At 53.4% G+C, this 57,671-nt stretch carries 53 protein-coding genes, 3 tRNA genes and 1 pseudogene (2 of these 57 running past the window's edge); 31 read left to right on the forward strand and 26 right to left on the reverse strand.

Features of this window, described 5'->3' with window-relative positions; all coding sequences use genetic code 11:
• Positions 1 to 17 carry the final stretch of an MDR efflux pump AcrAB transcriptional activator RobA gene (robA, locus tag FDW98_RS06675; protein ID WP_096758389.1) on the forward strand. Its footprint begins 853 nt before the window's first position, so 17 of the gene's 870 nt are visible here — the last part of the coding sequence; its start codon lies off the left edge, out of view; the stop codon is at positions 15 to 17.
• On the opposite strand, the gene gpmB is transcribed toward robA, so the two are convergent.
• On the reverse strand, positions 14 to 661 hold the full coding sequence (gene gpmB, locus FDW98_RS06680) for a 2,3-diphosphoglycerate-dependent phosphoglycerate mutase GpmB (protein ID WP_096758390.1): 648 nt from the start codon (positions 659 to 661) through the stop codon (positions 14 to 16). The genes robA and gpmB overlap by 4 nt on opposite strands.
• A gap of 52 nt (positions 662 to 713) precedes the next feature.
• Between gpmB and yjjX the strand changes: the two genes are divergently transcribed.
• The gene (yjjX, locus tag FDW98_RS06685; protein WP_096758391.1) at positions 714 to 1,229 is read left to right on the forward strand and encodes an inosine/xanthosine triphosphatase; all 516 of its coding nucleotides are present in this window, start codon (positions 714 to 716) and stop codon (positions 1,227 to 1,229) included.
• A gap of 49 nt (positions 1,230 to 1,278) precedes the next feature.
• Here yjjX and trpR read toward each other — a convergent pair whose 3' ends face one another.
• The gene (gene trpR, locus FDW98_RS06690; RefSeq protein ID WP_096758392.1) at positions 1,279 to 1,605 is read right to left on the reverse strand and encodes a trp operon repressor; all 327 of its coding nucleotides are present in this window, start codon (positions 1,603 to 1,605) and stop codon (positions 1,279 to 1,281) included.
• Positions 1,606 to 1,693: 88 nt separating this feature from the next.
• Positions 1,694 to 3,631 carry a murein transglycosylase gene (gene sltY, locus FDW98_RS06695; protein ID WP_096758393.1) on the reverse strand — a complete coding sequence of 646 codons (1,938 nt, stop codon included), beginning with the start codon at positions 3,629 to 3,631 and terminating at the stop codon, positions 1,694 to 1,696.
• Positions 3,632 to 3,843: 212 nt separating this feature from the next.
• On the opposite strand from sltY, the gene ettA reads away from it, so the two are divergent.
• The gene (ettA, locus tag FDW98_RS06700) at positions 3,844 to 5,511 is read left to right on the forward strand and encodes an energy-dependent translational throttle protein EttA (protein WP_096758394.1); all 1,668 of its coding nucleotides are present in this window, start codon (positions 3,844 to 3,846) and stop codon (positions 5,509 to 5,511) included.
• 101 nt (positions 5,512 to 5,612) lie between these two features.
• Here the strand turns inward: ettA and nadR are convergent, their stop codons facing one another.
• The 3 genes from nadR to serB all read right to left on the reverse strand — a co-directional run bounded on the left by nadR (position 5,613) and on the right by serB (position 9,350).
• Positions 5,613 to 6,845, reverse strand: coding sequence for a multifunctional transcriptional regulator/nicotinamide-nucleotide adenylyltransferase/ribosylnicotinamide kinase NadR (gene nadR / locus FDW98_RS06705; RefSeq protein ID WP_096758395.1), 1,233 nt, complete (start codon positions 6,843 to 6,845; stop codon positions 5,613 to 5,615).
• Between the two features lie 142 nt (positions 6,846 to 6,987).
• Positions 6,988 to 8,370, reverse strand: a complete 1,383-nt coding sequence (radA, locus tag FDW98_RS06710; protein WP_096758396.1) for a DNA repair protein RadA — start codon at positions 8,368 to 8,370, stop codon at positions 6,988 to 6,990.
• A gap of 11 nt (positions 8,371 to 8,381) precedes the next feature.
• Positions 8,382 to 9,350 carry a phosphoserine phosphatase gene (gene serB, locus FDW98_RS06715; RefSeq protein ID WP_096758397.1) on the reverse strand — a complete coding sequence of 323 codons (969 nt, stop codon included), beginning with the start codon at positions 9,348 to 9,350 and terminating at the stop codon, positions 8,382 to 8,384.
• Between the two features lie 115 nt (positions 9,351 to 9,465).
• Here serB and FDW98_RS06720 point away from each other — a divergent pair, with 115 nt between their 5' ends.
• Together FDW98_RS06720 and lplA are read left to right on the forward strand one after the other, a co-directional pair.
• Positions 9,466 to 10,107, forward strand: coding sequence for a YtjB family periplasmic protein (locus FDW98_RS06720; protein ID WP_096758398.1), 642 nt, complete (start codon positions 9,466 to 9,468; stop codon positions 10,105 to 10,107).
• 22 nt (positions 10,108 to 10,129) lie between these two features.
• On the forward strand, positions 10,130 to 11,146 hold the full coding sequence (gene lplA / locus FDW98_RS06725) for a lipoate--protein ligase LplA (protein WP_096758399.1): 1,017 nt from the start codon (positions 10,130 to 10,132) through the stop codon (positions 11,144 to 11,146).
• A gap of 6 nt (positions 11,147 to 11,152) precedes the next feature.
• On the opposite strand, the gene yjjJ is transcribed toward lplA, so the two are convergent.
• From yjjJ to deoC, 5 genes are all read right to left on the reverse strand, one after another.
• Entirely contained in the window at positions 11,153 to 12,481 is a 1,329-nt protein-coding gene (gene yjjJ, locus FDW98_RS06730) for a type II toxin-antitoxin system HipA family toxin YjjJ (RefSeq protein WP_096758400.1), read from the reverse strand.
• Positions 12,482 to 12,623: 142 nt separating this feature from the next.
• Positions 12,624 to 13,343: a purine-nucleoside phosphorylase gene (gene deoD / locus FDW98_RS06735; RefSeq protein ID WP_000224864.1), complete on the reverse strand. Its 720-nt coding sequence runs from the start codon at positions 13,341 to 13,343 to the stop codon at positions 12,624 to 12,626.
• A gap of 99 nt (positions 13,344 to 13,442) precedes the next feature.
• Positions 13,443 to 14,666: a phosphopentomutase gene (deoB, locus tag FDW98_RS06740; protein ID WP_096758401.1), complete on the reverse strand. Its 1,224-nt coding sequence runs from the start codon at positions 14,664 to 14,666 to the stop codon at positions 13,443 to 13,445.
• A gap of 52 nt (positions 14,667 to 14,718) precedes the next feature.
• Complete coding sequence (gene deoA, locus FDW98_RS06745) at positions 14,719 to 16,041, reverse strand: thymidine phosphorylase (protein ID WP_096758402.1); 1,323 nt, start codon at positions 16,039 to 16,041, stop codon at positions 14,719 to 14,721.
• A 107-nt stretch (positions 16,042 to 16,148) separates the two neighbouring features.
• Positions 16,149 to 16,928: a deoxyribose-phosphate aldolase gene (deoC, locus tag FDW98_RS06750; RefSeq protein WP_197737706.1), complete on the reverse strand. Its 780-nt coding sequence runs from the start codon at positions 16,926 to 16,928 to the stop codon at positions 16,149 to 16,151.
• Between the two features lie 261 nt (positions 16,929 to 17,189).
• On the opposite strand from deoC, the gene FDW98_RS06755 reads away from it, so the two are divergent.
• Together FDW98_RS06755 and FDW98_RS06760 are read left to right on the forward strand one after the other, a co-directional pair.
• Positions 17,190 to 18,740 carry a YjjI family glycine radical enzyme gene (locus FDW98_RS06755; RefSeq protein WP_096758404.1) on the forward strand — a complete coding sequence of 517 codons (1,551 nt, stop codon included), beginning with the start codon at positions 17,190 to 17,192 and terminating at the stop codon, positions 18,738 to 18,740.
• The gene (locus tag FDW98_RS06760) at positions 18,712 to 19,575 is read left to right on the forward strand and encodes a YjjW family glycine radical enzyme activase (RefSeq protein WP_096758405.1); all 864 of its coding nucleotides are present in this window, start codon (positions 18,712 to 18,714) and stop codon (positions 19,573 to 19,575) included. Before FDW98_RS06755 ends, FDW98_RS06760 begins: the two co-directional genes overlap by 29 nt.
• 95 nt (positions 19,576 to 19,670) lie before the next feature.
• Here FDW98_RS06760 and FDW98_RS06765 read toward each other — a convergent pair whose 3' ends face one another.
• The 8 genes from FDW98_RS06765 to FDW98_RS06800 all read right to left on the reverse strand — a co-directional run bounded on the left by FDW98_RS06765 (position 19,671) and on the right by FDW98_RS06800 (position 26,055).
• Positions 19,671 to 20,447 carry a metal-dependent hydrolase gene (locus FDW98_RS06765; RefSeq protein ID WP_096758406.1) on the reverse strand — a complete coding sequence of 259 codons (777 nt, stop codon included), beginning with the start codon at positions 20,445 to 20,447 and terminating at the stop codon, positions 19,671 to 19,673.
• Positions 20,444 to 21,517, reverse strand: a complete 1,074-nt coding sequence (locus FDW98_RS06770) for a patatin family protein (protein WP_096758407.1) — start codon at positions 21,515 to 21,517, stop codon at positions 20,444 to 20,446. The genes FDW98_RS06765 and FDW98_RS06770 overlap by 4 nt, the downstream gene beginning before the upstream one ends.
• 121 nt (positions 21,518 to 21,638) lie before the next feature.
• Complete coding sequence (locus tag FDW98_RS06775; RefSeq protein ID WP_003019081.1) at positions 21,639 to 21,800, reverse strand: DUF1328 domain-containing protein; 162 nt, start codon at positions 21,798 to 21,800, stop codon at positions 21,639 to 21,641.
• Positions 21,801 to 21,926: 126 nt separating this feature from the next.
• Positions 21,927 to 22,544 (reverse strand): molecular chaperone OsmY, encoded by a 618-nt coding sequence (gene osmY / locus FDW98_RS06780; protein ID WP_096758408.1) that lies wholly within the window; start codon positions 22,542 to 22,544, stop codon positions 21,927 to 21,929.
• A 305-nt stretch (positions 22,545 to 22,849) separates the two neighbouring features.
• Entirely contained in the window at positions 22,850 to 24,439 is a 1,590-nt protein-coding gene (gene prfC / locus FDW98_RS06785) for a peptide chain release factor 3 (RefSeq protein WP_096758409.1), read from the reverse strand.
• 92 nt (positions 24,440 to 24,531) lie between these two features.
• Entirely contained in the window at positions 24,532 to 25,212 is a 681-nt protein-coding gene (gene yjjG / locus FDW98_RS06790; RefSeq protein WP_096758410.1) for a pyrimidine 5'-nucleotidase, read from the reverse strand.
• 14 nt (positions 25,213 to 25,226) lie between these two features.
• Positions 25,227 to 25,673, reverse strand: a complete 447-nt coding sequence (gene rimI / locus FDW98_RS06795; protein WP_096758411.1) for a ribosomal protein S18-alanine N-acetyltransferase — start codon at positions 25,671 to 25,673, stop codon at positions 25,227 to 25,229.
• Complete coding sequence (locus tag FDW98_RS06800; RefSeq protein WP_096758412.1) at positions 25,642 to 26,055, reverse strand: DNA polymerase III subunit psi; 414 nt, start codon at positions 26,053 to 26,055, stop codon at positions 25,642 to 25,644. The genes rimI and FDW98_RS06800 overlap by 32 nt, the downstream gene beginning before the upstream one ends.
• A 155-nt stretch (positions 26,056 to 26,210) precedes the next feature.
• Here FDW98_RS06800 and rsmC point away from each other — a divergent pair, with 155 nt between their 5' ends.
• From rsmC to FDW98_RS06820, 4 genes are all read left to right on the forward strand, one after another.
• Positions 26,211 to 27,242: a 16S rRNA (guanine(1207)-N(2))-methyltransferase RsmC gene (gene rsmC / locus FDW98_RS06805; RefSeq protein WP_096758413.1), complete on the forward strand. Its 1,032-nt coding sequence runs from the start codon at positions 26,211 to 26,213 to the stop codon at positions 27,240 to 27,242.
• A gap of 137 nt (positions 27,243 to 27,379) precedes the next feature.
• Positions 27,380 to 27,466 (forward strand) — tRNA-Leu (locus FDW98_RS06810).
• 29 nt (positions 27,467 to 27,495) lie between these two features.
• Positions 27,496 to 27,581: transfer RNA gene (locus tag FDW98_RS06815), tRNA-Leu, on the forward strand.
• 33 nt (positions 27,582 to 27,614) lie between these two features.
• A tRNA-Leu gene (locus tag FDW98_RS06820) sits at positions 27,615 to 27,700 on the forward strand.
• 39 nt (positions 27,701 to 27,739) lie between these two features.
• Here the strand turns inward: FDW98_RS06820 and FDW98_RS06825 are convergent.
• A complete protein-coding gene (locus tag FDW98_RS06825) occupies positions 27,740 to 28,015 on the reverse strand; it encodes a DUF1435 domain-containing protein (protein ID WP_096758414.1) in 276 nt (91 codons plus the stop codon).
• A 215-nt stretch (positions 28,016 to 28,230) separates the two neighbouring features.
• Between FDW98_RS06825 and FDW98_RS06830 the strand changes: the two genes are divergently transcribed.
• The 3 genes from FDW98_RS06830 (at position 28,231) to FDW98_RS06840 (ending at position 30,827) form a co-directional block, all read left to right on the forward strand.
• Entirely contained in the window at positions 28,231 to 29,295 is a 1,065-nt protein-coding gene (locus FDW98_RS06830; RefSeq protein WP_096758415.1) for a diguanylate cyclase, read from the forward strand.
• A gap of 119 nt (positions 29,296 to 29,414) precedes the next feature.
• Positions 29,415 to 30,212 carry a siderophore-iron reductase FhuF gene (gene fhuF / locus FDW98_RS06835; protein ID WP_096758416.1) on the forward strand — a complete coding sequence of 266 codons (798 nt, stop codon included), beginning with the start codon at positions 29,415 to 29,417 and terminating at the stop codon, positions 30,210 to 30,212.
• 156 nt (positions 30,213 to 30,368) lie between these two features.
• Complete coding sequence (locus tag FDW98_RS06840) at positions 30,369 to 30,827, forward strand: YbaK/EbsC family protein (protein WP_096758417.1); 459 nt, start codon at positions 30,369 to 30,371, stop codon at positions 30,825 to 30,827.
• Positions 30,828 to 30,881: 54 nt separating this feature from the next.
• Here FDW98_RS06840 and bglJ read toward each other — a convergent pair whose 3' ends face one another.
• Complete coding sequence (bglJ, locus tag FDW98_RS06845; RefSeq protein ID WP_096758418.1) at positions 30,882 to 31,559, reverse strand: DNA-binding transcriptional activator BglJ; 678 nt, start codon at positions 31,557 to 31,559, stop codon at positions 30,882 to 30,884.
• Complete coding sequence (locus FDW98_RS06850) at positions 31,520 to 32,245, reverse strand: LuxR C-terminal-related transcriptional regulator (protein WP_096758419.1); 726 nt, start codon at positions 32,243 to 32,245, stop codon at positions 31,520 to 31,522. Before FDW98_RS06850 ends, bglJ begins: the two co-directional genes overlap by 40 nt.
• 449 nt (positions 32,246 to 32,694) lie before the next feature.
• On the opposite strand from FDW98_RS06850, the gene FDW98_RS06855 reads away from it, so the two are divergent.
• The 6 genes from FDW98_RS06855 to opgB all read left to right on the forward strand — a co-directional run bounded on the left by FDW98_RS06855 (position 32,695) and on the right by opgB (position 38,422).
• Entirely contained in the window at positions 32,695 to 33,471 is a 777-nt protein-coding gene (locus FDW98_RS06855) for a threonine/serine exporter ThrE family protein (RefSeq protein ID WP_138140550.1), read from the forward strand.
• Positions 33,462 to 33,935 carry a threonine/serine exporter gene (locus tag FDW98_RS06860; protein WP_096758421.1) on the forward strand — a complete coding sequence of 158 codons (474 nt, stop codon included), beginning with the start codon at positions 33,462 to 33,464 and terminating at the stop codon, positions 33,933 to 33,935. Before FDW98_RS06855 ends, FDW98_RS06860 begins: the two co-directional genes overlap by 10 nt.
• Positions 33,936 to 34,058: 123 nt before the next feature.
• On the forward strand, positions 34,059 to 34,598 hold the full coding sequence (dnaT, locus tag FDW98_RS06865; protein ID WP_096758422.1) for a primosomal protein DnaT: 540 nt from the start codon (positions 34,059 to 34,061) through the stop codon (positions 34,596 to 34,598).
• Between the two features lie 2 nt (positions 34,599 to 34,600).
• Positions 34,601 to 35,338, forward strand: a complete 738-nt coding sequence (gene dnaC / locus FDW98_RS06870) for a DNA replication protein DnaC (protein WP_096758423.1) — start codon at positions 34,601 to 34,603, stop codon at positions 35,336 to 35,338.
• A 68-nt stretch (positions 35,339 to 35,406) separates the two neighbouring features.
• On the forward strand, positions 35,407 to 35,895 hold the full coding sequence (locus FDW98_RS06875; protein ID WP_096758424.1) for a DUF2501 domain-containing protein: 489 nt from the start codon (positions 35,407 to 35,409) through the stop codon (positions 35,893 to 35,895).
• 235 nt (positions 35,896 to 36,130) lie between these two features.
• A complete protein-coding gene (opgB, locus tag FDW98_RS06880; protein WP_096758425.1) occupies positions 36,131 to 38,422 on the forward strand; it encodes a phosphatidylglycerol--membrane-oligosaccharide glycerophosphotransferase in 2,292 nt (763 codons plus the stop codon).
• 46 nt (positions 38,423 to 38,468) lie between these two features.
• On the opposite strand, the gene FDW98_RS06885 is transcribed toward opgB, so the two are convergent.
• Positions 38,469 to 39,491, reverse strand: coding sequence for a zinc-binding alcohol dehydrogenase family protein (locus FDW98_RS06885; RefSeq protein WP_096758426.1), 1,023 nt, complete (start codon positions 39,489 to 39,491; stop codon positions 38,469 to 38,471).
• A gap of 137 nt (positions 39,492 to 39,628) precedes the next feature.
• Here FDW98_RS06885 and FDW98_RS06890 point away from each other — a divergent pair, with 137 nt between their 5' ends.
• Together FDW98_RS06890 and FDW98_RS06895 are read left to right on the forward strand one after the other, a co-directional pair.
• Positions 39,629 to 40,543: a GntR family transcriptional regulator gene (locus FDW98_RS06890; RefSeq protein WP_096758427.1), complete on the forward strand. Its 915-nt coding sequence runs from the start codon at positions 39,629 to 39,631 to the stop codon at positions 40,541 to 40,543.
• Between the two features lie 213 nt (positions 40,544 to 40,756).
• The gene (locus tag FDW98_RS06895; RefSeq protein ID WP_096758428.1) at positions 40,757 to 42,118 is read left to right on the forward strand and encodes an MFS transporter; all 1,362 of its coding nucleotides are present in this window, start codon (positions 40,757 to 40,759) and stop codon (positions 42,116 to 42,118) included.
• An 82-nt stretch (positions 42,119 to 42,200) separates the two neighbouring features.
• Here the strand turns inward: FDW98_RS06895 and tsr are convergent, their stop codons facing one another.
• Complete coding sequence (tsr, locus tag FDW98_RS06900; RefSeq protein ID WP_096758429.1) at positions 42,201 to 43,865, reverse strand: methyl-accepting chemotaxis protein; 1,665 nt, start codon at positions 43,863 to 43,865, stop codon at positions 42,201 to 42,203.
• A 364-nt stretch (positions 43,866 to 44,229) separates the two neighbouring features.
• Between tsr and btsT the strand changes: the two genes are divergently transcribed.
• The 8 genes from btsT to symE all read left to right on the forward strand — a co-directional run bounded on the left by btsT (position 44,230) and on the right by symE (position 55,344).
• Positions 44,230 to 46,380, forward strand: a complete 2,151-nt coding sequence (gene btsT, locus FDW98_RS06905; RefSeq protein WP_096758430.1) for a pyruvate/proton symporter BtsT — start codon at positions 44,230 to 44,232, stop codon at positions 46,378 to 46,380.
• Between the two features lie 107 nt (positions 46,381 to 46,487).
• Positions 46,488 to 46,682 (forward strand): YbdD/YjiX family protein, encoded by a 195-nt coding sequence (locus FDW98_RS06910; protein ID WP_003830038.1) that lies wholly within the window; start codon positions 46,488 to 46,490, stop codon positions 46,680 to 46,682.
• A 12-nt stretch (positions 46,683 to 46,694) separates the two neighbouring features.
• Positions 46,695 to 47,651: a GTPase gene (yjiA, locus tag FDW98_RS06915; RefSeq protein WP_096758431.1), complete on the forward strand. Its 957-nt coding sequence runs from the start codon at positions 46,695 to 46,697 to the stop codon at positions 47,649 to 47,651.
• 182 nt (positions 47,652 to 47,833) lie between these two features.
• The gene (locus FDW98_RS06925) at positions 47,834 to 49,000 is read left to right on the forward strand and encodes a restriction endonuclease (RefSeq protein WP_096758432.1); all 1,167 of its coding nucleotides are present in this window, start codon (positions 47,834 to 47,836) and stop codon (positions 48,998 to 49,000) included.
• Between the two features lie 95 nt (positions 49,001 to 49,095).
• Positions 49,096 to 51,519: an EcoAI/FtnUII family type I restriction enzme subunit R gene (gene hsdR, locus FDW98_RS06930; protein ID WP_096758433.1), complete on the forward strand. Its 2,424-nt coding sequence runs from the start codon at positions 49,096 to 49,098 to the stop codon at positions 51,517 to 51,519.
• A gap of 74 nt (positions 51,520 to 51,593) precedes the next feature.
• Positions 51,594 to 53,063: a type I restriction-modification system subunit M gene (locus tag FDW98_RS06935; RefSeq protein WP_096758434.1), complete on the forward strand. Its 1,470-nt coding sequence runs from the start codon at positions 51,594 to 51,596 to the stop codon at positions 53,061 to 53,063.
• Positions 53,063 to 54,784: a restriction endonuclease subunit S gene (locus FDW98_RS06940; RefSeq protein WP_096758435.1), complete on the forward strand. Its 1,722-nt coding sequence runs from the start codon at positions 53,063 to 53,065 to the stop codon at positions 54,782 to 54,784. The genes FDW98_RS06935 and FDW98_RS06940 overlap by 1 nt, the downstream gene beginning before the upstream one ends.
• 215 nt (positions 54,785 to 54,999) lie before the next feature.
• Complete coding sequence (symE, locus tag FDW98_RS06945; RefSeq protein ID WP_096758436.1) at positions 55,000 to 55,344, forward strand: endoribonuclease SymE; 345 nt, start codon at positions 55,000 to 55,002, stop codon at positions 55,342 to 55,344.
• Positions 55,345 to 55,461: 117 nt separating this feature from the next.
• Here symE and FDW98_RS06950 read toward each other — a convergent pair whose 3' ends face one another.
• The gene (locus tag FDW98_RS06950) at positions 55,462 to 55,626 is read right to left on the reverse strand and encodes a DUF1127 domain-containing protein (RefSeq protein WP_096758437.1); all 165 of its coding nucleotides are present in this window, start codon (positions 55,624 to 55,626) and stop codon (positions 55,462 to 55,464) included.
• A gap of 176 nt (positions 55,627 to 55,802) precedes the next feature.
• Here FDW98_RS06950 and FDW98_RS06955 point away from each other — a divergent pair, with 176 nt between their 5' ends.
• Positions 55,803 to 57,215: a PLP-dependent aminotransferase family protein gene (locus FDW98_RS06955; protein ID WP_096758438.1), complete on the forward strand. Its 1,413-nt coding sequence runs from the start codon at positions 55,803 to 55,805 to the stop codon at positions 57,213 to 57,215.
• Between the two features lie 26 nt (positions 57,216 to 57,241).
• Here FDW98_RS06955 and FDW98_RS06960 read toward each other — a convergent pair.
• A pseudogene (locus FDW98_RS06960) lies at positions 57,242 to 57,671 on the reverse strand (Rpn family recombination-promoting nuclease/putative transposase); it runs 533 nt beyond the window's last position.

The following is a 57,671-nucleotide window of genomic DNA, read 5'->3' on the forward strand; positions in this document are numbered from 1 at the left end:
TTCCTATTCGCCGTTAACGCTGTAGCTCATCCAACGCAGGGGCGTCCAGATGCGAGATGTCCCCTGCCGTTTCGACCACCCAACCCGGCGCAAGCCATAAACTTTCCTGATAATCGACGCGGGAAATCGAGCAGTTGCGCAGACGCAGCCGACGCTCAGCCCAGGCGGGCAGTCCCAGAATCGTACTCACCAGGCAGCCCAGCGCAATACCGTGGCTTACCAGCAATGGGCGGCTCCCTTGCGGCAGTTCCAGACAAGATGCCAGCGCGGCGTTTACACGATCGGCCAGTTCCTGCATGGATTCCCCATCCGGAATACGACCATCAACCGTGCCGTTGACTAACTGGCGACGCCAGCCCTCTTCCTCTGGCGTCAGAGAGTCGATGTGGCGCTTTTCCAGCACCCCCATATTCAGCTCGCGCAGGCGGGCGTCGAAGGTGATATCACAGCCACACGCCTGGGCGATGATTTCTGCGGTGCGTCGTGTACGACCTAAATCGCTACTGATGACGTGAGTAATGCCAAGCGAGCGGGCGCGTTCGCCAACCTGCATAGCTTGCTGTTCACCTTTAGCGGTCAGCGGGCTGTCTGACTGGCCTTGAATACGTCGCTCGGCGTTCCACTGCGTTTCACCGTGGCGAACAAGGTATACCTGTAACATGCGTTTTTTCCGTTATACTGCGATGCGATGAATTTTCAAACTGAGCTTAATTATGCACAAGGTTATCTCTGCGACCACCAATCCTGCCAAAATTCAGGCAATTCTTCGGGCATTTGAAGAGATTTTCGGTGAAGGATCCTGCCATATTGAACCCGTCGCCGTCGAGAGCGGTGTGCCGGAACAACCTTTTGGAAGTCAGGAAACGCGCACTGGCGCACGAAATCGCATAGATAACGCACGCCGCCTGCATCCGCAGGCCGATTTCTGGGTGGCCATTGAAGCCGGCATTGACGATGACGCGACCTTCAGCTGGGTGGTGATTGATAATGGCGTTCAGCGCGGTGAAGCGCGTTCCGCTACGCTACCGCTGCCGGCGGTGATTCTCGACAGAGTCCGTCAGGGAGAAGCGCTCGGTCCGGTGATGTCACAGTACACAGGCATTGACGAGATAGGCCGTAAAGAAGGGGCGATTGGCGTGTTTACCGCCGGGAAGTTAACCCGTGCCAGCGTCTATCACCAGGCGGTGATCCTGGCGCTCAGCCCGTTCCATAACGCGGTGTATCGGTAATTATTTGCGCTACGTTGTAGGCCTGATAAGCACAGCGCCATCAGGCAATTCAATCTTTTCCGAGCAGCACCTGTTCCAGCCACTGACGCAGCTCGACCGGCGCAGTTTTGAGGCTATTGGACCCACGCGTTATGGTCGCAATACCGGCCCCAAGCTCGTTTTTCAACTCGCGTTGGCTCATCTCGCCGCGCAGCAGTTCTTCAATAATGCGCACGCGAGTCCCCAGCGCTTCGCGCTCATCAGGCGTTAACATCAAATTGAGCAATGGCTGGTGTAAATCTTGCTCATAAGCGTGTTTAAGCAGGTCGACAAAACGTAACCACTCCTGGTGACGCTGTTCTGCCATCTCTGCTGAATAGGGTGATTGCTGAGTCATAAGATATCGCCATCGTTGCGGGGGAGGCGCGATTGCCTCCCTCTTTGTACTCTTTAACGAGTACGATAGCATAACACACTCACCACGATCAGTAACGGCGTTGCCATTCTGCGTCGTTCATCAATTCCGGCTTATCACCGAGGAAGTAACGATAGTAGGCATCGTAAGCCAGCACGTTTTTCACGTACCCACGGGTCTCGGAGAACGGGATGCTTTCTACAAAGGCCACCGCGTCAATGCGCCCTGCACTGTTGCCAAGCCAGGTACGAACGCGACCCGGTCCGGCGTTATAGGCTGCTGAAGCAAAGATGCGGTTATTGCCAAACTGTTGATACACATACTGTAAATAGCTGGTGCCGATGTTGATATTGGTCTCAGGATCCAACAGCTGATTAGGACTGCTGTAACCCGGAATCGAGAACATCTTCACTGTATGCGTCGCCGTACCCGGCATAATTTGCATCAACCCGCTGGCACCCACTGGCGATTTTACCTTCGGGTTCCAGGCACTTTCCTGACGGGCAATGGCCATCGCGTAGCTTGGCTGAATGTCTTTCCCGCTGGTGTAACGGGTAAACAGATCTTTGTAGGCCAGCGGGAAACGCTCTTCCAGATGATCCCAGAGTTTGCCAGCGATCGTGGCCTGCACGCTCAGATCCCACCAGTGGTTGTTAAACGCATAACGCGCCAGCTGCGCCTGCTCAAACTTGGTGCGGCTGGTGACCAGATTCGCCCACTCGCTGCGCGCGGTGTTGTCCATGTTCCAGTACATCAACTCACGTACGCGCGCCATCTCCGGTCCCTGCGTCAGGGCAGCGTCAACATCCGCAGGCGCTTTGTCGATTTTCAGCGTGTACTCTTCACCAAGGCGCTGTGCTGCCACCATCGGATAGAAGCCACGCTGCTGCATCAGCGCATGCAGGATCTCTTTCGCTTCGGCGTCACGTCCACGCTCCAGCAGCAGATCCGCCTGCCAGTAACGCCATTCATCTTTTTCCTTCGCGTCCATCGGCAGACGCGCCAGCCAGGTATTCAGCCCTCGACGATCGCCAGTTCCCAGCGCCATCCGCACGCGGCGCTCCACAAGCGTGGTGGATTGTGAGCGCATAATCGCGTCATCGCGCCATTTGGTCTGCTCGTCAGTAACGTCGTTGCCCATCAGACGCCAGGCGACAATATCGCGCAGCTCCTGAGTTTGATCGTCATTAAGCTGCTGCGCCTGCGCCAATGATGGGATCATCAAACGTGCATTTTCCGCGTCCTGACGCGCTACGCTGGCAAACGCCACCGCCGCCATCTGACGGGTAAAATCCGTAGCGCCGGTAGTACGCGCAAACGTCATCACCGAGTTAGGGTTATTTGCCAGTGCAATAATCGCTGAAGCAATGGTCTGATAATCCGCTGGCATTTGTCCGGCCAGCGCGGTAACCAGTCCGGTATTACCCGCCTTCATCGCCAGGCGAATACGTTCAAGATACGCTAACGGATCCTGAGTCCCCGATGCCCGCCATACGCCGAATAATTTGTCACAGGCGTTGGGCTGACTCTTCCCGGTCAGCCAAAGATCTTTTGCACCTTGCCAGGCTTCTTCGGCCTGCCCGGTACTCCATTTCGCATAGTAGTAATTACATTGCGCTTCGGTGGTGCCGGGCTTATCCGGGCTGAATGCTAACAACCCTCGCCAGTCTTCCCGACGTGCCAGTTCGTTCACGAAGCGCGATTGCAACGTGCGAGCTGGCGGCAGCGTTGGATTAGCGCGCACAAAATTGGTGACGGTAACGGTGGGCTGATTCATCAGATCGTCAGTAATCTGGCGATATTCAAGGTAGGGATACAGAGGATAGCTTTTCAGGCCCGGCATCATCTGCTCGACGATGTCCATCTGCCGGTTATCCCAGGCCTGCTTAATTTGTGCATAGCGATTGCGCTGTTCATCCAGAGAATCCGCTCGCGCCACTTGACTGATCGTCAGCAGACATACGCTGGCTGCCAGCAGGCGCCAGGCTACGTGTTTGGCTTTGTCCACAAGCTCTTCCTCTTATCGTGTTACGACTGTGCAGCATCATGCCGCTTAATAGATTCATGCTAATCAGACATTGCAGAAAGTGCCACGTTCCGGACACTTTTTTACTTTTGTTGCGAGTGAGATCTGCTGCAGCTGGCTGGGATTGAGTAATGAAAAAGGCTACACTTCGCCTTTGATAACTATTCATCACTATAAAAGAGGCGAAGTCCAACGTGGCTCAATTCGTTTATACCATGCATCGTGTCGGCAAAGTCGTTCCGCCGAAACGTCATATTCTTAAAAACATCTCTCTGAGCTTCTTCCCGGGTGCCAAAATCGGTGTACTCGGTCTGAACGGCGCGGGTAAATCCACCCTGCTGCGCATCATGGCCGGTATTGATACCGACATCGAGGGCGAAGCTCGTCCACAGCCGGGCCTCAAGATCGGTTACCTGCCTCAGGAGCCGAAGCTGAATCCGGAACATACCGTGCGTGAGTCCGTTGAAGAAGCGGTCGCCGACGTGGTTAACGCCCTGAAAGGCCTGGATGAAGTGTACGCGAAGTACGCCGAGCCGGATGCCGACTTCGATAAGCTTGCCGCACAGCAGGGTAAATTCGAAGAAATCATTCAGGCACACGACGGCCACAACCTGAACGTACAACTGGAGCGCGCCGCTGACGCACTCCGTCTGCCGGACTGGGATGCCAAAATTGAGAAGCTGTCCGGGGGTGAACGCCGCCGCGTCGCGCTGTGCCGCTTGCTGCTGGAAAAACCAGACATGCTGCTGCTCGACGAACCGACCAACCACCTGGATGCAGAATCCGTGGCATGGCTGGAACGCTTCCTGCACGACTTCGAAGGGACCGTGGTGGCAATTACCCACGACCGTTACTTCCTCGATAACGTGGCTGGCTGGATCCTGGAGCTTGACCGCGGCGAAGGTATTCCGTGGGAAGGTAACTACTCTTCCTGGCTGGAGCAGAAAGATCAGCGTCTGGCGCAGGAAGCCTCTCAGGAAGCGGCTCGCCGTAAATCCATTGAGAAAGAGCTGGAGTGGGTACGCCAGGGTGCGAAAGGCCGTCAGTCGAAGGGTAAAGCCCGTCTGGCACGCTTTGAAGAGCTCAATAATACCGAATACCAGAAGCGTAACGAAACCAACGAACTGTTTATCCCACCAGGACCTCGTCTGGGCGATAAAGTCGTTGAGGTTACCAACCTGCGTAAATCCTACGGCGACCGCGTCCTGATCGACGACCTGAGCTTCTCGGTACCGAAAGGCGCTATCGTCGGGATCATCGGTCCGAACGGCGCGGGTAAATCCACCCTGTTCCGCATGCTCTCCGGTGAAGAACAGCCAGATAGCGGCACCATTGAACTGGGTGAAACCGTGAAACTGGCCTCCGTTGACCAGTTCCGTGACGCAATGGATAACAGCAAAACCGTGTGGGAAGAAGTGTCTGGCGGGCTGGATATCATGAAGATCGGCAACACCGAAATGCCAAGCCGCGCTTACGTAGGCCGCTTCAACTTCAAAGGTGTTGATCAGGGTAAACGCGTCGGCGAACTGTCCGGTGGTGAGCGTGGTCGTCTGCACCTGGCGAAGCTGCTGCAGGTTGGCGGCAACATGCTGCTGCTCGATGAACCGACCAACGACCTGGATATCGAAACCCTGCGCGCACTGGAAAACGCCCTGCTGGAGTTCCCGGGCTGCGCAATGGTTATCTCGCACGACCGTTGGTTCCTCGACCGTATCGCCACCCACATTCTGGATTACCAGGATGAAGGCAAAGTCGAGTTCTTCGAAGGTAACTTTACCGAATACGAAGAGTACAAGAAACGCACGCTGGGCGCAGATGCGCTGGAACCGAAGCGTATCAAGTACAAGCGTATTTCTAAGTAATTGCCGTTAAGTGCCGGATGGCGTTGTGCGTGTCCGGCCTACGAGGTGAGTGCAACTTGTAGGCCGGACAAAGCGTTTACGCCGCCATCCGGCATTAAAATCTACCCCTGCTCACCCATCAATTCTTTCACCAGCTCCACACAGCGCAGGAAGCGGCCGTCATAGTCAGGCTCCTCGACGTGGACAAAATCGATGTTATTTTCCTGCAGCATTTCCACCAGCAGCGACTGAAACGCCTTACGGTCAACCGAACTGCCCAGACTGCGTAGTCCATCTGCCACCCACGGCGTGTTATTTTCCAGCAGAATCACCAGGTCAAAGCGGTACTCGTCGATCAGCGCCTGCACAAACGGGTGCTCACGCCCTTCGTACTTTTTACAGAACGCCTGCGTCGTGACAAAGTCGGTGTCGATAAATGCGACTTTATTGGCATATTTAACTGCAAAATCAATGTATTGCGCTTGTCCAAGCGCAATTTTATCGTAATCGGAATACTGTAGCGCCATCTCATCGCCGCCCAAATGGGAGAAGACGTAATCACGGCCATATTCCCACGCACTGGTGGTGTTGAAGATATTGGCGAGTTTGTTCACCAGCGTCGATTTTCCGCTCGACTCACCGCCGAGGATCGCCACGGTGCGCACGAAAAACGGCTTCACCTCGGTGGGGATATACTCCCAGTAGCGAAACGGGTTCTCACGGATTTGCCCGCCGCTGATGCTCATGAATGTGCGCCTGGGATCGACCAGCACCGTTTCGATTCCCAGATGTTCCAGATACTGCGGCGCATCGGCTTCTTCAGAGGTGTAGATCCAGTTTGGCTGGATCCCTTTCTCCTGCATAAACGTTTTTATGCCGTTACTCCAGACATCCCAGCCGTGCGGATAGGGCTCCATGCCTTCTTCATTAAAGGCATGAATACGGATATTTTTCTGATATTTGAAGGTTTGCAGCAGCCAGCGAAGACGGTCAGAAACCGTGGGCTGCTGTGACATGGCGCTGTCTTCAAACAGGCTACGGTCGCGCGTATCGTCATAGCCCATGATGATATGCAGCTCGTCAACCTGGCTACAGGCGCGCTGGATCAGATAGATATGCCCGGTATGCAGCGGATAAAACTTACCGAATACCACACCGATATTTTTCTGCTGACGGGGAAACTCAAGCCCGAGAAAACGGTGCAGCGCCTCCAGCTTTTGTGCGCTGGGGCTTTTGATTTTGGCATTCAGCAGCTGGCTTAAATATCCCTTGGTCATGCCACTGGCATCCGCCACCTGTTGCAGGGTACAGCCCTTTTGCTTAATGGCGGTTTTGAGATAGTCGAACGATGACACAAGAGCCTCCTGCTGGAAAAATAGCGTAACACTGCCTGATGGCGCTTCGCTTATCAGGCCTACAGGGTGAAACAAATAATTACCCTATGGATTTCTGGTGGCAGCCAACACACCTGCCGACAGAAAGACGACGGGTAATGAATTATAAGTCGTCAAACACGTTTAACGCATCCGCGAGCTTTTTAACGCCAAAAACCTGCATTCCTTCAGGCACCTTTTTCGGCACATTGGCGGCAGGGACAATCGCCCGACGGAAACCGTGCTTCGCCGCTTCAGAAATTCGCTCCTGGCCGCTGGGAACCGGGCGAATCTCCCCCGCCAGCCCCACTTCGCCAAAGACCACGAGATCGTGCGGTAGCGGCCTGTCGCGCAGGCTGGAAACCATCGCCAGCAGTAACGCAAGGTCGGCACTGGTTTCGGTGACTTTGACGCCGCCAACCACGTTAACGAACACGTCCTGGTCAGACATTTGCAGGCCGCCGTGACGGTGCAACACTGCCAGCAAGATCGCCAAACGGTTTTGTTCCAACCCGACTGCTACGCGCCGAGGGTTCGCCATCATCGAGTGATCGACCAGCGCCTGAATCTCCACCAGCAGCGGACGCGTCCCTTCCCAGACCACCATCACCGAGCTGCCGGAGGTCACTTCATCGCCACGGCTTAAGAAAATAGCGGAAGGGTTGCTGACTTCGCGCAGGCCCTGTTCGGTCATGGCGAAGACGCCAAGCTCATTCACCGCACCAAAGCGGTTTTTATGGCTACGCAGGGTACGGAAACGAGAATCCGCATCGCCGTCAAGCAGCACCGAGCAGTCAATGCAGTGCTCCAGTACTTTTGGCCCGGCCAGCGAGCCATCTTTGGTGACGTGACCGACCATGACAATCGCCACGCCGCGCGTTTTAGCAAAGCGCGTCAGGTATGCGGCGGTTTCACGCACCTGCGCCACGCTGCCCGGCGAAGACTGAATATCCGCCATGTGCATCACCTGAATGGAGTCGATGACCATCAGCTTTGGCTGCTCTTCCTCTGCAATCAGGCAAATCTGCTCAATGCTGGTTTCTGACAGCATATTCAGATTTGCCGTCGGCAGACCGAGTCGATGGGCACGCATCGCCACCTGTTGCAGCGATTCTTCCCCGGTGACGTACAGGGTCTTCATCTGCTCGGCAAGCTTGCACAGCGTTTGCAGCAGCAGGGTGGATTTCCCGGCGCCTGGATTACCGCCGATCAGAATGGCACTGCCGGGCACCACACCGCCGCCCAGCACGCGGTCAAACTCTTTAAAACCGGTAGAAAAACGCGGCAGCTCTTCCAGACTGATATCCGCCAGCTTTTGCACCTTAGCGACGCCTGCATTACCGGCATAGCCGCTGAGGCGCTCGTTACGCGCCACCGTCGGTGACGCCGCAAGACGCACCTCGGTGATGCTGTTCCAGGCCTGACAGGCGCTACATTGCCCCTGCCAGCGCGGATAATCGGCCCCGCATTCATTACATACAAAGGCGCGTTTAGGAGCTTTTGCCACGTTTTACCTCGTTATTTCTGGTTCATGCTGCCGGAGAGAATGCAGAACACCCCCATCAGGTCAGCGTGACGGATAGTAATCTCCGTCTTTTCATTCACTTTCGGCTTAGCATGGTAGGCGATCCCCAGCCCTGCCGTTTTGATCATCGGCAGATCGTTGGCGCCGTCGCCAATCGCCACCGTTTGCGTCATTGGGATTTCATATTCCTGCGCCAGTCGGGTCAGGGTGGTGGCCTTGTACTGAGCATCGACGATATCGCCAATCACGTTGCCGGTAAATTTCCCGTCCATGATCTCCAGCTCGTTCGCCACAACCGCCGTCAGGCGCAGCTTTTCGCGCAGATATTCAGCAAAGAAGGTAAAGCCACCGGAGGCTATCGCGACTTTCCAGCCCAGCGTTTCCAGCTTCAGCACCAGTTGCGTTAAGCCGGGCATCAGCGGGAGATTGTCACGTACCTGCATCAAAATATTGGCATCCGCCCCCTTCAGCGTGGCGACGCGGCTGCGCAGGCTGGCGGTAAAATCCAGCTCCCCGCGCATCGCGCGTTCCGTCACTTCTGCGACCATCTCGCCGGTTCCGGCCAGTTTAGCGATTTCGTCAATGCACTCGATCTGGATCGCCGTCGAATCCATGTCCATCACCAGCAGGCCTGGCGTGCGCAAATGCGGGATTTTCCCCAGCGGGGCAACATCCAGTTTGGCATCATGCGCCAGTTTTGTTGCCCGCGGCGTTAACGATCCCGCGAGGCGAATCACCTGATAATCCTCGACGCACCAGGCCGCCACAATCACCATCGCCGCCCCCAGTTTGCTCTGGTATTGCGTTAAGCGTTGTTTATCCAGCCCACGACCATACAGCAGCCAGCCGCTACGGCCCGCGTGGTAATCCAGTGGCATCACTTCATCACCACTTAAAGAGAGAGGCAGACCTGGCCACAGAGAGACATCTTCAGGTAGATCGCACCAGGTAATGTTAGGCATTAAAGCTCCTGTAAAATCGTTCGGGTCGGAATCATCAGGGGAAAATAACGCATGAGGCTACCCTGTAACCAGCGCTTCTGGCAACATTAAGTCTCAAATTTTCAGCAGGTGGAATATGGCTCGCGCAAAACTGAAATTCCGACTTCATCGTGCAGTGATTGTATTGTCCTGCCTCGCGCTGCTCGTCGCCCTGATGCAGGGCGCGTCGTGGTTTAGTCAAAACCATCAACAGCAGCGAAATCCGCAGCTGGAAGAGCTGGCCCGCACGCTGGCCCGCCAGGTTGCATTAAACGTCGCGCCGCTGATGCGTACCGAAACGCCGGATGAAAAACGCATCGCTGTCGTGCTGCGCCAACTCACCGACGAGAGCCGTATTCTCGATGCGGGCGTCTATGATGAACAGGGCGATCTCATTACGCATGCCGGTGAGAGCGTGAATGTTCGCGACCGGCTGGCGCTGGACGGTAAAAAAGCCGGGGGCTATTTTAATCAGCAAATTGTCGAACCCATTCAGGGCAAAAATGGTCCGCTGGGCTACCTGCGCCTGACGCTGGATACCCATACCCTTGCCACCGAGGCCAAACAGGTGGATAACACCACCAACATTCTACGCCTGATGCTGCTCCTGTCACTGGCGATTGGCGTGGTATTAACCCGGACATTACTGCAAGGTAAGCGCACCCGCTGGCAACAATCGCCGTTCCTGCTGACCGCCAACAAACCGGTGCAGGAAGAAGACAGCGAGAAAAAAGAGTAATTCACCAGGAAGGAAATCAACCATGACCACATTACGCCTGCTTATCTCCGACTCTTACGATCCGTGGTTTAATCTGGCGGTTGAAGAGTGCATTTTTCGTCAAATGCCCGCCACGCAGCGCGTGCTGTTTTTATGGCGCAACGCCGATACGGTGGTCATAGGCCGGGCGCAAAACCCGTGGAAAGAGTGCAATACCCGACGCATGGAAGAGGATAACGTCCGGCTGGCTCGCCGTAGCAGCGGCGGCGGCGCGGTGTTTCACGATCTCGGTAATACCTGCTTTACCTTTATGGCTGGCAAACCGGAATACGACAAAACCATCTCCACCGCTATCGTACTCAATGCCCTGAACGCACTGGGCGTCAACGCCGACGCCTCCGGGCGTAACGATCTGGTGGTCAAAACGGCCGAAGGCGATCGCAAAGTTTCAGGTTCGGCGTATCGAGAAACCAAAGATCGCGGGTTCCACCACGGTACGCTGCTGCTGAATGCCGATCTCAGTCGTCTGGCGAATTACCTCAACCCTGATCAGAAAAAGCTTCAGGCGAAGGGGATCACCTCCGTGCGTGGTCGGGTCGCGAATCTGGTTGAACTGCTGCCTGAGATCACTCATGAAAAAATCTGTGAAGCCGTGACCGACGCCTTTTTCCAACACTACGGCGAACGCGTGGCGGCTGAAATTATCTCCCCGGATAACACGCCGGATCTGCCCAACTTCGCCGAAACGTTTGCCCGCCAGAGCAGCTGGGAGTGGAACTTTGGTCAGGCCCCTGCCTTCTCTCATCTGCTGGATGAGCGTTTTACCTGGGGTGGCATCGAGTTACATTTCGACGTGGAGAAAGGCCATATCACCCGCGCGCAGGTCTTTACCGACAGCCTCAATCCCGCGCCATTAGAAGCGCTGGCGGACAGCTTGCAAGGGTGTCTGTATCGGGCGGACAGGCTGCAACAGGAGTGCGAGGCGTTGATTGGCGATTTCCCGCAACAGGAAAAAGAGCTACGAGAACTGTCGGCGTGGATAGCGAGAGCGGTACGCTAGTTGTCTTTACGCCAGCCGCTGAATAACTAACGCAGCTGACGTCAGTTTTTCCAACATGGCGCGGGCAATCTGGCGAAATCCCGCGCTGATACGCCCATCATCGGCAACCTGCTGCCAAAATGCTTTGGCTAATGGCAGGGCGTATTCCCATGCGGCTCTGCTAACCGTCGCATCGACTTTTATATCAACGGCTTCATTACGCAGTGAGCCCGCAGCAGAGGGAGCAAACGACATTGGCAACATGTCATAAACAGGGGCTAGCGCCATTGGCGGTGCGGATAAATAGAACGAGAGATTACCCGCATGCATATCGCTGTTGGCTATCAAGCGACCAAATGCCCAGATATTCTCAGTTTGCTCACAAGAATCTGCATCAACATAGCCCTGGACTGCCAGATGGTGCGTGACCGCAGGCCAGCTCCCCGGAGAAGAAACATACTCGCTTTGCAAGGACTCAAGAGAGACTATTGGCCTTCTGCCGTGTACGCCCACACAATCAAATCTGGCGCTCTCGAGGAACACCTGTCCCCCGTCACTGCGATAAACCGTCGTACTGCTCGCAGGAATACAGGCCCCGGACAACACCGATAGTGCAATTGATTCGGCTATCAGCAGATCGCCCCAACGCACAGAAACAATGCTTTGTTCCTGGGCGCTAAACTTAACGAACACATTCTGATTACCCAACACTGACTGCACACAGCAGGCGAATTTAGGCTGTTCACCTCCGGCAGAGGAACCAATGATTTCACCCGCTAATGCTTCCTCAGCCAACTGCTGAAAACGCGAAACTTTATCAGAGTGAGCAATCGCAATCGGTTCTGGCGCGTCAATCCAGCGCTGATAGTTATCTTCACCAATGATCCATCCCCCTGTATTTTCACCTGCGTACGCTCGGAGTGCATACAGCACCTCATCTTCCTGCCACAAGCGAATATCATCCGGAAGATGGGTATATCCCGCGACGGCTCTTCCCCAGGCTCGCCCTAAAAAACCCTGTGGTCGGAGATCGGTGATATACCAGGGAAGGCCATCAAACCACTGCCATTCCCCTGAAGACAGCGCAACCAGGCAACTACCCTGTGGCCAACAAGGGTAAACAACGCCAAATTTACAGGCGTTCCCCTGAGCATCAACCCGCCACAGCGGGAACGACATCGTGCCGCGAATCGGCTTGATAAGCGCATAGCGCGTTGCTCGCGCTTTACCAAACTGTACGACCTCTTCATGCGCTGAAACAAGACGAGAAAAGGTTGCCTGGCTGATTGCCAGCGACTGTCGCAGCTCAGGGGCAGAACGTGGCCCTTGTAATAGCAAATCAGTTAATGCACTCATTGATGGATAGATTTATGAATAGATACTTGAATACACTAAATAGCATACATGGGTGAAATGTAAACATAAAAAAATGAGGGATTTAAATTAATGAATAGATTCATGAGAGGCAGGAGGCGAATATCGCCTCCTGTTAAAACAGTTACTCTTTATCGCCCAGCAGCACGGATTCCAGCGCGATTTTGATCATGTCGTTGAAGGTCGTCTGACGTTCAGCAGCAGTGGTCTGCTCGTGAGTACGGATATGGTCGGACACGGTGCAAATGGTCAGCGCTTTCGCACCAAACTCAGCCGCAACACCGTAGATACCCGCCGCTTCCATTTCCACGCCCAGCACGCCGTATTTTTCCATCACGTCGAACATTTCGCCGTCCGGCGAGTAGAACAGGTCAGCGGAGAACAGGTTGCCCACGCGCGCGTCTACGCCCAGCGCTTTGGCCGCATCAACAGCATTACGCACCATGTCGAAGTCAGCGATAGCAGCGAAGTCATGATCTTTGAAGCGGATACGGTTAACTTTGGAGTCGGTGCAAGCACCCATGCCAATAACCACGTCGCGCAGTTTTACGTCCATACGCACAGCGCCACAGGAGCCTACGCGGATGATTTTCTTCACGCCGAAATCGGTGATCAGTTCTTTGGTGTAGATGGAGCAGGATGGGATACCCATGCCGTGACCCATCACGGAGATCTTACGGCCCTTGTAAGTCCCGGTGAAGCCTAACATGCCGCGAACGTTGTTCACTTCACGGACATCTTCGAGGAAAGTTTCAGCAATGTGCTTCGCACGCAGCGGGTCGCCAGGCATCAATACGACGTCAGCGAAATCACCCATTTCTGCATTAATATGTGGAGTTGCCATCTTTTATCCTTATTTCGTTGTTATTGCCTGATGGCGGCTACGCCTTATCAGGCCTACAAAACCGTAGGCCCGGTAAGCTTGCGCCACCGGGCAATTGCATCACAGCATGTTTTTACCGTAGTCCATTGGCGACGTACCAAAGTAGCTCGCCAGCGTCTGACCGATATCCGCGAAGGTTTCGCGATGACCCAGTGAACCTGGTTTGACTTTCGGGCCGTAGATCAACACCGGAATGTGTTCACGAGTGTGGTCAGTGCCCGGCCAGCTTGGGTCACAGCCATGGTCAGCGGTCAGGATCAGAATGTCATCTTCCCCTACCAGCTCCATCAGCTCAGGCAGACGACGGTCGAACAGCTCCAGACCTGCTGCATAACCGGCGATATCGCGACGATGGCCCCAGGAGGAGTCGAAGTCGACGAAGTTGGTGAAGACAATGGTCTCATCACCCGCTTCTTTCATCTCTTTGATGGTGGCGTCGAACAGCGCGTCCAGACCGGTCGCTTTCACTTTTTTAGTGATACCGCAGTTCGCGTAAATGTCGGCAATCTTACCCACAGAAACAACATGGCCTTTTTTCTCGTCGACCAGTTTCTGCAGAACAGTTGCCGCTGGCGGTTCTACGGCCAGGTCGTGACGGTTACCGGTACGCTGGAAGTTACCGGCTTTATCGCCAATAAACGGACGGGCGATCACGCGACCAATGTTGTAGCCGCCTTCGGTCAGTTCTTCACGAGCGATTTCGCACAGCTCGTAGAGTTTATCCAGACCGTAGGTCTCTTCGTGGCAGGCAATCTGGAACACGGAGTCAGCGGATGTATAGAAAATCGGCTTGCCGGTTTTCATATGTTCTTCGCCCAGTTGATCCAGAATGACCGTACCGGAAGAGTGGCAGTTGCCGAGGTAGCCCGGCAGGTTGGCGCGCTTAACCAGCTTGTCCAGCAGCTCCTGCGGGAAGCTGTTTTCATGATCGGAGAAGTAACCCCAGTCAAACAGCACCGGCACACCGGCGATTTCCCAGTGACCAGACGGCGTGTCTTTGCCGGAAGAGAGTTCATGCGCCCATGCGTAGGCACCGATCACTTCCGCATTACCGTCCATTCCGGCGGCAATTTTACCTGTAGAACCTTCGTGAGCTTTCACCAGGCCCAGGCGGGTCAGGTTAGGCAAATTCAGCGGACCTTTGCGACCATTGTCAGCTTCGCCTTTCGCACAGGCTTCTGCAATATGCCCCATAGTATCGGCACCAACGTCGCCAAAGCGGTCAGCGTCTTCAGTCGCACCTATACCAAAGGAGTCCAGCACCATAATAAATGCACGTTTCATATTATTCTCCGTACCTTTTGCGCCGCAAAAAAGCGATCAGATCAGTATACAGTTATTCGGTTATACGACGATAGACTGTCGGTGTAATTTCTGGCGCTTTGTCGTCAAGGCTGATTGCCGCTTTGACCGCTTTCGCCGCTTCCTGCCAGCTGGCTTCATCTTTGGCATGGATCACCGCCAGCGGACGCTGCCCGTCTACGCTGTCGCCCAGACGCGCCATGTCGCTAAAGCCAACGCTGTAATCAATGGTGTCCGATGCCTGACGACGACCGCCGCCCATGGAAACCACCGCCATCCCCAGCGCACGGGTATCCATTGCGCTGACAAAACCTTCGGTATCAGCATATACCGCTTTGCTGAGCATTGCCGTCGGCAGGTACTTCGCATAATTTTCCACAAAGTCGGTCGGGCCTTTTTGCGCAGCGACCATGCGACCAAAAATTTCCGCCGCTTTACCGTTATCCAACACCGCCTGCAGCTTGACGCGGGCTTCGGTATCGTCTTTCGCCAGTTTGCCGGAGATCAGCATTTCCACACACAGCGCCATGGTGACGTCTAACAAACGTGGATTGCGGTATTCACCAGTCAGGAACTGCACCGCTTCGCGGACTTCTACTGCGTTACCGGCGCTGGAAGCCAGCACCTGGTTCATATCGGTTAACAGTGCGGTGGTACGCACGCCTGCCCCGTTCGCCACGCCAACAATTGCTTCGGCAAGGGCTTCAGAAAGCTCGTAGGTTGGCATAAAGGCGCCGCTGCCAACTTTTACATCCATGACCAGCGCATCCAGCCCTTCCGCCAGCTTTTTCGCCAGGATCGAACCGGTGATCAGCGGGATGGAATCCACCGTCGCGGTAATGTCGCGGGTGGCATAAAAACGTTTATCCGCCGGTGCGAGCGAGCTGGTTTGCCCAATAATCGCCACACCCACGTCTTTAATAATTTCACGGAAACGCGCGTCATCCGGGAAAATGTCAAATCCCGGGATCGCTTCCAGTTTATCCAGCGTACCGCCGGTATGACCCAGACCCCGCCCGGAAATCATCGGAATATAGCCGCCGCATGCTGCGACCATTGGACCTAACATCAGTGACGTTACATCACCCACGCCGCCGGTAGAGTGCTTATCCACAATCGGGCCGTTCAGCTGCAGACTTTTCCAGTCCAGCACGGTTCCTGAATCACGCATTGCCATGGTCAGCGAAACACGCTCAGGCATTGTCATATCGTGGAAGAAAATGGTCATCGCCAGGGCGGCGATTTGCCCTTCAGAGATGGTGTTGTCGCGAATACCGTTAATAAAGAAACGAATTTCTTCATCACTCAGCGCATGACCATCACGTTTTTTACGAATAATTTCTTGTGCGAGAAACAAGGGAACCTCCCGATTATGGGCCGGGTAAGCAATGCGCCACCCGGCAAGTCGTATTCATGCCGGATGGCGGCTTGCGCCTTATCCGGCCTACGATGGGCAATAAAAACTTAGTAGCTGCTTGCACTCTTACCGTCGCCGTGACCCAGCGCCTTCAGCAAGCTTGCCAGCAGGCTGGATGCGCCAAAGCGATAGTGACGGGAATCCGCCCAGTCTGCGCCAAACAGTTCATCAGCAATGGCGAGGAATTGCTGCGCGTCTTCCGCAGTACGCACGCCGCCAGCCGGTTTGAAACCAACGGTTTTCGAAACGCCCATATCGCGGATCACTTCCATCATGATGCGTGCGCTTTCCGGCGTCGCATTAACCGGGACTTTACCGGTAGAGGTCTTGATGAAATCAGCCCCTGCTTTGATGGAGATTTCAGATGCTTTGCGAATCAACGCTTCTTCTTTCAGTTCACCGGTTTCGATGATCACTTTCAGCAGCACGTTTGCCGCTGCACACGCCTCTTTACAGGCTTTCACCAAGTCAAAACCGACCTGCTCATTACCAGCAATCAGCGCACGATAAGGGAATACCACATCAACTTCGTCTGCGCCGTAGGCAATCGCTGCACGGGTTTCTGCCAGCGCAATATCGATGTCATCGTTGCCGTGCGGGAAGTTGGTTACCGTTGCAATACGGATATCCGGCGTGCCCTGCTCGTTCAGCGTTTTACGCGCAATAGGGATGAAACGCGGATAGATACAGATTGCCGCCGTGTTACCCACCGGGGTTTTTGCCTGATGACACAGCGCGATCACTTTATCGTTGGTGTCGTCATCATTCAGGGTGGTCAGGTCCATCAGTTTCAGGGCACGCAGGCTGCTTGCTGTTAAATCGGTCATAACATTCTCCAACGGCATCGCCGTATAAAATTTCACCTTGCGAGTTTGTTAGTATTCTAACATCCGCTCGCTATTACACTTCGATATACATCACAGTTAATGAAAACCACATACAGATTTGCATTACTCTAATGAGATCTACTTCAAATAATCGAGCTTTACTGGCGAGAAGCGATGGCATCAGGCGCATCCGGATCAAAGGTTGAGGATCGGTTGCTTCCTACAATGTTGCTTAACCTTCGGCACATAAAGGAATCGACGATGCCCACTTCAAGCGAACTCGCGCTGCAACAGCGCTGCCAACAAATCGTGACCAGTCCGGTGCTCAGCCCTGAGCAGAAACGCCACTTTCTGGCACTGGAGGCAGAAAACGCACTGCCTTATCCGCAGTTGCCTGCTGAAGCACGCCAGGCGTTGGATGACGGGGTTATCTGCGATATGTACGAAGGTCATGCCCCGTTCAAACCACGTTATGTTTTGCCCAATTATGCGCATTTTCTGGCCAACGGTTCAGCCTGGCTGGAGCTGGAAGGTGCACAGGATCTTGATGACGCCTTATCCTTGCTCACCATTCTGTACCACCATGTTCCGTCAGTGACGTCGATGCCGGTGTACCTTGGTCAGCTCGATGCCCTGCTGCAACCGTATGTTAGAATTCTAACACAAGAAGAGATCGATATTCGAATAAAACGTTTCTGGCGGTATCTCGACAGAACCCTGCCAGACGCCTTTATGCATGCCAATATTGGCCCGGCCGATACGCCGATCACCCGCGCCATTTTACGTGCAGATGCAGATCTAAAGCAGGTTTCGCCTAATCTTACCTTTATTTATGATCCACAAATCACACCTGACGACCTGCTGTTAAACGTGGCGCAAAATATTTGCGAATGCAGTAAACCGCATATTTCCAACGGCCCTGAAAATGATAAAATTTTCACAAAAGGCCATTATGGCGTCGTCAGTTGTTACAACTCGCTGCCGCTGGCGGGCGGCGGAAGTACGCTGGTTAGGCTGAACCTGAAAGCCATCGCAGAGCGCAGCACGTCTGTCGATGACTTCTTTACGCACACCCTACCGCACTATTGCCAGCAGCAAATTGCCATCATTGATTCACGGTGTGAATTCCTCTATGAGAAATCACATTTCTTTGAGAATAGCTTCCTGGTGCAGGAAGGGTTGATTGATCCCGAACGTTTTGTGCCGATGTTTGGTATGTACGGCCTGGCGGAGGCGGTAAACCTGCTGTGTGAGAAGGCCGGGCTGAACGCACGCTACGGCAAAGATGAGAGCGCTAATGAGATGGGCTATCGGATCAGCGCCCAGCTTGCCGACTTTGTGGCCAACACACCGGTGAAATACGGCTGGCAGCAGCGGGCGATGCTGCATGCGCAGTCGGGGATCAGTTCAGACATTGGCACCACGCCGGGCGCGCGTCTGCCGTATGGTGACGAGCCGGATCCTATTACTCATCTGCAAACCGTGGCCCCGCATCACGCGTATTATCACGCCGGGATCAGCGACATCCTCACGCTGGATGAAACCATCAAGCGTAACCCACAGGCGCTGGTACAGCTTTGCCTGGGCGCGTTTAAAGCCGGAATGCGTGAATTCACTGCCAACGTCAGCGGTAACGATCTGGTCCGCGTCACCGGTTATATGGTGCGCCTGTCGGATCTGGAAAAATACCGTGCCGAAGGCTCACGCACCAACACCACCTGGCTGGGCGAAGAGGCCGCTCGCAATACTCGCATTCTGGAACGTCAACCTCGCGTGATGAGTCATGAACAGCAGATGCGCTTCAGTAAGTAGGCTGATCCCTTTCTCCTGCGTCGACGGGCCGGGCAGTCGCCTGGCCCTGTTCCTGCAAGGGTGCAATCTGCGCTGTAAAAATTGCCACAATCCGTGGACGATGGGGCGATGCAACGATTGCGGGGAGTGCGTACTGCATTGTCCACATGACGCCTTAAGTCTGAGTGCGGGAAAAGTGTGGTGGCAGTCCGATGTTTGCCAGCAGTGCGACACCTGCCTACAAATGTGCCCGCAGCAGGCCACGCCAATGACGCAGACGATGAGCGTCGATGAGGTGCTGCATCACATTCGTAAGGCATCGTTGTTTATTGAAGGGATAACCGTGAGCGGCGGTGAGGCGACAACGCAGCTTCCTTTCGTGATTGCGCTGTTCTCAGCGATCAAAGCCGATCCGCACCTGCAACACCTGACCTGCATGGTGGACAGCAACGGCATGCTGCGTGAAACCGGCTGGGAGAAGCTGCTGCCGGTTTGCGATGGTGTCATGCTGGATTTAAAAGCCTGGGACAGCGCATGTCATTTGCAGCTCACCGGGCGCGATAACGCGGCAATCAAGCGCAGTATTCTCTTTCTGGCCGAGCGGGGAAAACTGGCGGAGCTTCGCCTGCTGGTCATTCCCGGACACGTTGATTACCTGCAGCACGTTGATGCGCTGGCCGCGTTTATTCACCGCCTGGGCAACATTCCCGTGCGGCTTAACGCGTTTCATGCGCATGGCGTGTATGGTGAAGCCAAAGCCTGGCCGAGCGCGACGCCAGAAGACGTGGAGCAACTGGCGCAAGGGCTGCGCGAACGCGGTGTGAATAATATGATCTTCCCGGCGCTGTACCTGTGAAATGCCGGATGGCGGCTATGCCTTATCCGGCCTACACACGAGGTCAATCCGTAGGCCGGATAAGACGCTTTTGCGTCGCATCCGGCACTCAACAATCACACCGTAAACAATGCCGTCGTATTGCGATACAACGCCTCGGCGATGACCTCTGCAGGCTCCGGGCGCAGCTCACATAATACTTCAAACACCCTGGTGACCTGCTCCGGGCGATTGGGCTGACCCTGAAAGCCGTTGAGCGGCATATCCGGCGCATCGGTTTCCAGCAGCAAGGATCCCAGCGGCAGCCGCGCCATCACCTCGCGCGTTTTGCTGGCACGGGGATAGGTAATGGTTCCGCCCACGCCAATTTTGTATCCCAGCTGCACAAAGCGTTCCGCCTGCTGCAAGCTCCCGGCAAAGCCATGCACTACGCCGGCACGCGGTAGCGCATGGCGCTTAAGGTGCATCGCCAGTTTGTCATGAGTACGTCGTGAATGCAGAATCACCGGCAGTTCGTAGCGTTTCGCCAGTTGAAGCTGCGCGTCCAGCATCCTTTCCTGCTTGTCGAACTGCGGATCGTCACGATACAAATCCAGTCCTATCTCCCCTACCGCCACCACCTTCTGTACACGCTTTTCCAGCGCCTGTTGCAACTGGTCCAGGGCATCATCGTCATGATGTTCAATCACAATCGGATGTAAACCCAGAGCTGCAAATAGCGGGGGGTAGGTTTGCGCCAACGTCAGCACGCGGGAAAAGTTCGCCGCCTCGGTCGCCGGCATAATAATGCGGCTCACACCGGCTTCAATTGCCCGCTGAATGCTGGCAGGTTCGTCGCCGGTGAACGGCGGAAAATCAAAATGACAATGCGTATCGATAAACCGATAGCTCACGCCAGATCCTCATGGCTAAACGTCGTGTCGTTGGCCTGAGGTGCATCGGCCACCACGGGTATAAGGGCATCGTTGGCAACCGGTGCCGGAGGGACCACCACCGGTCCAGGCACCATAATCTTCGGCGTCTGGCGGGGCAACGGTGTGTTTTTCGCCAACAGTTTACCGACGGTCGCCAAAAAGTAACGTCCACACAGGCGTCCGGTTTTGTAGTCTTCCCGCAGGGCCGGAATTCGGCTTCCCAGCGCCATACTGTGGAGCGGCTTGGGCGGATAGATCTCAAAGATACGCAGCTTACCCGGCGGTTTTTCAATAAAACTCTGAATGGCGCGGTAGCTGGCCTCATGATGCTGCACCAGATTGACCAGCGGTTGCAGGCTGCTTTCCCCCAGCCAACGTTCCATGCGTTTGAACCACTGCGGGGTGTAGTACATTTGCGAGGGCACGGTGCGGATCACCACCAGCGTTTTCGCCCCCTGCTTTACCGCCTGCTGAACGGGGATGGCGTCACTGACCCCACCGTCCAGATAGTTCACGCCGTCCAGCGCTACCCCGCTACGATAAAATCCAGGAATGGCGCTGGACGCACGCAGAAGGTCGAGCCAGTTTTGTCGGTTCGGCGAAAAATAACCCGGCGTGTAGTCATCTCCGCGACAGGCGCACATGTAAAACGCTTTTCCCGCGGCAAATAACTGTTCGGCATGGTCTATCGCCAGCGGCATCTGCGCGGCGGTGGCCTCTACCAGCCAGTCGAGATCGATGAGATTTCCCCCGCGCACAAACCGCACCGGGTCAAAGAATTCACGTCGGGTGGTGTAGCGCATAATCACTTTGCGCCCGTAGCCCGGCTGGTTGCAGAGATAGGCCGACAGGTTTTGCGCACCAGCGGACGTCCCGTAGAAGAGATCAAAAGGATTAAACTGCGCGCGCATAAACTCGTCCAGCACGCCCGCGGTAAAAATGCCTCTTTGCCCTCCGCCCTCGCACACCAGCGCCATGCTGCCGGGTTGAAACGGACGTAACGATAACGGCGCAATATTACCGAGCGTGACGGGTATTCTCTGCCCCACCTCTGCCTTCCTGTTTTTTTTATGATAGAGCGACAAAGTAACGCAAATTACGTATCACTAAAACCGTAAAAGCCAGTCCGCTGGACTGGCTGAGTAGCAATTTTTCTTTACGGTTTACTAACTAGGGTCGTTTACGCCCGGTAAACAGGCTGACCAGGAACAGAATAATCCCCACCACGAAGACAATTTTCGCTGCACCTGCAGCGGTACCCGCCAGTCCACCAAAGCCCAGAGCGGCGGCAATTAACGCGATAACCAGAAATATGATGCCCCAACGAAACATACGCTTCTCCTTTACCATAGTTAATGTCAACCGCTTGATATGGGCGCTCAGGCCGCCCATTGCGATATTTTAGTGTGGTGCACAACGCGCCTTCCGACAAATATCAGGTTGGCGAATTAAGTCGAATTACTGAGTTTTGAGGTCGTTTTTAACGCTTTTCACGCCATCAACGGCTTTGGCGATACTCTCAGCACGCTCGATTTGCGCCTGTGAGTCAACGGTGCCTGAAAGCTGAACCACGCCATCGGTGGTCTCCACTTTCACTTTGCGAGAAGGAACGATGTCATCAGCCAGCAATTTGGCTTTGACTTCACTGGTGGTTGCCGTATCGCCCGCATAGCCTTTTACAGAAGTGCCTTTGCTGTCACGCACGTGCAGTTTGTCGCTCACGGAGGTAACTCCCTCAACGCCTTTCGCCACTTTTACCGCTTCTTCTGCCTGCGCCTGGCTTTCAACAAATCCGCTTAACGTGACCACTTTCTGGTCTGTTTTAACCGAAATATCGGTGCTCTTAATGCTTTCGTGATCGACCAGCGCGGCTTTCACTTTTGCGGTTATGGAGCTGTCATCCATGAAATCGCCGACTTTATTCATCGAGCTATCGACTTTCTGCCCTGCGCTTTCAAGACCGGATTGCCCTTTATCGGTGGTCGCGTTTTCTGCAAATGCAGACCCCGTGGCAACAGCAGACGTCAGCATCACAGCCAGCAGCGTTTTTGAGATCTTCAGTTTTGTCATTGTCATCGATTTAATCCTTTTTTTGCTCATATCGATGCTCTGCCGCTTATCGGGCTGAGCCAGCAACTCATCTCGTAATCAAAATAAATATCAGCTAAAACAACTAAGATGAGGAAGTAACGTAGAATTTAAAGCCGATATTTATGTCATCACATTGTTAAATATAGATCACAATTTTGATGCTGCAGACAAATACGGTCAAAAAATAGGCGAAATGAGGAAAAAGTGCGGGATTTAAGAACATTCCGTAAGGGATTAATAAGGCAGGGAAAGTCGCAGGGCACGGCATAAGCCGCACCCTGGAAGGTCGATTAGTGTTCGCGCGTTTTACGGAACGTCACGTCTGGATAACGTTCCTGGGTGAGGTTCAGGTTAACCATGGTCGGGGCGATATAGGTTAGGTTATCGCCGCCATCCAGCGCCAGCTGAATTTCGTTTTTACGCTTAAACTCTTCGAATTTCTTCACGTCTGAGCATTCTACCCAGCGCGCGGTCGCCACGTTGACCGATTCGTAGATCGCTTCAACGTTGTATTCGCTTTTCAGGCGGGAAACGACGACGTCAAACTGCAGCACACCAACGGCACCGACGATCAGGTCGTTGTTGGCAATTGGACGGAAGACCTGCACCGCACCTTCTTCAGACAGCTGTACCAGCCCTTTCAGCAGCTGTTTTTGCTTCAACGGATCTTTCAGGCGAATACGACGGAACAGTTCCGGCGCGAAGTTCGGAATACCGGTGAACTTCATCATCTCACCCTGGGTAAAGGTGTCGCCAATCTGAATGGTGCCGTGGTTGTGCAGACCGAGGATATCGCCCGGGTAGGCTTCTTCCACGTGAGAGCGGTCACCCGCCATAAAGGTCAGCGCATCAGAAATCACCACGTCTTTACCAATGCGCACCTGACGCATTTTCATGCCTTTCTCGTACTTGCCGGAAACCACACGCATGAACGCCACGCGGTCGCGGTGTTTCGGGTCCATATTGGCCTGAATTTTAAACACAAAACCGGTGAATTTCTCTTCAGATGCCTCAACGATGCGGGTGTCGGTTTTGCGCGGCATAGGCGCAGGCGCCCACTCCACCAAACCGTCGAGCATATGGTCAACGCCGAAGTTACCTAACGCGGTTCCGAAAAACACTGGGGTGATTTCACCGGCGAGGAACAATTCCTGGTCGAACTCGTTAGACGCGCCCTGCACCAGTTCCAGCTCGTCGCGCAGCTGCTGCGCCAGGTCTTCACCGACGGCAGCATCCAGATCCGGATTATTCAGGCCTTTAACAATACGGACTTCCTGAATGGTGTGACCTTTACCGGTCTGGTACAGATAAGTTTCGTCTTTATACAGGTGGTAAACACCTTTGAACAATTTACCGCAGCCAATCGGCCAGGTAATTGGCGCGCAGCCAATTTTCAGTTCGTTTTCGACTTCATCCAGCAGCTCCATCGGATCGCGGATATCACGGTCGAGTTTGTTCATAAACGTCAGGATCGGCGTATCGCGCAGACGCGTTACTTCCATCAGCTTACGGGTACGGTCTTCTACACCTTTCGCGGCGTCGATAACCATCAGGCAGCAGTCCACCGCCGTCAGCGTACGGTAGGTATCTTCCGAGAAGTCTTCGTGCCCTGGGGTATCCAGCAGGTTAACCAGGCAGTCATGATACGGAAATTGCATCACAGAGGTGGTAATAGAGATACCACGCTGCTTTTCCATCTCCATCCAGTCTGATTTCGCGTGCTGGTTAGAGCCGCGGCCTTTAACGGTACCGGCGGTCTGGATTGCCTGTCCGAATAACAGCACCTTTTCGGTGATCGTCGTTTTACCGGCATCCGGGTGAGAAATAATGGCAAAGGTGCGGCGTTTGGCCACCTCTTGCAAATAAGGAGACAACGTCATAGTTCAATCTTCTTGAGTAAGCGCGGCTCTACGTCACGCATGTTGAATACGAAAAATTGCGGCTATTTTACCCATCAATGGGGGGGAGGCAATCAGTGTTTACACAGGAGTTGTTCCAGTTCGCTTAATGAAGCCACGGTCCAGGTCGGTTGAATGCCCACCGGCTGTTCGCGTTGGTGCGCATTTAGCCAGCAGGTTGATAGCCCGGAATTGATGCCACCCAGAATATCGGACTCCGCCGTGTCACCCACCATCAGCACGCGGGAGCGTTCGGGATTGCCCGCCTGCTCCAGCGCATAATCAAAAATACGCGGGTCGGGTTTTGCCACGCCAACCTGCTCAGAAATAACCATCAGGTCAAAGTAATCGCGCAGACCGGTGCGCTCAAGACGGATTTGCTGCAACGCGGTAAACCCGTTGGTAATAATACCGATTTTCGTTTTGCCACGAATCGTATTCAGCAGCGACACCGCACCTGGCAACGGAGAGCAGATTTCTGCCATCGCATTAATAAACGCATCATTGAGCGACCCAGGCGGCACGTTCAGACGCTCAGCCCAGCTCAGGAAACGGGCATGCTGCAGTTGTAATGAGGTGATCGCACCGTTTTGATAATCCACCCACAGTGGTTTATTCACGGCCTGGTAGTCCTGAAAATCCTCAGCGGTAAAGGTAATGCTGTAGTCAAGAAACATCCGCTGCAGGCCGGTAAACGCGTCAAATGTGAACAGCGTTTCGTCGGCATCAAAGAAAATCCAGTCCCACTTCTTCATCATTACACCTTGTCTTACATACTGATTGGCAATGCCATAATAATGGCGTCTTCGTGGCCGTCGGCTGTCGGGTAGTAATTGCGGCGGATCGTCGCCTCGTTAAAGCCCAGGCTTTCGTACAGCGCAATCGCCGCAGCGTTCGAGGCGCGCACTTCTAACCACAGCGTCAGAATGCCGCGTTTTTCCAGCTCGTCGATCAGGTACTCCAGTAGCTCACGTCCCAATCCCCGTCGCTGAAAATCAGGATCGACGGCAATGTTGAACAGCGTGGCTTCATCCAGCACGACCTGCGTTATCGCAAAGGCGGCCATCGTTCCATCAACGGTTAACTGATAGTTGAGATAGCGATCGCCCTGGTTGCTGGCAAATGTTTTTTCGCTCCATGGAAAAGCATGGGCGCGTTTTTCAATCTGAAATGCTGCGGGTAAATCAGTCGGATTGAGGGAAGAAATCGTGTTCATATGCGCAGATTTGTTGCCATAAGGCGGCGCGTGCCGCTGGGTTTTCCCGTAATTCATTAAACGCAGGACTGGTGACCTGAGCGCCATCCAGTTGCAGAGGCTCTTCGGTTCCCAGCCGCCAGCTATTACAGCGACTGCCTTGCGGCAGCATGGCGACACGGTCTGGCGTCAGTTGTAAAACCTGATCCGCACTGACGGTCAATGCGCGTAAAATATCGTTCATCAACGGTTCGGTTAACGCGGGTGGCTCCGCCGCGACCATCACCAGACGGACGTGCGCAGGAATGGAAATCGCGATCTCCCCTTGCAGTGCGCCAGGACGGCGCAGCGACCACTGCGTAATGCCCAGTTGCTGTAACTGCCAGTCTCGTCGGGATGTCATAGCGAAACACTCCTGTCTATCAGGGGCGCAAATATAGCAAATCTGTCGAATCTACGCCAACAAACAACGATACACGACATCCCGCAGGCCGCCTTGATTCAGCTTGACTGATTTTGTGTATATAATCGCAACCTGTATAAATTGAGGAGCATTCCATGTCTGCTTTTACCCCGGCAAGTGAAGTCTTGCTGCGCCACAGTGATGATTTCGAACAAAGCCGTATTCTGTTTGCCGGTGATTTGCAGGATGACCTGCCTGCCCACTTCGACAGTGCCGCCAACCGCGCACATACCCAACAACTCCACCACTGGCAAGTGCTAAACCGCCAGATGGGCGATAACGTACGCTTTAGCCTCGTAGCCCAGGCCGAAGACGTTGCGGACAGCGATACGCTGATCTATTACTGGCCGAAGAATAAGCCGGAAGCCCAGTTCCAACTGATGAATATTCTGTCGCTGCTGCCGGTCGGCACCGATATTTTTGTCGTTGGCGAGAACCGCAGTGGTGTACGCAGCGCGGAGCAGATGCTGGCCGAATACGCACCGCTGAATAAAATCGACAGCGCACGCCGCTGTGGTCTCTATCACGGTCGCCTGGAAAAACAGCCGGTCTTTGATGCCGAAAAATACTGGGACGAGTACAGCGTCGACAACCTGACCATCAAAACGCTGCCGGGCGTGTTCAGCCGTGACGGCCTGGATGTCGGCAGCCAACTGCTGCTCTCAACCCTGACGCCGCACACCAAAGGTAAAGTGCTGGATGTCGGTTGCGGGGCGGGTGTTCTCTCCGTAGCCTTAGCCAGTCATTCACCGAAAGTGCGACTGACCCTGTGTGATGTCAGTGCATCCGCGGTTGAAGCCAGCCGAGCTACGCTTGCGGCAAACGGAATTGAAGGCGATGTCTTCGCCAGCAACGTTTTTTCTGACGTGACCGGTCGCTTTGACATGATCATCTCCAACCCGCCGTTCCACGACGGGATGCAAACCAGCCTCGATGCCGCACAAACTCTGATTCGCGGCGCGGTGCGTCATCTGAACAGCGGCGGTGAACTGCGTATTGTGGCCAACGCCTTCCTGCCGTACCCGAAAATTCTGGATGAGATGTTTGGCTTCCATGAAGTCATCGCCCAGACCGGTCGTTTTAAGGTGTATCGCACGGTAATGACGCGCCAGGCAAAGAAAGCCTAACGGAAATCACTCACGGCCATGTACGTGGCCGTTTTTGCGCCAATCAACCCAGACCGCGCAATTAGCTATTGACGAAAAGTTGAAAACCACTAGAATGCGCCTCCGTGGTAACGATACTTTTTGAGTGTCGATGGTATGCGAAGGTGGCGGAATTGGTAGACGCGCTAGCTTCAGGTGTTAGTGTCCTTTCGGACGTGGGGGTTCAAGTCCCCCCCCTCGCACCATAATCCACGTTTGATATTGCTCGCACTGGGCGAAGGTGGCGGAATTGGTAGACGCGCTAGCTTCAGGTGTTAGTGTCCTTAGGATGTGGGGGTTCGAGTCCCCCCCCTCGCACCAACGAGGCGATATCAAAAAAAGTAAGATGACTGTGCGAAGGTGGCGGAATTGGTAGACGCGCTAGCTTCAGGTGTTAGTGTCCTTAGGATGTGGGGGTTCGAGTCCCCCCCCTCGCACCAATTATCTTATTTTCCTCTCGATTATCTTCCTTGTTTTGTTCATCCCTGATTCCAGTTCATCATCATCAGAACCACACCGGCGATCACTGCAGCGCATGAAGGCAGTAAAACAAAATGCCGTAAACGCTTGTGGTACAGCATCAGTGAAGTTAACAGTAATCCTAATACAATCATCGCTTTCCATGCGTGAACTGACAGGTCAGTAAAAGCCAGACCCGCAATGAATATCCCCGGCAGCAGCACACCCCATCCACTGCCCAGCGCACGTTGCAACATGGTTTCACCTATGACATTGATAATGATAACCAATATCATATGATATATTTTCTCATTTGTCAGCATGGAGGTACTATCAATTATATGAGTTTTACTTAACGATTGATGACATGAATAATTTAAGGTGATAAATTGCTCGCCGGTTAGCTTTTCAACTAAAACAATAAAGACCTCAGCTAATGATATCTCGTTCGTTATTTGTTTTATTTACCAACACACCTTCGTATATTGCAGATAAATAACAATATTTACCTATGACAGTACAATCCTGGCGAACGCTGCGCACCAAAAAATATCAACTCTCTTTAAGACTGTTTCTGCTGCTCAACGCAGTCTCCGCACTGTTTACACTTTTTTTCCCACTTTTTGCCATCAAAGCGTTACCAGTGCCAGCATTGTCGATACTCGTGATGAGTACACTGTTGCTGGTATGGCATGGGAAATATACGGATAAACGAATTAATCTTCCTTTTATTTCAATCGCTTTTGGCTTGCTATGGGCATTACATATTTCCCTGAAATATAACGCACCAGGTCATAATGATTATTCTTTTTTATTGATAGCCCTGCTCAGCGTACTGTTTATTGGCTCGATTGCTTTTGCCAATAATATCATCGCCTTTACCCTCCATTCACTCCCTTCCGTTGCCGTCTGCTTGTGGCTGAACGGCAGCGAACATGGACTGCGTGTGATCTATTTTATGGCGCTGCCGATGGCCGGGATCGCCATTCAGCATGTGATTCAAAAGCGCTATGACGGTTTTGCTCAACAGCTCATGTACAAGCTGCTGGAAGAGCGTGAAACACTGAATGGCCTCAGTATGCTCGACCCGCTGACCGGTCTGTATAATCGCCGGGGACTGCAACACCGACTCGATACGCTGCTGGCCCTGAGCAACGCGAAGCATTACGTGCTGCTGCTGGATATCGACCATTTCAAAGCCTATAACGACCATTACGGGCATATGATGGGTGACCAGGCGCTGATCCGCGTTTCTGCCGCCATTCGGGACTCCGTACGCTCACGGGATGTGGTGGCACGCTTTGGCGGCGAGGAATTTATGGTTTTACTGACGGCAGTCGATCCGCAGCAAGCGCAGGCCGCCGCCGAGCGTATTCGCCAGAAAGTCTACGATCTTAAAATTCCCCACATGTTTAACGAAAACGTGGCCACCAACGTGACCGTCAGCATCGGCATTGCGCCGCTGGTGGATCAGGATATTGATACCGCAATCAGCAAAGCGGATAAAGCCCTTTACGAAGCCAAAAATCAGGGACGCAATAACACGCTAGTCAGCGATGAACTGCGGATAAACTAACCCCTGCCTACGCTATCCGTGCGCTGCCTCCCGACACCACGACAAAGATCTTGCCATCGCCAGCCCTCGCCTATAGGATTAGCAATCATTATCATTTAGATTAACATCCTTATATAGCTATGGCTTATCGTTCCGCACCGATCGTTGAAATCGTTGAAGATGTCATCTGGCGCAGCCACCTCCCTACGGAGATGCCGTCGCTGGCCGATTCAGTGCGTGCAACCCTTGCTCAAACCCGTGAGCACCTACTGGACTTCATTCGTCTTGATGAAACACCGCCACAAGGTGCGATGACGCTGCATGAATGGGCCCAACCCGCCACGCTGCGTTCACTCCTGGCAGTTTATTCCGATCATATCTATCGCAATCAGCCCACGTTAGCTCGTGAAAACAAACCGCTGATTTCACTCTGGGCACAGTGGTATATCGGCCTGATGATGCCCCCGCTGATGGTGGCGCTGCTGACGCAAAAAGACGCCATTGATGTTGCACCCGAACATATGCACGTCGAGTTTCACGAAACGGGTCGTGCAGCCTGCTTCTGGATAGACGTTCACCCCGACAGGCAGACCACCGCCCGCTCACCACAACAGCGGATGGAAACACTGATTCTTTCTGCACTGACGCCGGTTGTCCGGGCGCTGGAAGCAACGGAAGAGATTAACGGCAAGCTTATCTGGAGCAATACCGGATACTTAATTCACTGGTATTTGACAGAGATGAAGCCGCTGCTGGGTGATGAACTACTGGCAGCGTTGCGCCAGGCCTGCTTCTTTGAGAAACAACTCACCTGTGGCGAGGATAATCCACTCTGGCGCACCGTGGTGCCACGTGACGGGCTGTTAGTCCGCAGAACCTGCTGCCAGCGCTACCGTCTGCCAGACGTCCAGCAATGCGGCGACTGTACGCTGAAATAAGCGAGAATCCTCCCCCCTCGCCGCTCGTCTTAAACGTCCTGCTGATGTTGCTTTGTCGTAATAATAAAAGATTTACAGCCACGCTTCCCCTGTGACAAATTACGCCATGCGGTTTTCTGCCGTGCAGAACTGCGCGTACGCTATCGGGAGAGAAGAATGAGTTTGCAATCAGTACGGCAATTTTTGGCGGAACATGCCCCGGATATTGAAATCATTGAACTGGACCAGAGCACGGCCACCGTCGATCTGGCAGCGAAAGCCCACAATGTCGAACCCGGACAGATCGCTAAAACGCTTTCTCTAAAGGTAAAAAATGACATTATACTGGTCGTCGCCAAAGGCGATGCCCGTCTGGATAATAAGAAGCTAAAAGGTACGTTTGGCGCGAAAGCCCGCATGCTGAGTAGTGATGAAGTGGTCAACGCAACGGGACATCCGGTTGGTGGCGTCTGCCCTTTTGGACTGGAGACCCCCATTTCAGTCTACTGTGACATCTCCCTGAAGCATTACGCTGAAGTCCTTCCCGCAGCTGGAGCCACGCACAGCGCAGTGCGTATCACGCCAGACAGAATGGCTGAACTGACTTCTGCTACCTGGGTTGATGTATGTCGGTAACGAATACCCACCCTGGTGCCGGAGAGTGAATCCGGCACACGCGTAATCGCCCCACTACGAAACCGCATGGAGAAAAGGCGCTGGCTCCCCGGCACGCAGGTACAGCAGAATATCAGCGGCATCCAGGAGTCCGGCGTCAGAATTCACACCCAGTTTAGACATCACGTTAAATTTATGCGCCCGAATGGTTTTAATGTTCCGTTCAAGCTGAATGGCGATCTGCGGCATCGAGTATCCATTCGACATAAAACGCAGTATTTCGCGCTCAGTAGGGCTTAACATACGGTTTTGGTTAACAAACCAGTGATTTTTTGTCCCTTCGATTCCCCGTTTGGCGCAATTCAAGGCTGCGAGTAGCCCTTCCTGTAATACATCCAATGATGATGCTTTGCTGATGACCCCATCCAGCGGCAACGGGGAAAGCGAGCTAATTAATCGCACTTCAGCATCATCATCAGCGATCACCACGCGCCGGATACGTGGATAATTGACCGCCAGTTCCGTCAGGTAGACCAGTCCAGCGCGGCGATCCGCTCTTAATGCTGAAAGTGAAAAAATGACCGCAGAAAAAGACGTTTTTAATATTTCCTGGCTAAAGGTCAGCTGATTAGAAAACTGATAAAGATGGTATGGGCTATCTGGCATGGTATTAAATAAACTCTTAATACCAACACGACTCATTGCGCACTTTTCTACCAGTGCGACATTGCTTTTGTTATTTCTGCTTTCCATTCCGTGGTCTCTCCATAAACTGAAGGTAAGTTCAGCTCTCGTGCTCCTTGAGAACTGTTTATCCATGCATACATTTCTGCATTGCTATGGATTGACAGGCGCCGCATCGCGCTATTTTTTTGCGCGCTAATTGTTTTATTACTTTTCTTTAGTAACATCGCAATTTGGTTAATTCCCCAGCCTTTTCCGAGTAGCTGTAACACTTTTCTTTCAGAAAGAGTGAGAACAATTGACCGGGCGCTGTGATCCTGTAATTCAGCGTAAATTGGCGGGGAGAGCAGCACCTTACTGATTCTCTCGGCCCGGGTATTTCCCGAATGAATAACATTCACCAGACTCTCAATGGGTTCCGCATCAGATAACAGTGAGCTGACAGGACACATGAGCAACTCAACAGCCAGAGGATAAAACAGGCGTGAAACGAGAAAAACCCAGTGGATATCGCGATATTGAGACAGTAAAGAATAGTATTGATCGCAGATTGCACGCGGATTACTACAGTCCCTGGTTAAGTCAGCTATCACCAGGTCAGAGCAGCGCAACTGCAGCAAAGTTAGTTCTTCTACAGAGCGACAATACGTCAATTCATAATCAGAGAACTGCCCTTGCATCACCCCTTTAAGTCCAGTTTGTATGATTGGTAGTTTACTAATGATAATTGCGTTTTTGCAGCGTCCTGGCAACATAACTCCTCCATATTCACCTGTCCGCAATCTTGCTCACCTGAACGTTATCTATAAATTAATAAATCGGCAGGTAAAAATGATAGACAGTATGAATTATTTATCCTTGGCTTTTATTTTAAATATATGAAAAAGTGATGACCCTACAATCCTAATAGCATCACACTATAAAACCATCCTGATATAATCACTTAGAAGAACATTAATTGTACAATTAAAATAACTACATTAATTTATTAGCGCTACTTACGTAATTACTGCACACAGAAATAACCGCACCAGGGAAGTTAACCCTATAGCATAGAAAAGAGAGCCGTACATCGGCAAAACTCACCGCTCTGCCTCTTTTTTCAACACAAAGATTGATCTTAGCCAGAGCCAGCGGGATCATGCTTCATGATAAAAAGAAGACAGTCGTTATCCAGAGTGCATCTTTTCAGTCAGAGCGAGCCATGCAAACAGAGCAGTCGTCACAGCGAACGGTTACACGGTTATGTATACAATGTGGACTATTTTTACTGCAACACGGGGCGGAAAGCGCGCTGGTTGACGAACTCTCTACCCGCCTCGGCCTGGCGCTTGGTATGGATAGCGTAGAAAGCGCCATCTCCTCTAACGCTATCGTCCTGACCACCATTAAAGACGGACAATGCCTGACATCGACCCGAAAAAATCAGGATCGCGGCATCAATATGCACGTCGTAACCGAAGTTCAGCACATCGTCATTTTGGCCGAGCATAAGCTGCTGGACGGCAAAGGCGTGGAGAAACGCTTTAGTCAGATTAAACCGCTGCGCTACCCTCGATGGCTGGTTTCATTGATGGTCGGCCTGTCCTGCGCCTGCTTTTGTAAGCTGAATAATGGCGGATGGGATGGGGCGGTTATTACCTTTTTTGCCAGCATGATTGCCATGTATATCCGCCAGATTCTGGCCTCCCGGCATTTGCATCCGCAAATTAACTTTTGCGTCACCGCTTTTGTCGCCACCACCATTTCCGGTCTGCTGCTGACGTTGCCGACGTTTAATCACACGCCGACGGTTGCCATGGCGGCCAGCGTGCTGCTGCTGGTTCCAGGTTTCCCATTGATTAACGCGGTCGCAGATATGTTTAAAGGGCACATAAATACCGGGCTGGCGCGCTGGGCCATTGCCAGCCTGCTCACGCTGGCAACCTGCGTTGGTGTAGTGATGTCGATGACTCTGTGGGGGTTACGCGGATGGGTGTAATTGATTTCATTTTTGCCCTGCTGCAGGACATGATCCTGTCTGCAATTCCGGCTGTCGGATTCGCCATGGTCTTTAACGTACCGCATCGGGCGCTCCCCTGGTGTGCCCTGCTCGGCGCGCTTGGGCACGGTTCACGCATGGTGATGATGACCGCGGGGCTCAATATCGAATGGTCAACCTTTATGGCATCATTACTGATTGGCTGCATCGGGATCCAATGGTCACGCTGGTATCTGGCGCACCCGAAAGTCTTTACCGTCGCGGCAGTAATCCCCATGTTTCCGGGGATCTCCGCGTACACGGCGATGATCTCTGCGGTAAAAATCGGTCATTTCGGTTACAGCGAAGAGCTGATGATTACCCTGCTGACTAACTTCCTGAAAGCCTCGTCCATCGTGGGGGCTCTGTCCATCGGGCTTTCCGTACCGGGATTATGGCTGTATCGCAAACGCCCGCGCGTGTGACGGTGCACCTGCTTAAATACCATAGCGGATGGGGAATCACCCTCATCCTGCTGCTCTCCTTCTTCTCTGTGTTACTATAAAAGCAGTCCCCTTCTCGGTTGTTGTTCAGTATTGAGAAACATTATGCCCTGTAAAATTTTGACTCCGGACGTCGTCGGTATTGACGCCTTATTACACGATCACCAGGCCGTGCTGGCAAAGTCAGCTGGTGGCGCAGTGGCCGTTTTCGCCAATAATGCGCCCGCGTTTTATGCCGTAACCCCTGCGCGTCTGGCCGAACTACTGGCGCTCGAAGAGAAGCTGTCACGTCCGGGAAGCGATATCACGTTGGATGCGCAATTTTACGAAGAGCCGCAAGCGGCACCTGTTGCCGTACCGATGGGGAAATTTCCGATGTACGCTGACTGGCAGCCCGATGCTGACTTTCAGCGACAGGCCGCGCTATGGGGCATCGCGCTCAGAGAACCGGTCACCGCCGAAGAGCTGGCCGCGTTTGTGGCCTACTGGCAGGCAGAAGGCAAGATCTTTCACCATGTTCAGTGGCAGCAAAAACTCGCGCGTAGCGTACAAATTGGCCGGGCCAGCAATGGCGGAATGCCCAAACGTGATGTTAACAGTGTCAGCGAACCTGACAGTCATATTCCACCGGGTTTTAGAGGATAACGATGAAAAACGTTGGCGACCTGATGAAACGTCTGCAAAAAATGATGCCGCCCAATGTCGAGCCCGCATTCAAAACGGGCGAGGAACTGCTGGCGTGGCAAAAAGAACAAGGTGAAATTCATGCCGCGGCGCTGGCGCGCGAGAACCGGGCCATGAAAATGCAGCGCACGTTTAACCGCTCCGGTATCCGTCCGCTGCACCAGAACTGCTCGTTTGAGAACTATCGGGTCGAGTGCGAAGGACAAATGAATGCCCTGAGCAAAGCCCGTCAGTACGTCGAAGAGTTTGATGGCAATATTGCCAGCTTTATCTTCTCCGGCAAACCTGGCACCGGAAAAAACCATTTGGCTGCCGCCATCTGCAACGAACTGCTGCTGCGCGGCAAGTCAGTGCTGATCATTACCGTGGCAGACATTATGTCGGCAATGAAAGAGACGTTCAGCAATCGTGAAACCAGCGAAGAGCAGCTGCTCAACGATCTCAGCAACGTAGATCTGCTAGTGATCGACGAGATCGGCATGCAGACCGAATCGCGCTATGAAAAAGTGATCATCAACCAGATCGTCGATCGCCGCTCTTCCTCCAAGCGACCGACCGGCATGCTGACAAACAGCAATATAGATGAAATGAACAAACTGCTGGGTGAGCGCGTGATGGATCGTATGCGACTCGGCAATAGCCTGTGGGTGATTTTTAACTGGGAAAGTTATCGCAGCCGGGTGACAGGCAAAGAGTATTGAGACCATTCCTAACATCAGCAGCGCTATACTGCGCTGAAAAGGCATGACACGAGTTACCTGGAATGATAATGATGAAAGCAACAAAACGATTTCTGTGCTGTGCGGTTGCCGCCAGCACGCTGATCTCCACCAGCGTTTTCGCCGCCTCCTGGCAGGATTCACTCTCCAGCGCGGCTGGCGAACTGAGTAAGCAAACCTCTGGCTCTCAGAGCAGCAACTCACTCTCGTCCCTGACCAGCCTGCTCGGCAGTAATCAGTCGCTCACGTCCAGCAGTATGAACAACGCAGCCGGGATTCTGGAATATTGTGCAAAACAGAAACTGGCTTCGGTCACCGATACCGAAAACGTCAAAAATCAGGTGCTGGATAAACTAGGCCTGGGCGCAACGGAGCAGAAAAAAGACACCAACTATCTGGACGGCATTCAGGGCATGCTCAATGCCAAAGATGGTCAACAGCTTAATCTGGAGACGATTGGTAACAGCTCGCTGGCAAAGCAAGTCAAAACCAAGGCCTGCGATCTGGTGTTAAAACAGGGTATGAACTTCATTTCCTGATGTACAAATGCCGCGCACGGTTTTTCACAACCTGCGCGGTATCAATTTATGTCCCGAAAACATTCCTCAAAGTAATCAGTAATACCCTTCAACACCCCGCATATCTAAACCAATTCTGAATAACAACGTATTTAAATGTCACTACAATTGCAGCAATGTAGCAACGCTATTACATTGTACTTTCCAGAAATGATTAGCCTGCCAGGTATTTACCCGGCTTACTGAGGATCGTCCGTTGTCTGAATTATTCTCCATCACTCTGTTTCTCGCGTCGGTGTTGATTTACGCCTGGAAAGCGGGTCGCAACACCTGGTGGTTTGCCGCCACGTTAACGGTGCTGGGGATTTTTATTGTCCTGAATATCACGCTGTATGCCAGCGACTATTTCACCGGCGACGGCATCAACGACGCAGTGCTGTACACGTTGACCAACAGTCTGACCGGCGCGGGCCTTGGCAAATATGTTCTGCCGGGCATTGGGATTGCACTGGCGCTGGCCACCGTGTTTGGCGCGCTGGGTTGGGTGCTTCGCCGTCGCCGCCACCATCCTCATCACGTGGGTTACAGCCTGCTGGCTCTGCTGCTGGCGCTGGCGTCGGTGGATGCCAGCCCGGCGTTTCATCAGATAACCGAACTGGTGAAATCCCAGTCGCGCGATGGCGACCCGGACTTTGCGGCGTATTACAAAGAGCCGTCAAAAACCATTCCCAACCCGAAGCTGAACCTGGTATATATCTACGGCGAAAGCCTGGAACGCACCTATTTTAACAATGATGCATTCCCGGATCTGACCCCGGAGCTCGGGGCATTAAAAAACGAAGGGATGGATTTCAGCAATACTATGCAGCTGCCGGGAACGGATTACACCATCGCCGGCATGGTCGCTTCACAGTGCGGCATTCCGCTGTTTGCCCCGTTTGAAGGTAACGCCTCGGCATCAGTTTCCAGCTTCTTCCCAAACAATATTTGCCTGGGCGACATCCTGAAGAACTCCGGCTATCAAAATGTCTTTGTGCAGGGCGCAAATCTGCGCTTTGCCGGGAAAGACGTGTTCCTGAAATCCCATGGTTTTGATCATCTGTACGGCGCAGAAGAGTTAAAAGGCGTAGTAGCGGACCCGGCCTATCGTAATGACTGGGGCTTTTACGACGATACCGTCCTCGATGAAGCGTGGAAAAAATTCGAAGAGCTTTCACGGTCTGGTCAACGTTTTTCACTGTTTACCCTGACGGTCGATACTCATCACCCGGATGGATTTATTTCGCGCACCTGCAACCGCAAACGCTATGACATCGATGGCAAAGCCAATCAGTCATTTAGCGCAGTCAGCTGTAGTCAGGAAAACATTGCCACGTTTATTAATAAGATCAAAGCGTCACCGTGGTTTAAAGATACCGTAATTGTGGTGTCCTCCGATCATCTGGCGATGAACAACACCGCCTGGAAGTACCTGAACAAGGAGGATCGCAACAACCTGTTCTTCGTGCTACGCGGCGACAAGCCGCAGCAGGATACGCTGGCGGTGAAACGCAACACGATGGATAACGGCGCGACCGTCCTGGATATTCTCGGCGGCGATAACTTTATCGGTCTAGGACGCAGTAGCTTGTCGAGTGAGTCCGTGTCAGAAGTATTCCTGAACATCAAAGAGAAAATGCTGGCCTGGAAGCCCGATATTATTCGCCTGTGGAATTTCCCCAAAGAGATGAAAGCATTCACCGTCGACACGGACAAAAGCATGATCGCGTTCTCCGGCAGTCACTTCCGCCTGCCGCTGCTGCTGCGCGTGTCGGAGCAACGCGTTGAGCCACTGCCGGAAAGTGAATACTCTGCCCCGCTGCGCTTCCAGCTGGCGGATTTCGCCCCGCGCGATAACTTTGTCTGGATAGACCGCTGCTACAAAATGGCCCAACTGTGGGCACCGGAACTGGCGCTCTCCACCGACTGGTGTGTATCACAAGGGCAACTGGGCGGGCAACAAATTGTACAACACGTCGATAAAGCCAAATGGCAAGGTAAAACCGCGTTTAAAGACACGGTGATCGACATGGAGCGCTACAAAGGTAACGTCGATACGCTGAAAATTGTCGATAACGATATTCGCTACAAGGCCGACAGCTTCGTCTTTAACGTGGCCGGCGCGCCAGAAGAGGTGAAACAATTTAGCGGGATTTCGCGCCCCGAATCCTGGGGGCGCTGGTCCAATGCGCAGCTGAGTGACGAGGTAAAGATCGAATACAACGCCCCGTTACCGAAGAAATTCGATCTGGTGATCACCGCCAAAGCGTTCGGTGACAACGCCAATCGTCCCATCCCGGTACGCATCGGCAACGAGGAACAAACGCTGGTGTTAAGCCATGACGTCAGCACCATCACGCTGCATTTTGATAACCCAACAGACGCCGACACGCTGGTCATTATCCCACCCGATCCCGTCGCTACCAACGAGGGCAACATTCTGGGCCACTCTCCGCGTAAGCTGGGGATCGGAATGGTTGAAATCAAAATCGTGGACCTGCAAGGATAAAAAAAACAGCGCCCAACACACCTCCGGGCGCTGCATGGCAACCTTATCAGAAGGTGATCACGCCCTTAATCAGTTCACGGTTGTTGATCACATCCCGCTCGTAGATCTCTGCAAGCGTGGCAAACGCGTAACGGTGAGTCAGCATCATGTCCGCCGTCAGCTTACCTTCCGACATCAGGCGACCGACTTTGGCAAAGTCTTCCGGCGTGGCGTTGCGACTGCCCATCATGGTGGTTTCTTTCTTGTGGAATTCTGGGTCAGAAAACTGCAAATCACCTTTGAACAGCCCAACAAACACAATGCTGCCGCCGTGACGAATCAAATTCACCGTGTTGTTCATTGCATGCTGATTCCCCGTCGCATCAATCACTTTTTGCGCCAGAGAACCGTCAAACTGCGCGCGTAGCTGCGCGTCAAAGTCCTCAGCAGAGGGATCGATAACCGGTAATCCTAAGCGGGAGACTACATGCTCCCGCCTGGCAGGGCTGGTGTCCGCCACCACCACCTGTGCGCCATCGGCTTTGGCAATCGCCGCAGCGCCAAGACCAATCGGCCCCGCTCCCACCACCAGCACCTGCTCGCCAGGCACCACGGCAGCCCGACGCACAGCATGCGCACTGATGGCATACGGTTCGATCAGCGCCGCCGCTTGCGGATCAATGCCCTGCGCATCCAGCAAGTTGGTCTCCGGCACGGACAGGTATTCGCTGAAGCCCCCATCCTGGTGCACGCCAATCACCGAAATCTTCTCGCAGCAGTTGGTGCGCCCGCTCTGGCACGCCGGGCACTGTTGGCACGCAACGTAAGGAATAACCGCAACCTGCTGGCCTATTTCCAGATTTTGTATATTCCGCCCCAGACTGACAACTTCCCCACATATTTCATGACCTAACACGCGTGGATAGCTGAAAAAAGGTTGATTGCCACCCCAGGCATGAATATCGGTCCCACAAATTCCGACAGACTTTATTTTTATTAATGCTTCGCCATTACCCGGAATAGGTATATCACGTTCTTTCCAGACTAATTTTTTGGGTTCCTGGCAAATCAGTGTATTCATCGTAGACATGATTCTGCTCTCCTGTTTTTTTGTTGCCTCAGATATCGATGAAAATAAAAATGCTGGCGCAAGCAGAAACATAATCTGTGAAACCCAACGCATAAAAATGTTTTAAATCGGGTTTTAATAGGTAAAAAGGAGACACCATGAGCCGTTCACAGAATCTACGCCACAATGTGATTAACCAGATAATTGATGATATGGCGCGGGGTCATATTCCTTCCCCACTTCCTTCGCAAAGCGCGCTGGCAGAGATGTACAACATCAGCCGCACCACCGTGCGCCATATGCTGGGCCATTTAGCTGAATGCGGTGTGCTGACGCAGGTGGGTAGCCACTACGTAATCGTACGCAAACCGGATCATGACGACGGTTTTGATTGCACTACGGCCTCCATGGCTGAGCAAAATCGTATTTTTGAACAGGCATTTTTCACTATGATTAACCAGCGCCAGCTGCGCGCAGGCGAAACGTTCTCCGAGCTGCAGCTTGCCAGAGCAGCGGGCGTCAGCCCGGTCGTTGTGCGGGAATACCTTTTAAAATTCGAACGTTACAACCTGATTAAAAACGAAAAACGTGGTCAGTGGAGCATGAAGCAGTTCGACCAGGCCTATGCCGAACAACTGTTCGAACTGCGCGAAATGCTGGAAACGCATTCTTTGCAGCATTTCCTGAATCTGCCCGACAATGACCCGCGCTGGCTACAGGCCAAAACGCTGCTTGAGCGCCACCGGATGCTGCGCGACAGCATTGGCAGTAGCTTTCGTATGTTCTCGCAGTTAGACCGCGAGTTCCACGCTCTGCTGCTTTCCGCTGCTGATAATATTTTTTTTAATCAGTCGCTTGAGATAATTTCTGTGATTTTCCACTTCCACTATCAGTGGGACGAAAGCGACCTCAAGCAGCGCAACATCATTGCCATCGATGAGCATATGACCATTCTCAGCGCGCTGATCTGCCGCAGCGACCTGGATGCCACCCTGGCACTCTGTAACCATTTGAATTCAGCCAAACAATCGATGATTCGCTCTATCAACCAAACCAGTGACAGCACCCATTAAGAACGGATAAAAAACAGCAAACCACTACCGGGAGCACGATTTTATAAAAATAAAAACGCCAGAAAAAACCTCTTGCCTATGCTCACGCTAAGTCGACTGCATTAAAAAAATTTCGTGAGCGGTGATGAATAACGTGATTTATCACTGGTATTTTTCAATACAGCACGGTCTGGCACCGTGTAAAAATAAATTATTGAGGTTCAGGAGTCCGGCGTGGAAAAAAATAATATTACCCTCGACCCGAGTTCTTCGTTTGGCACCTCGTCATCTGCGGATATTAATGTTCCGCCAGACGGCATGGTGCAACGCAGCAGTCGAATAAAACGTATTCAGACCACAGCAATGATTTTATTATTTTTTGCGGCGGTCATTAATTATCTCGACCGCAGTTCACTGTCAGTAGCTAACCTGACAATTCGTGAAGAACTGGGACTCAGCGCAACCGAAATCGGCATCCTGCTGTCCGTGTTCTCTCTCGCTTACGGTATTGCGCAACTGCCCTGCGGTCCGCTGCTGGATCGCAAAGGCCCGCGCATTATGCTGGGGCTAGGCATGTTCTTCTGGTCGCTGTTTCAGGCGATGTCCGGCATGGTACATACCTTCACTCAGTTTGTGCTGGTACGTATCGGGATGGGGATTGGTGAAGCGCCAATGAACCCGTGCGGCGTGAAGGTGATCAACGACTGGTTTAACATTAAAGAGCGCGGCCGCCCAATGGGGTTATTCAACGCTGCCTCAACGATTGGTGTCGCCATTAGCCCACCGATTCTGGCCGCGATGATGCTGGTGATGGGCTGGCGCTGGATGTTTATCACTATCGGCGTTCTGGGTATTTTCCTCGCCATCGGCTGGTACATGCTGTATCGCAACCGCGAGCAGATTGAACTGAGCGCCACCGAACAAGCGTACCTGAACGCCGGTAGCGTCAATGCCCGCCGCGATCCGCTGAGCTTTGCCGAATGGCGCAGCCTGTTCCGTAACCGTACCATGTGGGGCATGATGCTGGGCTTTAGCGGCATCAACTACACGGCATGGTTGTATCTGGCCTGGCTGCCGGGTTACCTGCAAACATCCTATAACCTGGATTTAAAAAGTACCGGGCTCATGGCCGCGATCCCGTTCCTGTTTGGCGCAGCTGGCATGCTGATTAACGGTTTTGTCACCGACTGGCTGGTGAAAGGCGGCATGGCGCCGATTAAGAGTCGTAAGATTTGTATCATTGCCGGGATGTTCTGCTCTGCTGCATTCACCTTCGTGGTACCGCAGGCGACAACCTCAATGGCCGCAGTGTTACTGATTGGGATGGCGCTGTTCTGCATCCACTTCGCCGGCACGTCCTGCTGGGGTTTGATCCACGTCGCAGTGGCTTCCCGTATGACCGCGTCCGTGGGCAGTATTCAGAACTTTGCCAGCTTTATCTGTGCGTCGTTCGCACCGATTGTCACCGGATTTATCGTGGATACCACCAACTCTTTCCGTCTGGCGCTGATTATCTGTGGTTGCGTGACGATGGTAGGGGCGTTCGCTTATATCTTCCTGGTTCGCCAGCCGATTAGCGACCCGCGTCAGGAGTAATGACGTGTAGCCCGATAGCATCGGGCTACACATACCTTCCCGGTAAGCCGGATGAGCAATAGTACCATCCGGCATCACAGGCTTAGAACGTTTCCCAGTTCTCACCCGCATCCGTCGCCACAGCTTTACGTGGCTGGGTGGTTGTCGATGCCGGTTTTACGGCAGCAACATCACGCGGACGCTTTTGATCGTGCTGAATACGGAACACGGCAACGGCCTGGGTCAAACGGCTGGCCTGTTCTTCCAGCGCCGCCGCGGCGGCAGCGGACTCTTCCACCAGCGAGGCGTTCTGTTGGGTTACACGATCCATCTCGGCAACGGCCAGACCGACCTGATCGATACCGCGGCTCTGCTCGTCAGACGCTGAAGCGATTTCCCCCATGATATCGGTCACGCGGGTCACCGCATTGACGATCTCATCCATGGTTTCACCGGCGCTTTCAACCAGCGTTGACCCGACATCCACGCGGCTGACCGAGTCTTCAATCAGGCTCTTGATCTCGCGCGCGGCCTGCGCACTGCGCTGGGCCAGGTTACGGACTTCACCGGCGACCACCGCAAATCCACGGCCCTGCTCACCTGCGCGTGCCGCTTCTACTGCGGCGTTCAACGCCAGAATGTTAGTCTGGAAGGCAATGCCGTCGATCACGCTAATAATATCGGCAATTTTCTGCGAACTGGAGGCAATGTCACGCATGGTTTGCACCACATTGTCCACCACTTTGCCGCCTTTCTGCGCCGTTTCGGAGGCACTCAGCGCCAGATGGCTGGCCTGACGGGCGTTTTCGGCGTTCTGCTTCACGGTTGCCGTCAACTCTTCCATGCTGGCCGCGGTTTCTTCCAGCGAAGCCGCCTGCTGCTCAGTACGTGACGAGAGATCGTTATTACCCATCGCAATCTCGCTGGCACCGCTGTAAATGGCGTTAGCACCGTTACGCACATCACCCACGGTGCTCATCAACTCACTCTGCATGTGGCGCAGGCTCTCGGCCAGTTGCCCAATCTCGTTGGAGCCTTCCACGTCGATGCGTTTCACCAGGTCACCGCTGGCAATATGACGAATGCTGTCGATCAGACGATTCATTGGGGCAATCAGCGAGAGCTTAATGCCAAACCAGACGGCTATAATGGCCGCCAGCACGGTAATCAGCACGCAAGCAAGCACCCACATCGCCTGGCTGTAAGAGCTGTTGTTATCTTCAACCGCAATGTCATACAGATGATCGTTCTGCTGCATGTAATTCATATACTGCTTCTCAAAGCCATCCTGATAGCTTTGCGTCGGCTGATCAAAGAACGCATTGATCTTGCCGTCACCCAGCAGCTGGATCAGCTCCGCCAGCGCGCCGTGGTAGATATCATAGGTACGATTGATCTCCTGGAACGCGGCTTCGCTTTGACGCGGATCGCGCGGCAGCGATTCATAGGTCGCCCAGTTTTTCTCGGTCATTTTCAGCGCAGTGCTCGCCACCTGCATCAGCTCTGCCACGGTGGCGCCGCTGCCGATATTGCTCTGATCCATCATGTAGCGGATCCCTGCCCGGTTCAGGGTATTTCGCGTTTGCAGCAGTTCAACCCAGGTCGCATTCAGCGCAGACTGCTGCTGGCGAATATTTTGCAGAACGGTAAAGTTCTCCTTGTCATTCTTCAGTGAATTAAAGAACAACCCGCCCGAGGCCAGCTGTAAAAGACCAAACAGCGCCAATACCAGCAGTAAGCTGGTAACAATCTTCATTCGTTTTAACATGTTTTCTCTTTCCGCTAGACAGATGTCAGAATTTTCGGCCTGAAAAGAGAAAACTTTACGGAATTCGTGCTTCCTGAATCGATCGCAGCATCGACGAATCGGCGATACCGCCTTCCGTAAGGGCTCTAAAAGAGTTTTTTAGTGATCTTAATCACATAATCATCCCCGTTTACCGCTCCCCGAAACCGCTCACTGACACTTGGGACCGCTTAAGCTGACATATAACCACTCACATATTTACCTTACTTTACGCGCGTAATTCTCTGGCAAGATCCTCCCAACATAGCAGTCAACTTATCTCCTCAAACACACACTCAAACCCACGCGGCTTCGGCCAATTATTAATTAGATACCAGGTTTTACTATGGATACGAAAAAGTTATTCAAGCACATACCCTGGGTGATTCTTGGAATCATCGGTGCATTTTGCCTCTCGGTAGTGGCATTACGTCGGGGTGAACACATCAGCGCCCTGTGGATCGTGGTCGCCTCAGTCTCTGTTTATCTGGTGGCCTATCGTTACTACAGTCTGTACATCGCCCAGAAAGTGATGAAACTTGACCCCACGCGTGCCACGCCGGCGGTCATCAACAACGACGGTCTGAACTACGTCCCGACCAACCGTAACGTTCTGTTTGGTCACCACTTTGCTGCTATCGCCGGGGCCGGTCCTCTGGTTGGACCGGTACTGGCCGCGCAAATGGGCTACCTGCCTGGTACGCTGTGGTTGCTGGCGGGCGTGGTGCTGGCCGGTGCAGTGCAGGACTTCATGGTGCTGTTTATCTCTTCTCGCCGTAACGGCGCATCTCTCGGTGAGATGATCAAAGAAGAGATGGGCCCGGTACCAGGAACCATCGCGCTGTTCGGCTGCTTCTTAATCATGATCATCATCCTGGCGGTGCTGGCGCTGATCGTGGTGAAAGCGCTGGCGGAAAGCCCGTGGGGTGTGTTCACCGTCTGCTCAACCGTACCGATCGCGCTGTTCATGGGGATCTACATGCGCTTCTTGCGCCCAGGACGTGTGGGCGAAGTGTCGGTGATTGGTATTGTGCTGTTGGTTGCCTCCATTTACTTCGGCGGCGTGATTGCCCACGACCCGTACTGGGGCCCGGCACTGACCTTTAAAGACACCACCATTACCTTTACGCTTATTGGCTACGCGTTTATCTCTGCGCTGCTGCCGGTATGGCTGATCCTCGCCCCGCGCGACTATCTGGCCACCTTCCTGAAAATCGGCGTTATCGTTGGTCTGGCTGTCGGTATCGTTATCCTTAACCCAGAGCTGAAAATGCCGGCGATGACCCAGTACGTTGACGGTACCGGTCCGCTATGGAAAGGGGCGCTGTTCCCGTTCCTGTTCATCACCATCGCCTGTGGCGCGGTGTCTGGCTTCCACGCGCTGATCGCCTCCGGTACCACACCGAAGCTGCTGGCCTGTGAAACCGATGCGCGTTTCATTGGTTATGGCGCCATGCTGATGGAATCCTTCGTCGCAATTATGGCGCTGGTTGCCGCCTCCATCATCGAACCAGGTCTGTACTTCGCGATGAACACCCCGCCTGCGGGCCTTGGCATCACCATGCCAAACCTGCATGAAATGGGTGGCGAGAACGCGCCGCTGATTATGGCGCAGCTGAAAGACGTGACCGCGCAGGCAGCGGCAACCGTCAGCTCCTGGGGCTTCGTGATTTCGCCTGAGCAGATCCTGCAAACCGCGAAAGACATCGGTGAACCGTCCGTTCTGAACCGCGCCGGTGGCGCACCGACGCTGGCTGTCGGTATCGCGCACGTGTTCCACAAAGTGCTGCCGATGGCTGACATGGGCTTCTGGTACCACTTCGGTATTCTGTTTGAAGCGCTGTTCATCCTGACCGCACTGGATGCCGGTACCCGTTCTGGCCGCTTTATGCTGCAAGATTTGCTGGGTAACTTCGTCCCGTTCCTGAAGAAAACCGACTCCCTGGTTGCCGGTGTTGTGGGTACTGCGGGCTGCGTAGGCCTGTGGGGCTACCTGCTGTATCAAGGCGTGGTTGACCCGCTGGGCGGCGTGAAGAGCCTGTGGCCGCTGTTCGGTATCTCTAACCAGATGCTGGCCGCCGTGGCGCTGGTTCTCGGCACCGTGGTACTGGTTAAAATGCAGCGCACCAAATACATCTGGGTCACCGTGGTTCCGGCCGTATGGCTGCTGATCTGCACCACCTGGGCGCTGGGTCTGAAACTGTTCAGCACCAACCCGCAGATGGAAGGCTTCTTCTTCATGGCAAGTCAGTACAAAGAGAAGATTGCTAACGGCGGTGAACTGACCGCACAGCAGATTGCCAACATGAACCATATCGTCATCAACAACTACACCAACGCTGGCCTGAGTATTCTGTTCCTGGTGGTGGTGTACAGCATCATTTTCTACGGGTTCCGTACCTGGCAGAAAGCCCGCGCCATCAACGGCCGCTCTGATAAAGAGACGCCGTATGTACCGGTGCCGGAAGGCGGCGTGAAGACCTCTTCACACCACTAACCTGATGCCGGGAGGCGCGTAGCGATCCCGGCCTACAGAATGCAGTTAACGTAGGCCGGATAAGGCGCAAGCCGCCATCCGGCTTTATTCATTAACAGGACGGCAGAATGTTTGGTACTTTAGGTCAGGCAAAAAAGTATCTCGGTCAGGCGGCAAAAATGCTGATTGGTATTCCGGACTACGACAACTACGTCGAGCATATGAAGACCAACCATCCCGATAAGCCGTACATGACCTACGAAGAATTCTTCCGCGAGCGCCAGGAAGCCCGCTACGGTAGCGGCGGAAGCAGTTGCTGTTAGAAGGAGAAATGAATGACCCCGATTGCAGTCACCCTACTCACCGGTTTTCTCGGCGCGGGTAAAACCACCCTGCTGCGCCATATTCTCAACGAGCAGCACGGTTACAAAATTGCCGTTATCGAAAACGAATTCGGCGAAGTCTCGGTGGACGATCAGCTGATTGGCGACCGCGCCACGCAGATCAAAACCCTGACCAACGGCTGCATCTGCTGCACCCGTTCCAGTGAACTGGAAGACGCCTTGTTAGACCTGCTCGACAACCTCGACAAGGGGGCGATCGATTTTGACCGTCTGGTGATTGAGTGTACCGGCATGGCCGATCCCGGCCCGATTATTCAGACCTTTTTCTCCCATGAAGTGATTTGCGAACGCTACCTGCTGGACGGCGTGATCGCGCTGGTTGACGCGGTGCACGCCGACGAACAGATGAACCAGTTCACCATCGCCCAGTCGCAGGTTGGCTACGCCGACCGCATCCTGCTGACCAAAACCGACGTAGCAGGTGAAAGCGAGAAACTGCGTGAGCGCCTGGCGCGCATCAACGCCCGCGCCCCGGTGTATACCGTCACCCATGGCGACATCGACCTCGCGCAGCTGTTCGACACCAACGGTTTTATGCTGGAAGAGAACGTGGTCAGCGCCAAACCGCGTTTCCACTTTATCGCCGACAAACAAAACGATATCTCCTCGATCGTCGTCGAACTGGATTACCCGGTGAATATCAGTGATGTGTCCAGGGTGATGGAAAACCTGCTGCTGGAATCTGCCGAGAAACTATTGCGTTACAAAGGCATGTTGTGGATCGAAGGCGAACCCAACCGCCTGCTGTTCCAGGGCGTCCAGCGCCTGTACAGCGCCGACTGGGACCGCCCGTGGGGCGACGAACAGCCGCACAGCCAGCTGGTGTTTATCGGTATTAACCTGCCGGAAGATGAGATCCGAGCCGCGTTTGCGGGATTGAAGAAGTAATCCCCTGATGATTTGCCCGGTGGCGCTGCGCTTACCGGGCCTACAAAGCCTTCTCCCGTAGGCCGGATAAGGCGCAGCCGCCATCCGGCACTGGCAGTTTTCATCCCGATAAGTGATTCATCCCATGGAATTTTTCATTTGCTGTGGCAAGCTATTGCCATTGCACTCGTTAAGGGACCAACGTGAAAAATTACAAAGTGATTACCCCGCTTTTTCCGACCTACGCCCAGGTAAAAGCGATGATGAAAGCCGTTTCAGGCTATTCCCTGAAAGCAGTGCGCGATATGATTACCGCCATTCACGAGCAAACCGGCACACCGCAACAACCCGTTGACTGGTCCGAACCGGATCTGTGGATCAGCGAGCGCTTGTCAGGTGAAGATGCCGAAATCGCCCGCCGTATCTGGGATACCGATAACCATATCCTGAACCCACGCCACAGCTACGGCTGCTATCTGTTCCTCAACTATCCGCAGTTTGACCTGATGAAAAGCACGCCAGATGATACCTGGCAACCCACTCCCCGTGGGCAACAATTTCTGCATGATGACGAAAAGACATTGCGTTCGCTTGACGATCAGGAAGGCATCCTGCAGCTTCTGGAACTGCTGGCTGGTCGGGAAATGTCGCGTCGCGCGGATTTACTTCCCGAATGGCAGGCCTTTTTGCACCAGCACTCCAAATTCGCTTCTGCCAGTTCCGTTAAGAGCACACTCTACTCCCGCCTCAATAACTTGATCGACCGCGAAATGGTTAACCGCGAAGGTATGAGCTATCGCATCACCGATGCCGGGCGAGCCTGGCTCGGAAAAGCGCTGCCAGCGCGAAAAAGCGATCCGCGTAAAGAGCTTTTGGAAGCCGTGAAGCGCTATAACGAACAGCAAAAAGAACTGCTGCGCGAGCAAATCAGCACCATGAATCCGTACAAGTTTGAGCATCTGGTCGGGCAATTACTGGAAGCGATGGGCTACGAACAGGTTGAAGTGACCAAAGCCTCAGGTGATAAAGGCGTGGACGTGATTGGTAAGGTTCAGGTGGGCATCACCACCATTACCGAAGTGGTGCAGGTAAAACGGATGCAGAACACCATTACTCGACCATATATCGATCAGCTACGCGGCGCACTGCCCTACCACAAAGCCATTCGCGGCACGCTGATCACCACCGGGAAATTTGCCGCCAGCTGCCCGGAAGCCGCATTATTCCCCGGCGCCGCGCCGATTACGTTAATCGACGGCGATCGCCTGCTGGAGCTGTTGATTGAAAATAACGTCGGCATTCGACGCAGCAATGCGGTCGAGTTACTGGACGTGGATTTGCAGCTGTTTGACGAGCTGGAGATTGAATAAGGTGCAAGGCGCTGTAGCAAAGCCATTTCTGTTCATGGCTTGCATAACAATAATGTGTAAAATCAGAGCAATCCCATTATCGGTAGAGAACGGACATGGCTGACCTGAACCTGAGTACCCTGACGGAAGCAGACATCATCACCAAATGCGTTATGCCCGCTATCCTTGATGCTGGCTGGAACAACACAACGCAAATCAGACAAGAGGTTAAACTCCGGGACGGTAAGGTCATCGTGCGCGGCAAAGTCGCGGCGCGTAGAACGGTGAAATCTGCCGATATCGTGCTGTACCACAAATTAAACATGCCGCTGGCGGTCATTGAGGCGAAAGCCAATAAACATGAAATCGGCAAAGGCATGCAGCAGGCGCTGGGTTATGCCCACCTGCTGGACGTTCCCTTTGCGTTTGCTTCCAACGGTGATGGCTTTATCTTCCACGATAAAACCTCAACCGGGGCGATTGAGCGTGAGATCACTCTCGATGAATTTCCAACCCCCGAAGAACTGTGGCAGAAATATTGCCTCTGGAAAGGTTATACCGCAGCCCAGCTTCCGGTAATTACCCAGGACTACTACGACGACGGCAGCGGCAAAGCGCCGCGTTATTACCAGCTACAGGCCATCAACAAAACAATTGAAGCCGTTTCCGCCGGGCAGAACCGCGTTCTACTGGTGATGGCTACCGGAACAGGGAAAACCTACACCGCCTTCCAGATTATCTGGCGCTTATGGAAAGCGAAAAGTAAGAAGCGGATCCTGTTCCTCGCCGATCGCAACATTCTGGTTGATCAGACCAAAAACAACGATTTCCTGCCGTTTGGCACGGCGATGACCAAGGTCACCGGGCGCACTATCGATCCGGCATTTGAAATCCACCTCGCGCTGTACCAGGCCATCACCGGCCCGGAAGAAGATCAAAAAGCCTTTAAACAGGTGGCCCCGGATTTCTTTGACCTGATTGTGATCGACGAATGCCATCGCGGCAGCGCCTCGGAAGACAGCGCGTGGCGCGAAATCCTCGACTATTTCAGCGCCGCCACGCAGATTGGCTTAACCGCCACGCCGAAAGAGACCCATGAAGTCTCCAGCACCGATTACTTCGGCGACCCGGTGTATATCTACTCGCTCAAAGAGGGCATCGAAGACGGCTTCCTTGCCCCTTATAAAGTGGTGCGCGTCGATATCGACGTTGATCTCCAGGGCTGGCGCCCGACCAAAGGCCAGACGGATAAAAACGGTGAGCTGATCGACGACCGTATCTACAACCAGAAAGATTTTGATCGCACGATGGTGATTGATGAGCGTACCGAACTGGTGGCCAAAACCATCACCGATTACCTCAAACGCACCAACCCGATGGATAAAACCATCATCTTCTGTAACGACATCGATCACGCAGAGCGGATGCGCCGCGCGCTGGTCAATCTCAACCCGGAACAGGTCAAAAAGAACGACAAGTACGTGATGAAAATCACCGGCGATGACGACATTGGCAAAGCCCAACTGGATAACTTTATTAACCCCAAAAAAGCCTATCCGGTTATCGCCACCACCTCCGAGCTGATGACCACCGGCGTGGATGCCAAAACCTGCAAACTGGTGGTGCTGGACCAAAACATTCAGTCGATGACCAAATTCAAGCAGATCATCGGTCGCGGCACCCGCATCGATGAACGCTACGGCAAGCTGTGGTTCACCATCCTCGACTTCAAAAAGGCCACCGAACTGTTCGCTGATGAACGCTTCGACGGCATCCCGGAAAAGGTGATGGACACCACGCCGGAAGATATCGCCGACCCGGACTCTGATTTTGAGGAGCAGTTCGACGAGCACGAAGAAGAGGCCGAAGACGACATCACCGGGGCCGATGAAGATCCCGCGCCGTATACCGTTACCGGTACAGACGATGTCGGCCCGTTGCCGGACGAAGATGAGAACAAAGTGCGCAAGTTTCACGTTAACGGCGTGGCCGTCGGCGTGATTGCCCAACGTGTGCAGTATTACGATGCCGACGGCAAGCTGGTCACTGAATCCTTCAAAGACTACACCCGCAAAACGCTGCTCAAAGAGTACGCCTCGCTGGATGATTTCACCCGCAAGTGGCAGGACGCCGAGCGCAAAGAGGCCATCATCAGGGAACTGGAGCAGCAGGGGATTATCTGGGAAGTGCTGGCGGAAGAGGTCGGTAAAGAGCTAGACCCGTTCGACATGTTATGTCACGTGGTGTATGGTCAGCCGCCGTTAACCCGCAAAGAGCGGGCGGAGAACGTGCGCAAGCGCAACTACTTCACCAAATACTCCGACGCCGCGCAGGCGGTGCTGAATACGCTGCTGGATAAATACGCCGATACGGGCGTGCAGGAAATAGAGAGTATTCAGGTGCTGAAGCTCAAGCCGTTCGACAGCATGGGTACGCTGCCGGAGATCATTAAAAGCGGATTCGGCGACCGTAACGGGTATAATCAGGCCATCAGCGAGCTGGAGAGCGAAATCTACCATTTACCGCCCCGCTCCGCGTAACCACTCCCCTTTTGCGCCTTCTGCTGCCACCGCGTAGCAGAAGGCCTTATTGTTAATGAAACATGGAATACATCATGTCAATCAGCTCAGTGATCAAATCCTTACAGGATATTATGCGCAAAGACGCCGGCGTAGACGGCGATGCGCAGCGTCTCGGTCAGCTCTCATGGCTGCTGTTTCTGAAAATCTTTGACGCCCAGGAAGAGGCGCTGGAACTGGAGCAGGATAACTATCAGTATCCAATCCCGCAGCGCTACCTGTGGCGCAGCTGGGCGGCGAACGCCGAGGGCATTACCGGCGATTCCCTGCTGGAATTCGTCAACGACGACCTGTTCCCGGCGCTGAAAAACCTCACTGCACCTATCGATAAAAACCCGCGTGGCTTTGTGGTCAGACAGGCGTTCAGCGATGCCTATAACTACATGAAAAACGGCACGCTGCTGCGTCAGGTGATCAACAAACTCAACGAAATTGACTTCACCAGCGCCAGCGAACGCCACCTGTTCGGCGACATTTACGAACAGATCCTCAAAGATCTGCAATCGGCGGGTAATGCCGGTGAATTTTATACCCCGCGCGCCGTCACCCGCTTTATGGTCGATCGCGTCGATCCGAAGCTCGGCGAGTCGATAATGGACCCGGCCTGCGGCACCGGCGGCTTCCTCGCCTGCGCGTTCGATCATGTAAAAAACAAATATGTGCAGAGCGTGGCCGATCACCAGACGCTGCAACAGCAAATCCACGGCGTGGAGAAAAAGCAGCTCCCGCACCTGCTGGCGACCACCAATATGCTGCTGCACGGCATCGAAGTGCCGGTGCAAATTCGTCACGACAACACCCTCAACAAGCCGCTGTCGTCGTGGGATGAACAGCTGGATGTCATCGTCACCAACCCGCCGTTCGGCGGCACCGAAGAAGACGGTATCGAGAAGAACTTCCCGGCAGAAATGCAGACCCGCGAAACGGCGGATCTGTTCCTGCAACTGATTATTGAAGTGCTGGCGAAAAACGGCCGCGCGGCGGTGGTGCTGCCGGACGGTACGCTGTTTGGCGAAGGCGTGAAAACCAAGATCAAAAAGCTGCTCACCGAGGAGTGCAACCTGCACACTATCGTGCGTCTGCCGAACGGCGTGTTTAACCCGTACACCGGGATCAAAACCAACCTGCTGTTCTTTACCAAAGGCCAGCCGACCAAAGACATCTGGTTTTACGAGCACCCGTACCCGGCGGGCGTGAAGAACTACAGCAAAACCAAACCGATGAAGTTTGAAGAATTCCAGGCCGAGATCGACTGGTGGGGCAACGAGGCCGACGGCTTCGCCAGCCGCGTCGAGAATGAACAGGCGTGGAAGGTCAGCATCGACGAGGTGATTGCCCGCAACTTTAACCTCGATATCAAGAACCCGCACCAGGCGGAAACCGTCAGCCACGATCCGGACGAACTGCTCACACAGTACGCAAAGCAGCAGGAAGCAATCCAGACCCTGCGCCACCAGCTGCGCGATATCCTCGGCGCGGCGCTCTCCGGTAAGGAGGCCAACTGATGACTGTGGAAAAACTGATTGTCGACCATATCGATACCTGGACCACGGCGCTGAAAACCCGTTCCACGGCCGGGCGCGGCAGCTCGGGTAAGATCGACCTGTACGGTATTAAGAAGCTGCGCGAGCTGATTCTGGAGCTGGCGGTTCGCGGCAAGCTGGTGCCGCAGGATCCGAACGATGAACCGGCGTCGGTGCTGCTGGAGCGTATTGCGGCGGAAAAGGCCGAGCTGGTGAAGCAGGGGAAAATTAAAAAGCCCAAGCCGCTGCCGGAGATTAGCGAGGAGGAGAAACCGTTTGAGCTACCGGTGGGGTGGGAGTGGGTGCGACTGGGAGACATTGGTGAAACTAATATCGGCTTAACTTATTCACCTAATAACATAAAAGAAACAGGCACTCCAGTATTAAGATCATCTAATATACAAAATGGTATATTAGATTTTACGGATCTAGTTCGTGTTTCAGGCATGGAAATAAAAAGTTCATCTTATGTTGAAGATGGAGATCTATTAATTTGTGCAAGAAATGGAAGTAAGGCCCTTGTAGGGAAAAATGCTCTAATTAATTCACTTTCCGAACCAATGGCCTTCGGTGCCTTTATGGCAATATTTAGATGTAACTATAATAATTACGTCAAAATTTTCTTAGATTCTCCATCATTTAGACGTAACCTAGACGGAGTTGATACAACCACAATAAATCAGATTACTCAATCAAATCTGAAGCATACATTGATTCCTTTTCCACCAAAGATAGAACAAGAAAAGATAAAAAATACAGTATTTGAGTTAATATCCCTCTGCGACCAACTGGAACAGCACTCCCTGTCCAGTCTGGACGCCCATCAACAGCTGGTTGAAACCCTGCTAACCACGCTAACCGACAGCCAGAACGCCGATGAGCTGGCCGAAAACTGGGCGCGTATCAGCGAGCATTTCGACACGCTATTTACCACCGAAGCCAGTATTGACGCCTTAAAACAGACCATTCTGCAACTGGCGGTGATGGGCAAACTGGTGCCGCAGGATCCGAACGACGAACCGGCCTCTGAACTGCTCAAACGTATTGCGCAGGAGAAAGCGCAACTGGTGAAAGACGGGAAAATTAAAAAGCAAAAACCGTTGCCGCCGATTAACGATGAGGAAAAACCGTTTGAACTGCCGGATGGATGGGAATGGTGTCGCATTGGTAATTTAGTAAACATTCGCCCAGAATTAGTCGCACCTGATGGATACCAAGCCCTGCCACAGGTAGCTCCAGATATCATTGAGAAAGGTACAGGGAAAGTCACCGCCAAAAGAACGGTAAAAGAGTCGGGTGTAAAAGGACCAAATAGTCGGTTTTACAAAGGACAGATTGTTTACTCTAAAATTCGTCCATCTTTATCAAAAGCATTTTTAGCCGAGTATGATGGTTTATGTAGCGCTGACATGTATCCACTGGATTGTTTTATTGACAGTAGCTATTTATTAAAATCAATATTATCGGAGTTTTTTCTCATACAAGTCAGACAAGCTGAGAATAGGATAAAAATGCCGAAACTTAATGTTGAGAGTTTTTCAAATATTCTTGTTACAGTTCCACCTAATAATGAACAGCAAAAAATCCTCATGAAGCTAGCAGCTATTGATGCCTTTTGTGACAAGGCAAAATCTCACATTCAATCAGCCCAACAAACCCAGCTCCACCTGGCCGACGCCCTCACCGACGCTGCCATAAATTAACCCGCCCCCAGAAACCAATAAAGCGGCTAAATAGCCGCTTTATTCCCATCACCAGAAATAATCCATCCCCGCATCCATGCCATTATTTTCATTCATTTTCAGCTGGACTTTCCTTCTATTCCCTGATGATATATCCAGGTATTTTTCGCAAGACGCCCGTGCTGCAACACGAGCGCCTCGCTAATCACAATCACTATTTAGAGAGAATAGCCATTATGACTACCCCGCATTCTATTGCAGAATTCACCGATCCAGAAGTCCCACCGGCAAATAACCGTCTGGGTACCGTCAGCTATGCGAGCCGTTACCCGGATTACACGCATGTCCCGGCGATTATCATGAAAGGCCAGTGGCTGGAAGCCGCCGGTTTTACCACCGGCACCCCATTCGATATCAAAGTGATGCCAGGCTGCATTGTATTAACGGCAAAGCTGCCGGAGCCGGAAGAACCCGCGTTATTGCAGTCGCTGCGTCGGGTGTGCAAGCTGTCCGCGCGTAAGCAGCGTCAGGTACAGGAGTTTATCGACGTAATTTCGGCGAAGCCGCGCAGACAGAAATAATCTCCCTGATGCCCGGTGGCGCTACACTTACCGGGCCTACAAAGCTCTCTCCCGTAGGCCGGATAAGGCGGTTACGCCGCCATCCGGCACTGACAGCCTCTGTCGATGAAAGAACAATTACTCCACCTGATCGCGTCGCAGCCCGACATCCTTTAGCCGCTCATCGCTCATCTGTTGCAATACGCGCCGCGTTTGCGCCCGCAGATACCCGCGTTTAATCGCCCTCCAGACCTGCACCAAACCAATAAATGGCTGCTTTGCTCTGTTCTCATGAAATTCCATACCCGCCCCCCCGTCTTATCTGAGACGTTATCTTCGCGGATCCAGGGGGATACAATACAGATTCACAAAGTACTTTTATTTAACATACAGATTGGTTAAAAAGGATCCTGCATCGCCTTTTTCACGCCAGTCTGTACTGGTTTTTTGATCTGTATGGTACCCATAAGGGATACAGCATGACGCGTTACCAATATCTGGCCAGTCTGCTGGCCGAACGCATTGAGCAGGGGTTGTATCGCCATGGCGAAAAGCTGCCGTCGGTGCGCAGCCTGAGTCAGGAACATGGGGTCAGCATCAGCACCGTACAGCAGGCATATCAGATGCTGGAACAGCGACAGCTGATCACCCCGCAGCCGCGCTCCGGCTATTTTGTCGCCCCGCGTAAAGCGCAGCCGCCGGTGCCGCCAATGTCGCGCCCGGTACAGCGTCCGGTGGAGATAACCCAGTGGGATCAGGTGCTGGACATGCTGGCAGGTCACGCAGACACATCAATCGTCCCTTTCAGCAGCGGCGTTCCCGACATTAATCAACCCAGCCTGAAACCGCTGTGGCGCGAGTTAAGCCGCGTGGCGCAGCATAATCTGCGCGCGGTGCTGGGTTACGACGAGCTGCCCGGCTGTCGGGAACTGCGCCAACAGATAGCCCGGCTGATGCTGGACGGAGGTTCGGTGGTCAGTGCGGACGATATCGTAATCACCAGCGGCAGCCAGAGCGGAATGTCGCTGGCGCTGCTGACGGTCTGCCAGCGCGGCGATATCGTCGCCGTGGAATCCCCCGCCTATTACGGCACCATGCAACTGCTACGCGGTCTTGGCATCAAAGTGATTGAGATCCCGACCGATCCGGATACCGGGATCAGTATTGAAGCCCTGGAGCTGGCGCTGGATCAGTGGCCGATTAAAGGGGTGCTGCTGATTCCCAACTGCAATAATCCCCTCGGATTTATTATGCCGGATGCCCGCAAGCGAGCGGTACTCACCCTCGCCCAGCGTCACGACATTGTGATTTTCGAAGATGATGTGTATGGCGAACTGGCTACAGAGTATCCGCGTCCACGCACAATTCATTCCTGGGATTGCGACGGTCGGGTGTTGCTATGCAGCTCGTTTACCAAATCCGTGGCGCCGGGTCTGCGCGTGGGTTGGGTGGTTCCGGGTCGCTATTATGACAAACTGCTGCACATGAAATACGCCGTCATCGGCACCAGCGTTCCCGCCACGCACCTGGCGGCGGCAACCTTTGTGCGCGAGGGTCATTATCATCGCCATGTCCGGCGCATGCGCCAGATTTACCAACGCAATATGGAAATCTACACCTGCTGGGTACGGGAATACTTCCCCTGTGGGATCTGCGTCACCCGACCAAAAGGCGGCTTTATGCTGTGGGTCGAATTGCCACCACTGGTCGACATGGTCTGCGTCGCCAAACAGCTCTGCCGCCTGAAAATCCAGGTCGCGCCAGGTTCGCTGTTCTCGGCGTCAGGAAAGTATCGCAACTGCGTACGCATCAACTGCGCGCTACCGCCAGACGAAAAGCACCGGGAAGTGATGCAGAAACTCGGAGAGGCGGTGATGGTGGCGATAGAGTAAATCGGCACACCCGGCTTCGCCTCTATCTAATGGCTTAAACCCTGGATATCCTCAGCGGACAGTCGGGTAATTTTTTGTATCGTGTTGATATCGATACCGTCGGTCAACATGGTGCGGGCAATACGCAATGCTTCATCACGCCGCCCCTCCATCAGCCCTTCCTGTTTACCTTCCTGTTTACCTTCCTGCTTGCCTTCCTGTTTGCCTTCCTGCCATCCTTTTTTAAATCCCGCCTCATGCAATCTGTCCGCGATCGTCATCAAATGCTCCTTATGTTGCGGTGAATGTTCGGCAATCGCACTGATAAACGTATTGAAGCGAGGTGCATCGCCGGTTCGCAAAATATAATTAAACAGCGTCTTGAGCTGGCTGTCATTAGTGGACCCGGTAACTAACAGAGAAACAATGTTCTCGACCAATCCCATAAGATCGCGCTGACGGATATGTTTTTGTATT

Origin of the sequence: Citrobacter sp. wls711, from assembly GCF_005281055.1 — a bacterium.
GTDB lineage: Bacteria > Pseudomonadota > Gammaproteobacteria > Enterobacterales > Enterobacteriaceae > Citrobacter > Citrobacter gillenii.

Excerpts from the sequence above, each read along its gene's own strand:
- yjjX (WP_096758391.1), top strand. The coding sequence starts at position 714 with ATGCACAAGGTTATCTCTGCGACCACCAATCCTGCCAAAATTCAGGCA.
- FDW98_RS06935 (WP_096758434.1), top strand. The coding sequence starts at position 51,594 with ATGTCAATCAGCTCAGTGATCAAATCCTTACAGGATATTATGCGCAAA.
- fhuF (WP_096758416.1), top strand. The coding sequence starts at position 29,415 with ATGGCTTATCGTTCCGCACCGATCGTTGAAATCGTTGAAGATGTCATC.
- FDW98_RS06940 (WP_096758435.1), top strand. The coding sequence starts at position 53,063 with ATGACTGTGGAAAAACTGATTGTCGACCATATCGATACCTGGACCACG.
- FDW98_RS06830 (WP_096758415.1), top strand. The coding sequence starts at position 28,231 with ATGACAGTACAATCCTGGCGAACGCTGCGCACCAAAAAATATCAACTC.
- bglJ (WP_096758418.1), bottom strand. The coding sequence starts at position 31,559 with ATGGAAAGCAGAAATAACAAAAGCAATGTCGCACTGGTAGAAAAGTGC.
- FDW98_RS06720 (WP_096758398.1), top strand. The coding sequence starts at position 9,466 with ATGGCTCGCGCAAAACTGAAATTCCGACTTCATCGTGCAGTGATTGTA.
- FDW98_RS06910 (WP_003830038.1), top strand. The coding sequence starts at position 46,488 with ATGTTTGGTACTTTAGGTCAGGCAAAAAAGTATCTCGGTCAGGCGGCA.
- dnaC (WP_096758423.1), top strand. The coding sequence starts at position 34,601 with ATGAAAAACGTTGGCGACCTGATGAAACGTCTGCAAAAAATGATGCCG.
- yjjG (WP_096758410.1), bottom strand. The coding sequence starts at position 25,212 with ATGAAGAAGTGGGACTGGATTTTCTTTGATGCCGACGAAACGCTGTTC.
- btsT (WP_096758430.1), top strand. The coding sequence starts at position 44,230 with ATGGATACGAAAAAGTTATTCAAGCACATACCCTGGGTGATTCTTGGA.
- FDW98_RS06825 (WP_096758414.1), bottom strand. The coding sequence starts at position 28,015 with ATGATATTGGTTATCATTATCAATGTCATAGGTGAAACCATGTTGCAA.
- hsdR (WP_096758433.1), top strand. The coding sequence starts at position 49,096 with ATGGCTGACCTGAACCTGAGTACCCTGACGGAAGCAGACATCATCACC.
- rsmC (WP_096758413.1), top strand. The coding sequence starts at position 26,211 with ATGTCTGCTTTTACCCCGGCAAGTGAAGTCTTGCTGCGCCACAGTGAT.
- FDW98_RS06955 (WP_096758438.1), top strand. The coding sequence starts at position 55,803 with ATGACGCGTTACCAATATCTGGCCAGTCTGCTGGCCGAACGCATTGAG.
- serB (WP_096758397.1), bottom strand. The coding sequence starts at position 9,350 with ATGCCTAACATTACCTGGTGCGATCTACCTGAAGATGTCTCTCTGTGG.
- FDW98_RS06860 (WP_096758421.1), top strand. The coding sequence starts at position 33,462 with ATGGGTGTAATTGATTTCATTTTTGCCCTGCTGCAGGACATGATCCTG.
- FDW98_RS06885 (WP_096758426.1), bottom strand. The coding sequence starts at position 39,491 with ATGTCTACGATGAATACACTGATTTGCCAGGAACCCAAAAAATTAGTC.
- gpmB (WP_096758390.1), bottom strand. The coding sequence starts at position 661 with ATGTTACAGGTATACCTTGTTCGCCACGGTGAAACGCAGTGGAACGCC.
- trpR (WP_096758392.1), bottom strand. The coding sequence starts at position 1,605 with ATGACTCAGCAATCACCCTATTCAGCAGAGATGGCAGAACAGCGTCAC.
- FDW98_RS06850 (WP_096758419.1), bottom strand. The coding sequence starts at position 32,245 with ATGTTGCCAGGACGCTGCAAAAACGCAATTATCATTAGTAAACTACCA.
- yjjJ (WP_096758400.1), bottom strand. The coding sequence starts at position 12,481 with ATGAGTGCATTAACTGATTTGCTATTACAAGGGCCACGTTCTGCCCCT.
- lplA (WP_096758399.1), top strand. The coding sequence starts at position 10,130 with ATGACCACATTACGCCTGCTTATCTCCGACTCTTACGATCCGTGGTTT.
- FDW98_RS06855 (WP_138140550.1), top strand. The coding sequence starts at position 32,695 with ATGCAAACAGAGCAGTCGTCACAGCGAACGGTTACACGGTTATGTATA.
- rimI (WP_096758411.1), bottom strand. The coding sequence starts at position 25,673 with ATGAACACGATTTCTTCCCTCAATCCGACTGATTTACCCGCAGCATTT.
- tsr (WP_096758429.1), bottom strand. The coding sequence starts at position 43,865 with ATGTTAAAACGAATGAAGATTGTTACCAGCTTACTGCTGGTATTGGCG.
- yjiA (WP_096758431.1), top strand. The coding sequence starts at position 46,695 with ATGACCCCGATTGCAGTCACCCTACTCACCGGTTTTCTCGGCGCGGGT.
- dnaT (WP_096758422.1), top strand. The coding sequence starts at position 34,059 with ATGCCCTGTAAAATTTTGACTCCGGACGTCGTCGGTATTGACGCCTTA.
- FDW98_RS06875 (WP_096758424.1), top strand. The coding sequence starts at position 35,407 with ATGATGAAAGCAACAAAACGATTTCTGTGCTGTGCGGTTGCCGCCAGC.
- deoC (WP_197737706.1), bottom strand. The coding sequence starts at position 16,928 with ATGACCGATTTAACAGCAAGCAGCCTGCGTGCCCTGAAACTGATGGAC.
- prfC (WP_096758409.1), bottom strand. The coding sequence starts at position 24,439 with ATGACGTTGTCTCCTTATTTGCAAGAGGTGGCCAAACGCCGCACCTTT.
- symE (WP_096758436.1), top strand. The coding sequence starts at position 55,000 with ATGACTACCCCGCATTCTATTGCAGAATTCACCGATCCAGAAGTCCCA.
- FDW98_RS06775 (WP_003019081.1), bottom strand. The coding sequence starts at position 21,800 with ATGTTTCGTTGGGGCATCATATTTCTGGTTATCGCGTTAATTGCCGCC.
- osmY (WP_096758408.1), bottom strand. The coding sequence starts at position 22,544 with ATGACAATGACAAAACTGAAGATCTCAAAAACGCTGCTGGCTGTGATG.
- deoD (WP_000224864.1), bottom strand. The coding sequence starts at position 13,343 with ATGGCAACTCCACATATTAATGCAGAAATGGGTGATTTCGCTGACGTC.
- FDW98_RS06840 (WP_096758417.1), top strand. The coding sequence starts at position 30,369 with ATGAGTTTGCAATCAGTACGGCAATTTTTGGCGGAACATGCCCCGGAT.
- deoB (WP_096758401.1), bottom strand. The coding sequence starts at position 14,666 with ATGAAACGTGCATTTATTATGGTGCTGGACTCCTTTGGTATAGGTGCG.
- FDW98_RS06800 (WP_096758412.1), bottom strand. The coding sequence starts at position 26,055 with ATGACATCCCGACGAGACTGGCAGTTACAGCAACTGGGCATTACGCAG.
- FDW98_RS06755 (WP_096758404.1), top strand. The coding sequence starts at position 17,190 with ATGCCCACTTCAAGCGAACTCGCGCTGCAACAGCGCTGCCAACAAATC.
- FDW98_RS06890 (WP_096758427.1), top strand. The coding sequence starts at position 39,629 with ATGAGCCGTTCACAGAATCTACGCCACAATGTGATTAACCAGATAATT.
- FDW98_RS06760 (WP_096758405.1), top strand. The coding sequence starts at position 18,712 with ATGAACAGCAGATGCGCTTCAGTAAGTAGGCTGATCCCTTTCTCCTGC.
- FDW98_RS06950 (WP_096758437.1), bottom strand. The coding sequence starts at position 55,626 with ATGGAATTTCATGAGAACAGAGCAAAGCAGCCATTTATTGGTTTGGTG.